Here is a 56865-nt window from a genome sequence, read left to right as displayed (position 1 = left end):
CGTGTTCGTCGTGAGCACCGGGCTCGTCTCGGTCAGCCCGTAGCCCTGGGCCGTCGGGATGCCGAAGGCCGAGAACGCGTTCGCGAGGTCGGCCCGGAGCGCCGCCCCGCCCACCGATACGAGGCGGACGCGCGTGAGCCCCAGCCTCTCGCGGATCGTCGAGTAGACCAGCCGGTCGGCCAGCGCGTGCTTGACGGCGCCGAGCCCCGAGGGCGGGGCGGAGAGGTCGTAGTCCTGGGCGAGCCCGAGCGCCCAGGTCCCGATCTTCTTTTTGGCGCCGTCGGACTGCTGGATGCCCAGGAGCACCTTGTCGAACACCTTCTCGAGCACGCGCGGGACCGTTGCAAAAACGGTCGGGCGGATCTCGGGGAGGTGCTCGACGAGCTGGTCGGGGTTCGAGTAGAACACCTGGTGGCCCCACGCGACATCGGCGAACGAGAGCATCCGCGCGTAGACGTGGGTGAGCGGCAGGAACGTGAGCGCCACCTCCTCCTGCTCGCCCATGCCCTCGATCCCCGAGTACGCGGCGTAGACGTTGGCCGAGATGTTCTCGTGGGTCAGCATGACGCCCTTGGGCATGCCGGTCGTCCCGCTCGTGTAGATGAGCGTGGCCAGGTCCTGGGCGTCGATCAGGTCGCGGAGCTCGTCGGGCCGGTTCGGGGCCTCGGCCTTTGCCGCCCGCCCCGCCTCGCGGAGCGCATCGAGCGTGACGAGGCGGGCGCCGTCGGGGAGCGAGACGCCCTCCCCGCTCCCCTGGGCGAGCACGACGAGCGTCACGTCGGGGACCTCGCCGGCCCACCCGGCGAACGACGCCAGCATGGCCTCGTCCGAGACGAACATGGCCTTGGCCTCGCTGTGCTGGGTCACGTAGACCAGGTTCTCGGGCGCGTACGTGGTGTAGAGCGGGACGTTGACGACGCCGGCGATGAGCGTCCCGAAGTCGCACAGCGAGAAGTACAGGTCGCTCTCCATAAAGAGCGCGGCGTGGTCGCCCCGCTCGATCCCGTGCGCGAGGAGCCCGAGCGCGACCTCGTCGGCCGCGTCGCGGAAGGCGGCGTTCGACATGGTCGTCCACCCGCCGCCCGCGCGGGGCTGGTTGAAGGCCTTCGGGTTGGGGTGCTGCTCGACGGCCTCGTCGAGCAGCGCCGGCAGCGTGACGCCGAGGACGACGCGCCCGGGCGAGGCGGGCGGGGCGGTGTGGATCTGGAGAGCCATAGGGGGGGAGGGCGAGACCGGAGTCGAAAGGGCTTCCGCCTGAACGGGTGAAGGTAGGCCGAAGGTCCGCCGCCACGGCCTCTGCCCCGAGGGCTCCCCCGCCCCGCCCGCGTCGGGAGGAGGAGAAAGAGGCGCTCAGCCTCCGCGGTCGCGCCCGCCCCGCCCCGCGTTCTCCCGCCCGCTCCGCCCTCTCCCCTACCTCACCTCGAACGCGGCGAGCGCCTGCCGGACCGCCGCGTCGATAAACGCGTCGCCCGCCACGCGCGCGTCGACGCGCTCGGCGAGGAGGAGCGAGACCAGGCCGTGGAGGGCCGTCCACAGCGCCATCGCGGCGACGTCGGGCGGGCTCACGAGGCGGAGCGCGCCGGCCGCGGCGCCGTCGGCGAGCGCCTCCCCGAACAGTTCCACGTTCCGCCGCGCGCGGCGGTAGTCCTCGGGCGGGTACCGGGCCATCCGCTCGGGGTGGAGCTGGAACATGACCTGGTAGTACTCCGGGTTGGCCAACCCAAAGCGGACGTACGCCCGGCACAGCGCGTCGAGCCGGCGGGCGGGGCGGTCCTCGGCTTGGGCGGCCAACTCGGCGTAGAGCCGCCGCATGCCCTCGTCGATGAGCGCGTGCGTGAGCGCGTCCTTGCCCTCGAAGTGGAGGTAGATGCTCGTCGCCGAGCACCCGACGCCCCGGGCGATCTTCCGCATCGAGAGCCCGTCGTAGCCGCCGGTGACCAGCAGCCGGCGCGTGTGGTCGAGGATGAGGCGCCGGAGGTCGTCGCCGGTCTCGGTGCGGGCGGCGGGCGGGGCGGTGTCGGTCACGGGCGGGCTCAGACAGGCGGGGCGGGGAGCCCGAAAAGGTACCGCCCCGCCCCGCTCAATCGGCTGGGTAGATCTCGACGCGGACGTCGAAGTCGTCGCCGCCGTACCCGCTCACCGTCCGCGGCCCGACGGCGCCGGCCGCGGCGAGGCGCCCGTCGGCGAGGGGGAGGAGCGCGTTGAGGCTCGTCCACCGACCGCGGACCCCGAACGAGCGCCGCGCCACGGCCGCCCCGCCCGCGTCCAGGGTCACGACCGTAGCCTCCGGGGGCGGCCCGTCGAAACCGCCCCCCCGAACGACGCCGACCGCGAGGCCTCCGCCCGGTAGCGCGGCGAGCGCCGCGCCGCGCACGACGGGCTCCGGCTCGCCGTCTGGACCGTCCGCCCCGGCCGCCTCCGCGAGAACCGCCGCCGCCCCCACCTCGCCCTCAGCCGACACACGGACGACGCGGACCGCGCTGCCGTCGGCGAACCCGGCCCGGCTCTCCAGAAGAACGACGCCGTCGGCGGTCGCTGTGAGGTGCGTCGCCCGCCACCCCGCCCCGTCGGTTTCCGGCCGCACGACGCGCCACCGCTCGGCGCCGTCGGCGTCCAGGCGCGCGACGACCGTCCCGCCCCCGGCGCTCTGTGGCCCCATCACGTAGAGGCCGTCTGGGGCGGGGGCCAGCGTGCGCACGTCCTGCGCGCCCTCGAGCCGCCCCGCCCACACGACGCCGCCGTCGCTGCCCACGCGGTAGAGCGTCGGCGCGCTGGCCAGGGTGGCGTAGACGGCCGCGTAGACGCCGCCGCCCGGGGCCGGCAGGAGCGCTCGGGGCGGGGCGAACGACGCCGTCTCGGGCTGGATCAGGACGCGCTCGCGCCCGCCCCGCCCGTCGGTCCGGTACAGCCGGACCGAGCGCCCGCTGCCCTCGTCCGGCTCGGCGGCGACCGCGACGACGAGGCCGCCATCCATGGGGAGCGCGGCCGTCGCGTCCCCGAACCCGACGTCGCGGTAGACCTCAGACGAGAGGAGCGCACCGTCGAGCCCGAACCGGAGGACGGTCGGGAGCGCGAGCGTCCCATCGGCCGGTCGGGGCACGCCCTCGGTCGATCCGACCACGACGAGGGCGCCGTCGACGCCCTGCGCCAGGTCGAGGGCGATGTCGGTCCCGTCGGTGGCGTAGACGAACGGCGCCCCGCCGCCGTCGAGACCGCCGTCGCAGGCGGAGAGCAGGAACGCGAGCGAGAGCGTGGCGATACGCATGGCTGTCGGAGGTAGAGGTCGGGCGGGGTGGACAACCTCCGCCGCCCCGCCCCACCCCGCAAGTCACTCTGCGCCCCCGCCCCGTGCCCGTCCCCTACGACGACCTCCCCGACCTCCCGCCCGTCGCGCGCCGGTTCTGCCGCTACGCCGAGGTGTGGACGACGTCGGACCCCGAGGCGACCACGTTCCCCTCGACCGAGCGCCAAAAGGACCTCAGCCGGGTCCTCGTGGACGAGCTCCGCGCGCTCGGCGCCGCCGACGCCGAGATGGACGCGTGGGGCTACGTGACGGCCACGCTCCCCGCCCCGCCCGGGTCCGAGGGCCTGCCGGTGGTCGCGCTCGTGGCCCACGTCGACACGTCGCCCGACGCGCCGGGGCAGGGCGTCCGCCCGCACGTCCACGAGGCGTACGCGGGCGGGGCGGTCGCCTTTCCGGGCGCGCCGGACCTCGTGCTCGACCCTGAGCGGCAGCCGGCGCTCCGCGAGCACGTCGGCGAGGACCTCCTCACGAGCGACGGGACGACGCTCCTGGGGTCGGACGACAAGGCGGGCGTGGCCGTCATCGTGCAGCTCGCCGCCGACCTCGCGCGGGCCGAGGAGGACGCCCGGCGCCGCGGCGAGCGCCCCGCCCCGCGCCCGACGATCCGCGTCCTGTTCACGCCCGACGAGGAGGTCGGGCGGGGGACCGAGAAGCTGGACCTCGACCGCCTGGGCGCCGACGTCGCCTACACGCTCGACGGGAGCGGCGTCGACCGGCTCAACGTCGAGACGTTCAACGCGGCCGAGGCGCGCCTCGTGATCGAGGGCGTCGGCGTGCACCCGGGGTACGCGAAGGGCGTCATGGTCAACGCGCTCCGTGTCGCGGCCGCGTTCGTGGAGGCGCTGCCCCGCGACGAGGCGCCCGAAACGACCGAGGGCCGCGAGGGCTACCTCCACCCCCACACGCTCAGCGGGACGGCCGAGCGGGCCGAGCTCCGCGTCCTCCTCCGCGACTTTACCGACGACGGCATGGAGGCCAAGCGGCGGCTCGTGCGCGACCTCGCGGACCGAGCGCGCCGCGACTGGCCCGGCGCGACGGTCGGCCTGGAGATCCGGGAGAGCTACCGGAACATGCTCTCGTACATCGAGGAAACCGACCGCCGCGTGATCGACCTGGCGCTCGCAGCGGGGCGGTCTCTGGGCGTCGAGCTCGAGCTGGAGCCCGTGCGGGGCGGGACCGACGGAGCGCGGCTCAGCGAGCGCGGCCTGCCCACGCCCAACGTGTTCACGGGCGGCTACGACTTCCACAGCCGGTTCGAGTGGAACACGGTGCAGAACCTCGAACGCGCGCTGGCCTATACCCACGCGCTCGTCCAGACGTGGGGCCGCGAGGCGGCCCCGACCGCCCCGCCCCGACCATGACCTCGACTCAGACCCGCCGGTTCGTCATCGTCTTCGTCGCCCTCATGCTGGGGCTCTCCGTCCTGGCGACCGTCCTCATCACGCGCGGGTGGGGCGACGACGAGCTGCAAGAGCAGGTCGGGGAGATCGAGCGCGACCGCCGTGAGGCGATGCCCCGCCTGGACGACGGATGACGCCCGGGGCGGGGCGGATGCCAGAGGCCGCTCGACAATGGGGCGTGAGCAGGCGCGACGGACCGGCGACCTCCACCCCGCCCCAGGCTCGAACGGGGCCGGTGGCGGGCGCACGGGCGGGGCGGGCCTAGCTTGCGCGCTCCCCCCACCCCCCGATCTCATGTCGCGTACCCCGCACGTTCTCGCCGCCCTCGCCCTCCTGTTCGTCTTCGCCGGCTCCGCCGCCGCACAGCCCCGCCCCCTCGGCGTCGGCGTTAAGGTCGGCGTCGAACCGCAGGTCGGGCTCGACCTCCACCTCGGCGAAACCGTCGGCCTCCGCCTCCTCACGTCTCTCACCGTCGGGAACGACGACGCCTTCGGCACCTCGACGGTGGCCGTCCCGCTCCGCTTCCCCGCCGTCCGCCGCGTGGCCGTCTTCGTCGGGCCGAGCGTCACGTTCGTCAACTTCGAGGACGTCGCGTTCGCCGGCGGCATCGTCGGCGTCGAGTACGACCTGGGGAGCCGCGTGAGCCTGGTCGGCGAGGTCGGCCTCGACGTCGGCGTCGATGACGGCTTCGCCGACTTCTCGACGGGCGTCAACACGGGCGTCGGCGCCTTTTACCGCTTCTAGCCGTCTGGTTTAGCCGTCCGCCCGGGCGGGGCGGTCCAAGGTCTCTGCCTGGAACGCCCCGCTCACGGCCAGGTCCGGCTCCGAGGCCGGATCCTTGACGTCGGCGTCCAGAACCTGCGCGTCGAACGCGAACGACCCGTCGATCCCGTCGGCCGTGACGGCCGTGATCGTCAGGGTCCCCGACGTGCTCAGCGCCACCCCGCCCTCCGGCCCGTCGTAGCGGTAGAGGACGACGAACCGCGACGGCGCGGGCTCCACCGGGCTCTCCGCCGCGTTGCGGATCGGGTACGTCCCGGGCACGAGCGGGCCGGCGGTCGTCCCGACGATCGTGAACGTGTCGTCGGCCTCGGACTCGCCCAGGCGGAGCGCGGTCAGCGTCTGGCCGTGGGCCTCGATGCCCAGGTCGGCGACGACGGCGGCGCCCGCGAGCGGGTCCACGGCCGCCGCCCCTTGAACGGTCCGCGAGAACGCGCCGCGGACATCGGCCTGGAAGCCGGCCTCGACGGGCGGGGCGGAGTCCGACGCATCGCACGCGGCGAGGGTCAGGGCGAGGGCGAGGAACAGGGCGGGGCGGAGCCCGGCGGGCGGGGTCGTGGACATGGCAGGCGTGGGCAGGGGACGGTCTAGGTAGTCCGTCCGCCCAGCAAATACAAGGGAAAGCGGGCGCCCTCACCAAACGCTCAGGCACCGCCCCGCCCCAGACGCTCGCGTGCGGGTTTCCTCCAGCCAAGCACGACGCGGGCGGGGCACCTCCGCCCCGCCCCCACACAACGACACCGCCCCGCCCGCAGAGGCGGGCGGGGCGGCAGACCCAGCGAGAAGCGGGCGGGGCGGTTACCCCAGCCGGCGGTTGATCTCCGCCAGCGTCTCGTCGTCGGCGGCCGGGGACGGCGTGCCGAGAATGTCGCCGTCGCCGGTCGACATGCCGCGGTCGAGCGCGTCGTTCGTCGCCTGGAGCGCTTCGAGCTCCTGGCGGCTCCCGACGACCACGTCGCGGTACTTCCGCAGGCCCGTCCCGGCCGGGACGAGGTGGCCGATGATGACGTTCTCCTTCAGGCCGAGGAGCTCGTCGCGCTTGGCCGCGATCGCTGCCTCGGTCAGCACCTTCGTCGTCTCCTGGAAGGAGGCCGCCGAAATGAACGAGTCGGTCGCCAGCGCCGCCTGCGTGATCCCGAGCAGGACCGGCTCGGCGACGGCGAGCTCGGCGTCACGGACCTCGATGGCCGGCTTCGCCTCGCGCGTCATCTGCGAGTTCGTCTCGCGCAGCTGGCGCCGCGTGATCGGCTCACCGATCCGGAGGTCGGACTCAGCCGGGTCCACGACCACGAACGTGTCGTAGAGCTCGTCGTTCGTCCGCTCCAGCTGGATCCGGTCCACGAGGTTGCCCTCGAGGAACGGCGTGTCGCCGGGGTCCGTGATCCGAACCTTCTGCATCATCTGACGAACGACCGTCTCGATGTGCTTGTCGTTGATGCCGACGCCCTGGAGCCGGTACACCTCCTGGACCTCGTTGACGAGGTACTCCTGGACCGCCGTCGGCCCGAGGATCGCGAGGATGTCCTGCGGCGAGATCTGACCGTCAGAGAGCGCCTCGCCAGCCCGCACGAAGTCGTTCTCGTGAACGAGCAGGTGCTTGCTCAGCGAGACGAGGTACGTCTTTTCCGTCTCCCCGTCGCGGCTCGTCACGATCACCTCCTGCGAACCGCGCTTGCGGCCGCCGAACGAGACCACGCCGTCGATCTCCGTCACGACCGCGGGGTCGGACGGTTGGCGCGCCTCGAACAGCTCGATCACGCGCGGCAGGCCGCCCGTGATGTCACGCGTACCGGCCGACTGGCGCGGGAGCTTAGCGAGCACCCTGCCCGCCTCGATCTCGTCGCCGGTCGTCACCTGGAGGCGGGCGCGAACGGGCATCGTGTACTCGCGGCCGCCCTCACCCTCGACCACGAGGGCCGGCGTGAGCGAGCGCTCGCGCGTCTCGGTGATGACCTTCTCGCGGAACCCCGTCTGCTCGTCGGACTCCTCGCGGTAGGTCGTCCCCTCGATGATGTCCTGGAAGCGGATGGTCCCCGCCGTCTCGGCCACGATGACCGAGTTGTACGGGTCCCACGACGCGATCACGTCGCCCTTCGTCACCGACTGGCCTTCCGTAACGGCCACGTCGGCGCCGTAGGGGATCGTGTACGCGATCCGCTGCTTCCCGTCCGGGTCGAGGATGCGGACCTCGCCGGACCGACCGAGCGCGATCGCTTTCGCCGTGTCGCCGGACCCCGAGGCCACGGTGCGGAGGTTCTCGAACGCGATCGTCCCGTCGAACTTGGCCTCGATCGTCGACTCGGCCGCGATGCGGCTCGCCGTCCCACCGATGTGGAAGGTCCGCAGCGTGAGCTGCGTGCCCGGCTCGCCAATCGACTGCGCCGCAATGACGCCGACCGCCTCGCCCGTCTCTACCAGGCGGCCGTTGGCCAGGTTGCGGCCGTAGCACAGGGCGCACACGCCGCGCGTGGCTTCACACGCCAGCACCGACCGGATCTCTACCGTCTCGAGCGAGGTCGCGTCGATGCGGTCTGCGATCTCGTCCGTGATCTGGTCGTCACGCGAGACGATCACCTCCCCGCTCTCGGGGTCGCGAACGTCGTGGACCGAGACGCGCCCGACAATCCGGTCGCGGAGCGACTCGACCACGTCCTCGTTGTCCTTGAGCGCCTCCATGCGCACGCCGCGAAGCGTCCCGCAGTCGGGCTCCATGATCGTCACGTCCTGGGCCACGTCCACGAGCCGGCGCGTCAGGTAGCCGGCGTCGGCCGTCTTCAGCGCCGTGTCGGCCAGGCCCTTGCGGGCACCGTGCGTCGAGATAAAGTACTCGACGACCGACAGGCCCTCCTTGAAGTTGGACTTGATCGGGTCCTCGATGATCGACCCGGCCGCGCCGGCCGTCGACTTCTGCGGCTTCGCCATGAGCCCGCGCATGCCGCCCAGCTGGCGGATCTGCTCGCGGGAGCCACGGGCGCCGGAGTCCGCCATCATGTAGATGGCGTTGAACCCCTCGTCGTCGTTCTGGAGCGTCTCGTAGAGGACGTTCGAGATCTCGTTGTTCGCCGACGTCCAGACGTCAATGACCTGGTTGTACCGCTCGGCCTCGGTGATGAAGCCCATCTCGTAGTTCGAGCGGATGTCGTCGACGCGGTCCTCGGCCTCCTTCAAGAGCGTCTGCTTCGCGTCCGGGACCACGATGTCCGAGAGCGAGAAGCTCAGCCCACCGAGCATGGCCTGCCCGAACCCGAGGTCCTTGACCTCGTCCAGGAAGGCCGCCGTCCGCGGGAAGTCGGTCGCCTTGAAGACGCCCGCGATGATGCCGCGGAGGTTCTTCTTGGTCAGGACCTGGTTGATGTACCCGACGCCCTTCGGCACGATGTCGTTGAAGAGCGCGCGGCCGACGGCCGTGTCGATCACCTCACCGGCCTGGTGGGCGCCGTCGAACGTGGGCTCGTTGAGACGGAGCTTGATCCGGCTATGGAGCGCCACACGGTCCTGGTCGAACGCCTGACGGACCTCCCGGGTCGAGCCGAACATCATGCCCTCGCCCTTCTGGCCGGCCCGGTCCTTCGTCATGTAGTACATGCCGAGGACCATGTCCTGCGACGGGACCGCGATCGGGCCGCCGTGCGCCGGGCTCATGATGTTGTGCGAGGCGAGCATCAGGATCTGCGCCTCCAGGATCGCATCGTGCGACAGCGGCACGTGGACCGCCATCTGGTCGCCGTCGAAGTCGGCGTTGAACGCCGTCGTGACGAGCGGGTGCAGGCGGATCGCCTTGCCCTCGATAAGGACCGGCTGGAACGCCTGGATGCCCAGCCGGTGCAGCGTCGGCGCCCGGTTGAGCATGACGGGGTGTCCGTCGATCGTCCGCTCCAGAATGTCGAACACGTCGGCCGTCCGGCGGTCGACGACCTTCTTGGCCGACTTCACCGTCTTGACGATGCCGCGCTCGATCAGCTTGCGGATGATGAACGGCTTGAACAGCTCGACCGCCATCTCCTTTGGGAGACCGCACTGGTGGAGCTGGAGCTCCGGCCCGACCACGATGACCGACCGGCCCGAGTAGTCGACGCGCTTGCCGAGCAGGTTCTGGCGGAACCGGCCCTGCTTGCCCTTGAGCATGTCGCTCAGGGACTTGAGCGCGCGGTTCGAGTCGCTACGCACGGCGTTGGCCTTGCGCGAGTTGTCGAACAGGCTGTCGACGGCCTCCTGGAGCATCCGCTTCTCGTTGCGGAGGATGACCTCGGGGGCCTTGATGTCGATGAGCCGCTTGAGCCGGTTGTTGCGGATGATGACGCGCCGGTAGAGGTCGTTGAGGTCCGACGTCGCGAACCGGCCGCCTTCGAGGGGCACGAGCGGGCGGAGCTCCGGCGGGATCACCGGGATCACCTTCATGACCATCCACTCCGGTTTGTTCTCGGTCCGGTCGCGCGAGCCGCGGAACGCCTCGACGATGCCGAGCCGCTTGAGCGACTCGGCCTTACGGGCCTGGCTCGTCTCCGTCCGCGCCTGGAAGCGGAGCTCGGTCGCGAGCATGTCGAGGTCGAGCCGCTTGAGGAGCTCCTCGACAGCCTCGCCACCGATCATCGCCACGAACTTTTCCGGGTCCTCGTCGGGCAGCCGGTTGTTGTCCTCGCGGATCTGGTAGAGCACGTCGAAGTACTCGTTCTCCGTCAGCAGCGTCCCCTGCTCGATCCCGAGTGCCGACGCCCCGCCCGGCTGGACGACCACGTACGACTCGTAGTAGATGATCTTGTCGAGCTCCTTCGACTTGAGCCCCAGGAGCGCCGCGATCTTGTTCGGGAGGCTCTTGAAGTACCAGATGTGGACGACCGGGACGGACAGCGTGATGTGCCCCGCCCGCTCGCGCCGGACCGACTTCTGCGTCACCTCGACCCCACAGCGGTCGCAGATGATGCCCTTGTACCGGATCCGCTTGTACTTGCCGCAGTGGCACTCCCAGTCCTTGACCGGACCGAAGATCTTCTCGCAGAAGAGGCCGTCCTTTTCCGGCTTAAAGCTCCGGTAGTTGATCGTCTCCGGCTTGAGCACTTCCCCGAACGACCGCTCAAGGATCGACTCGGGCGAGGCGAGGCTGACGGTGATCGAGTTGTAGTAGGACTTCTGGGCGGGCTGGGTCTGCTGGATTCCGAAGGCCATATTCAATAGTTGGGATTAGGGGTTGGCTTTCGCCTGCCTAGCGGCTGGGGACTGGGGATCGCGGGCGGGGCGGGGTGGCGTCTGGACCACCCCGCCCTCGCTCCTAGCCCCCTAATCGATCTTGACTTCGAGGCCGAGGCCCTGCATCTCGCGGAGCAGGACGTTGAACGACTCGGGCACGTTGGGTTCGGGGATGTTGTCGCCCTTGACGATCGCCTCGTAGGCCTTCGAGCGGCCCTGAACGTCGTCGGACTTGACCGTCAGGAGCTCGCGGAGCACGTTTGAGGCGCCGTAGGCGTAGAGCGCCCACACCTCCATCTCGCCGAACCGCTGGCCGCCAAATTGGGCCTTGCCGCCGAGCGGCTGCTGCGTGATGAGGCTGTACGGCCCAATCGAGCGGGCGTGGATCTTGTCGTCGACGAGGTGCGACAGCTTGAGCATGTAGATCTGCCCGACCGTCGTCGGCTGGTCGAACGGCTCGCCCGACTGGCCGTCGTAGAGCTGAGTCCGGCCGTCTTCGGGGAGCCCGGCCTCACGGAGCTTCGAGGCGATGTCGTCCATCGAGGCGCCGTCGAACGCCGGCGTCGCGTAGGTCTCGTCGAGCTTCTCGCCGGCCCACCCGAGGAGGGTCTCGAAGATCTGGCCCAGGTTCATGCGCGACGGGACGCCGAGCGGGTTGAGGCAGATGTCGACCGGCGTGCCGTCCTCGAGGAACGGCATGTCCTCCTGCGGGACGATCCGGGCGACGACGCCCTTGTTGCCGTGGCGGCCGGCCATCTTGTCACCGACCTGGAGCTTGCGCTTTTTGGCGATGTAGACCTTGGCGAGCGACACGATCCCCGGCGGGAGCTCGTCGCCCATCTGGATCCGGTACGTCTCCTGCTCAGCGGCCCCGGTGATCTCCTGGTGGCGCCGCTGGTAGTTAGCGAGCAGCTTCCACGCCTGCCGGTTCGTCTCGTCGTCCTGGGTGAACGCCTGGCGGATCTTCAGATCAGCCGGCTCGATCGCCGAGAACGCCTTCTTGGTCAGCTTGGCGCCTTCCGAGACCACGACGGTCCCGTCGCGGAGCTCGACCGCCCCGCCCGCCTTCAGGCCGCCGATGAGGGCGTAGAACCGCTCGAAGAACGACGACTGGAGCGAGTCGATCTCGCGGCCCAGCTGCTTCTCGATCTCCTCGAGCCGCTTTTCCTCCGCCTTCTTGGTGATGGCGTCGGTCTTGCGGCGGCTAAAGAGCATCGTGTCGATCACAACGCCGTTCATGCCCGGCTTGGCCTTGAGGCTGGCGTCCTTGACGTCGCCGGCCTTGTCGCCGAAGATGGCCCGGAGCAGCTTCTCCTCGGGCGTCGGGTCGGTCTCGCCCTTCGGCGTGATCTTGCCGACGATGATGTCGCCCGGCCCCACCTCGGCCCCGATGCGGACGATGCCGCGCTCGTCGAGGTCCTTGGTCGCCTCCTCGGAGACGTTCGGGATCTCGCGCGTGAGCTCCTCTTCGCCGCGCTTGGTGTCGCGGACCTGGTGCTCGAACTCCTCGATGTGGACCGACGTGAACACGTCCTCGGACACCACGCGCTCCGAGATGACGATGGCGTCCTCGAAGTTGTAGCCCTTCCACGGCATGAACGCGACGAGCACGTTCTTGCCCAGCGCGAGCTCACCCTTGTCCGTCGAGGCGCCGTCGGCGAGGAGGTCGCCCTTGTCGACGCGCATGCCGGCGTTGACGAGCGGCTTCTGCGTGACCGACGTGTCCTGGTTCGTCCGGCGGAACTTGACGAGGTGGTACGTGCGGACGGGCTCCTCGAACGCTGCGTCGGCGTCCTCGGGAGTCTCGTCGTAGCGGACCGTGATCTGCGTGGCGTCGACGTACTCGACCGTCCCGGCGCCCTCGGCGACGAGGACGGCGCGGCTGTCGCGGGCGATCCGGCCCTCGAGCCCCGTGCCCACGTAGGGCGACTCGGGGCGGAGGAGCGGGACGGCCTGCCGCTGCATGTTCGAGCCCATGAGCGCGCGGTTGGCGTCGTCGTGCTCAAGGAACGGGATGAGCGAGGCGGCCGGCGAGATGATCTGGTTCGGCGCCACGTCCATGTAGTCGATCTCGTCCGGCGCCACGAGGGGCACGTCGCCCGAGATGCGGGCGCGGATCTGATCGTTGGCGTACGTCCCGTCGTCGTTGAGCGGGGCGTTGGCCTGGGCGATCACGTAGCGGTCCTCGTCCTCGGCCGAGAGGTACTCGATCTCCTTCGTGACCTTGCCGTTCTTGACCTTCCGGTACGGCGTCTCGATAAACCCGAACTGGTTGACGACGCCGTGCGTGCAGAGCGACGAGATGAGGCCGATGTTCGGCCCCTCCGGCGTCTCGATCGGGCAGAGCCGACCGTAGTGCGTGTAGTGGACGTCGCGGACCTCGAACCCGGCCCGCTCGCGCGTCAGACCGCCCGGCCCGAGCGCGGACATCCGACGCTTGTGCGTCAGCTCCGCGAGCGGGTTGGTCTGGTCCATGAACTGCGAGAGCTGGTTCGTCCCGAAGAACGTGTTGATCACGGACGACACTGTCCGCGCGTTGACCAGGTCCTGCGGGGTAAACTTGTCGGCGTCGCGCTGGTTCATCCGCTCCTTGATGGTGCGGGCCATGCGCGCGAGGCCGAGCGAGAACTGCTGGCCGAGCTGCTCGCCGACCGTCCGCACGCGGCGGTTGCCGAGGTGGTCGATGTCGTCGACCGTGCTCTTGCCGTTCTGGAGCTTGACGAGCTCGGTGATGATGGCGACGACGTCCTCCTTGGACAGCGTGACCGACGTGTTCTCGCCGTCCAGCCCGAGCCGCTTGTTCATGCGGTAGCGGCCGACGTCGCCCAGGTCGTAGCGCTTGTCGGAGAAGAAGAGCCGGTCGAGGAGCGCTTCGGCGGCCGAGACGTCCGGCGGTTCGGACCCGCGGAGCTGCTCGTAGAGGTAGATCAGCGCCTCGTTCGACGAGTGCGTCGGGTCCTTCTTCAGCGTGTTGAGGAGCGTCGACATGTCGAGCCCCTGGTCATCGTCGTCCTCGGACGCCTCGCGGCGGAGGATGACCGACGGGACGTTCGCCTCCTTGAGCGTGCCGTAGTCGTCCTCTTCGAGCACGTGCTCGGCGGGGAGGATCACCTCGCGCTCAACGGTCTCGTCGAGGACCTCGCCCGTGTCCTCGTCGATCGTCTCGTGCTTGATCTCGACCGTGACCGAGGCGGCGAGCGTGCGGCCGGTGAGCTTCTTGAAGTCGCGCTTGTTCGTGATCTCCTCCTGGTCGGCCAGGTCGAAGAGCGAGACGATCTCGGCGTCGGACGAGTACCCGAGCGCGCGGAGGAGCGTCGTGACCGGCAGCTTCTTTTTGCGGTCGATGTAGGCCCACATCACGTTCGCGACGTCGGTCGACACCTCGATCCACGATCCCCGGAAGGGGATGACGCGGGCGCTGTAGAGGTCCGTCCCGTTGGGGTGGACCGACTGCGAGAAGAAGACGCCCGGCGAGCGGTGGAGCTGGCTGACGATGACGCGCTCGGCGCCGTTGACCACGAACGTCCCCTTGTCGGTCATGACCGGGAGCGTGCCGAGGTAGACGTCCTGCTGGACGGCCTCTTCGGGCTCGTCCTCGTCCTCGTCCTCCTTGGCCGAGAGCCGGAGCTTGGCCTTGAGCGGGAGCGCGTACGTCAGCCCCTGGGCCAGGCACTCCTCGATCGAGTGCTTGGGCGCTTCGAGCGTAAAGTGGAGGTACTCGAGCGTGTAGCGCTCGCGCGTGTCCGAAATCGGGAAGTGCTCCTGGAAGACCGACTCGAGCCCGCGGTTGCCGTCCCGCTCCTCGGGGACGAGCTCCGCCTGGAGGAACTCGTGGTAGCTCTTCAGCTGGATCTCGAGGAAGTCCGGGAAGTCGAGGACCGGCGCGATGTCGGCGAACGACTGGCGCGTGGACTCGCCGCTGGGCGCCGGCGTGTTCTGGACGGTGGTGCCGTTGCTTTTGCTCAAGGCGTACCCTGGGTTTGGTGACCGTTCGTGCGAGAGGCCCGCGCAGAGATCCGAGGCTCTGGGGGCGGCGCCCGTATGCGCCCGGGCGGGGCGGCCGCCTGGTCCGGCACGATGTGTGCGGGCGGGGCGGGCTAGGACTCGGGCTGGAACCCGGGGTTCCGGCCGACGGGCGGGGCGGACTCGGACCACCCCGCCCGGCGCGACAGAGATCAACGGCGTGACGCCGCGACCCGTGCGGAGACGCCTGCGAAGAACGCATGCGCCTATGCCGCGACCGCCCGCCCTCCGCACGGCTGGGCCGGGGAGAGCGGGCGGACGGCGGGACCACCCCGCCCCGCCCGCGGACGCGGGGAGACGGGGGCGGGGTGGCCGGACTACTTGAGCTCGACTTCGGCGCCGGCGCCCTCGAGCTTGCCCTTGACCTCGTCGGCCTCGTCCTTCGAGACGCCCTCCTTGATGGGGGACGGCGCGTTGTCGACGAGCTCCTTGGCCTCCTTGAGGCCGAGGCCAGTGATGCCGCGGACCTCCTTGATGACGGCGATCTTGTTGCCGCCGATGCCGGAGAGGATCACGTCGAACTCCGACTGCTCCTCGGCGGCGGCGGCGCCGTCGCCCCCGGCCGGGCCGGCCATGACGGCGGCGGCGGCGGCGGGCTCGATGCCGTACTCGTCCTTGAGGACCGTCAGAAGCTCGTTGGCCTCCTTGATGGTGAGGTTGACGAGGCTCTCGGCGATGGTGTTGACGTCTGCCATGTTTTTGGGGTGTTCCTGCGGCGGTCTCGGCGGCGGTCCGCGAGTCAGACCGGGCTGCTGCGCCGCTGATTAAGGGAATGGGCGGGGCGGGGCGGGGTGGTCAGCGAGGGGGAACGTGCCCCCTCACCTCCTCCCCTATCCCTCTTCCCCTTTCTCTGCGATCTGCTGGATCACGCTCGCCAGGCCGGAGCCCTGCGCGCCGAGGGCCGACGCGACGTTCGTGATCGGGGCCATGAGGAGGCCCAGGATGTCGGCGAGAAGCTCGTCGCGGCTCTTGAGCTTCGCGAGCACGTCGAGCTGGTCGTTGCCGTAGACCGACCCGTCGATGTAGGCCCCCTTGAAGCGGGGGATCTCGAGGTCGTTGTCGTCCAGGAACTTCTTGATGACCTTCGCCGGCCCGGCGGGGTCGTTCGTGAAGGCGACGGCGGTCGGTCCGTGGAGCTCGTCGTAGAGCTCGTCGAACCCACCCCGCTCCTCCATCACGCGCCGGAGCAGCGTGTTCTTGAGGACCTTGTACTGGACGTCGGCCTCGCGGAAGGCGCGGCGGAGGTCCGTGACCTGCTCAACGGAGAGGCCCTGGTAGTCGGTGAGGTAGACGGTGTTGGCGCCCTCGAACTGGTCGGCGATGGCACCGAGCGCCTCCTGCTTCTGCTGCTTGGTGAGCGGCATGGTGTGTCGGGGTCTCGGGTTAGCGGGTGGAGACGACGGCGGCGCCGCGGTCGACGGGGACGGCCGGTCCCATGGTCGTCGAGAGCGTCACGCTGCGGACGTAGCCGCCCTTGGCGGCCGCCGGGCGGAGCCGGACGATCTCCTTCAGGAAGGCGTCGGCGTTCTCGCGGATCTGGTCTTCGGTGAAGGTGGACTTCCCGATCGACGTGTGGACGATGCCGGTCTTGTCGACGCGGAAATCGATCCGCCCCGCCTTGACGGCCTCGACGGCCTCGGTGAGGTCGTTGGTGACGGTCCCCGACTTCGGGTTCGGCATGAGCCCGCGCGGGCCGAGCACGCGCCCGAGCCGGCCGACCTGCGGCATCACGTCGGGCGACGCGATGAGGACGTCGAAGTCGGTGAACCCCTCGTTCTGGATCTTGTCGACGTACTCGTCGAGCCCGACCATGTCAGCGCCGGCGGCCTCGGCCTCGGCCTGCTTGCCCTCGTTCGTGAGGACGAGCACGCGGACCGACTTGCCGGTCCCGTGCGGGAGGGCGACCGAGCCGCGGACCATCTGGTCGGCGTGCTTGGGGTCGACGCCCAATCGAATGTCGATGTCGACGGACTCCTCGAACTTGGCGCGGCCGGTCTCCTTGACCAGCTTTGCCGCCTGCTCCAGCGGGAGCGGGCCGCCGGCCTCCTCGGTCGCCGCGGCGACGAGCTCGGCCGCCTGGCGGTAACGCTTGCCTCTTGCCATGATGCGTGTGGGTTGTGCGGTGCAGACGCCGGATGCCCGGCTCCCGCGGGGTGAAATGGTTCAGGGTCGAACGGTCCAGGGTTCAGGGGTGAAACCCTGAACTCCGAACCCACAGACCCTCAAACCCTAAGCGACGGGCGCGCCGGTGACGGTGAGGCCCATCGACCGGGCCGTCCCCGCGATCATGCGGGCGGCGTTGTCGAGGTCGGTCGCGTTGAGGTCCTCGAGCTTCTGCTCAGCGATGTCGCGGCACTGGTCCCAGGAGACCTTGCCGACCTTCTCGCGGAGCGGGTCGCCCGCCCCCTTCTGGACCTTGGCGGCCTGCTTGAGCAGGACAGCGGCCGGCGGGCTCTTCGTGACGAACGTGAAGCTCTTATCGCCGAAGACCGTGATGACGACCGGGATCACGAGGCCCATCTTGTCCTGCGTGGCGGCGTTGAACGCCTTGCAGAACTCCATGATGTTGACGCCCTTCTGGCCGAGCGCGGGGCCGATTGGCGGGGCGGGGCTGGCCTGCCCGGCCTTGATCTGCAGCTTGATGTAGCCGTCTACTTTCTTTGCCATAGCTGGGGGCGGTGCAAACGCCGGCGCCCTGGGCGGCTCGGCTCCCGCAAAAGTGGTGGCACCGCCCCGCTCCTTCGGCGGCTGCGGCGAACGTAGAAAGTACGGGGCGGGGCGGGGCGTAAGGGGCCGCTCGGGAGGCTTCGCCCCGGTTTCATTGCAGCGGACAGCGGAGGTGCGGCCACCCCGCCCTCACGTATTGCGGGCGGGGTGGTCGTGCTGGGGTTCGCTGCCCCGCCCTCCGCCTGCCGACCGCCGGCGGGGTGGAGCGATCAGGGCGCGACGGGATCGCACGCGCTCTAACGCCCCGACCCGTTATACCGGAGACGCGCCGGCCGCGCCGTCGCCGGCCGCCCCGCCCGGACGTCGCGGCGAGAACCGGACGCGGACGGCGGTCCCGCCCCCCTCCAGGCGCCGGACGTCGAGGGCGCCCCCGACCCGGCGCGCCCGGTACGCCATCGTCCGCAGCCCGAGTCCGCCCCCGCCTTCGAGCGCCTCGTCGGCGATCCCGGCCCCGTCGTCGCGGACCGTGAGCGCGACGGCCCCGCCGCCCGCGTCGGCGAGCCCGACGGCGACCCGCCCCGCCCGGCCGTGGCGGACCGCGTTCGTCACCGCCTCCTGGACGATCCGGTAGAGGTGGCCCGCCTCCTCGGCCGACCCGAGGACCACGTGCACCTCGGCCTCCACCGTGCAGTCGACCCCGAGCGCGGCCTCGGCGTCGGCGGCGAACCGGGCCAGCGCGGCGTCGAGGCCGTCGGGCTCGATGGCCAGCGGGGACAGCCCGCGCGCGATTGCCCGGGCCTGCTCGTGAGCGCCGGCCACCAGCTCGTGCGCCCGCCCCGCCCGCGCCGCGAGCGCGGCCGCGTCGAGGTCGCCCCGCCCGATGAGCGTTTCGAGCACCTGGAGCTGCATGGCCGCCCCGGTGAGGACCTGCCCGAGCCCGTCGTGGAGCTCGCGGGCCATCCGCTCCTGCTCGCGGGCCGAGGCCGTGAGCACCTCGTCCTCCAGCCGCCGCTGCTCGGTCACGTCGCGCTGCGTGCCGACCCAGTGCGTGACCACCCCGCCCTCGTCGCGGACCGGGGCGATCTCCCACTGGAGCACGAACTCCGACCCGTCCTTCCGGTAGTTCACGGCCTCGACCTGGGCGGGCTCGCCGGCCTCAATCCGCCGGCGGATCCGGTCGAGCACGCCGCGGTCGGTCTTTGGCCCCTGGAACATGCGCGGGGTCTGGCCGATGACCTCGTCCCGGCCGTACCCGAACGTCCGGCCGTGGGCGCGGTTGACGTAGAGGATCTCGGGGCCGGGCAGGTCCGCCCGGGCGTCGGTCACCATGATGGCCTCGGCCGCCTGCTCGACGGCCGCCGAGAGCGCGCGGAACGCGGGGGCGTCGAGAGCAGAAGGGTCGAGGGAGACGTCGGGAGACACCGGAGTCGGGGGCAGGAGCGGGCGGGGCGGGGTGGTCGAGCGGGGCGGCGCGTCAGGGGACCGCCCGGTCCGCCCCGCCCGCCGGGACCTCGACGGTCACGCGCGTGCCGGCCCCGGGGTCCGAGACCACCTCGCACGTCCCGCCCACGAGCGCCGCCCGCTCGCGCATGGCCGAGAGCCCGGTCGAAGGCGCCGCCCCGCCCGCACCCTCCTCGAACCCGCGGCCCTCGTCGACGACGTGGACCACGAGCCCGCTCGGCTCGCGGTGGCAGAGAACCTGCGCTCGGTCCGCCCCGGCGTGGCGGGCCACGTTCGTGAGCGCCTCCTGGACGATCCGGTACGCCGTCGTCTCGACCTCGGGCGCGAACCGCTCGCCGGACTCGACCTCGCACCGGAGGTCCACGGCGACGCCGGTCCGCCGCGCGAACCGGGCCGTCAGCTGGTCGAGCGCGGGGCCGAGCCCGAGGTCGTCGAGCAGGCTCGGCCGGAGGTCGAGCGAGAGCTCGCGCACGCGCCGGGCCATCGCCTTGACGAGTGCCTCGGACTCGGCCAGCTCGGCGCGGGCCTCGGGGAGCCGGGCCGGGTTCATGCGGAGGCTCATCTGGAGCGACGTGAGCAGGCCGCCCAGCTCGTCGTGGAGGTCGCGGGCGATCCGCCGCCGCTCGTCCTCGCCGGCCTGGACGAGCCGCGCCGAGACCCGGCGGAGCTCGGCCTCGGCCCGCTTTCGCTCGGTGACGTCGGCGTTGATCCCGACGACCGTCGCGGGCCGTCCGTCGGCGTCGCGGAGCGTCCGGCCGGCCGCGCTCAGCCACCGGACGCTCCCGTCGGGGCGGACCACCCGGAACTCGGCCTGGTAGTCCTGGTCGCGGTCCCTGGACCGCGCGAGGGCCTCGGTGACCTGGGCGCGGTCGTCGGGGTGGATGCAGGCGAAAAAGTCGGCGACGGCGATGGCCCGCGTTCCGGGCGCGAGCCCGAGCAACTCGGCCTCCTGGGCGTCGACCATCGCCCGATCGGTCGCCACGTCGACGTGCCACGTCCCCATGCGGCCGGCCTGGAGCGCGAGCGCGAGCCGCTCCCCGCCCTCGGTCCCAGGCTCGGCCGCCGGGTCCCCCTCCGGGTGAGGACCGGCGCTCCCGTCGTCGGGGCGGCCGCCGTCGTCGGGCGGGGCGGGGCGGGCGTCGGTCAACGTAGGGCGGAGTCGCGGGGTGGAAAAACTACCCGCCGCCGTGCGGGGCGGGGCCGGAGCCCGGGGTAGGGGTCTCCGTGTCAGACGCGGTCCGTCGTGCGAGCCCCCCCCGCCCGCGCCTCCGTGCTTTGCCGAGCGGCGGCAGCGGGCAGCGGGCAGCGGGCAGCGGGCAGCGGGCAGCGGGCAGCGGGCAGCGGGCAGCGGGCAGCGGGCAGCGGGCAGCGGGCAGCGGGCAGCGGGCAGCGGGCAGCGGGCAGCGAAGATCACCGCCCCGCCCACGGTACGGGCGGGGCGGCCGCCGTAGCGCGGTGCCGTCGGGCAACCGTAAGGGCGACCGGCGGTCGCCCGTAGGCAGGGCAGGACGGGCGGGGCGGGCACGACGGCCCGGGTTCGTAGGGACACCACGCGTGGTGTCCGCGTGCGGGCATACCGCCCCGCCCGCCCGACAACCACCCCTATCCCCTCTTGACCAGGAGGGGGACTGCCGCCGCCTCGGGTCCACCTCCACGCTGACCGCCCCGCCCCCTTGCTCGCTGGCCCCACGGGGCGGGGCGGAACAAAACGGGCACCACCCCGCCCGCGCGCCCCATCCCCCATCCCCCATCCCCCATCCCCCATCCCTCAGCTCAGCAGCGCCGAGAGTTGAACGAGGTCGTAGTCGATCGTCTTTTTCCGGCTCCACGTGTTCCGCATCGGCGTCAGCTTGAGGTCGCCGTTGACGACGCCCACCATGACGCCAGCATGGCCTTCGAGGAGCGCCTCGACGGCGCCGGCGCCCAGCCGCGAGGCGAGGACGCGGTCGCGGGCCGTCGGCGAGCCGCCGCGCTGGATGTGGCCGAGCACCGACACGCGCGTGTCGATCTGGTCGAACGCCGGATCTTCAGAGAGCGCCTCGCGGATCATGTGCGCCCCGCCCAGTTCGTCGCCCTCGGCGACGACCACGATGGACGAGCGGCTCTGCGCGGCCATGAGCGACAGGATCCGCTCCTTGATGGCGCCCACGTCGGTCAGCATCTCGGGGATCAGGACCAGCTCCGCCCCGCCCCCGATCCCGCACGCGAGCGCGATGAAGCCGGTGTCGCGGCCCATGACCTCGACGAGGAACAGGCGGTCGTGGGCGTCGGCCGTGTCGCGGATCTTGTCGATCGAGTCGAGCGCCGTGTTGAGCGCCGTGTCGAACCCGATCGTCTCGTCGGTCCCGAACAGGTCGTTGTCGATCGTGCCGGGGCAGCCCACGACGACCACGTCGTGCTCCGTAGCGAGGTGGGTCGACGCCTGGAGCGTCCCGTCGCCGCCGATGGCGACGAGCGCGTCGATGCCCTCGGCCCTCAGGTTCGCGGCCGCCTTCGCGCGGCCCTCGGGCGTCCGAAACTCGTCGCTCCGCGCGCTCTTGAGGATCGTGCCGCCCTGCTGCAAGATGTTCGAGACCGACTGGCGGTCCATCTCGACAAAGTCCCCCTCGATCATCCCGGCGTAGCCGCGCCGGATGCCGACGACGCCCAGCCCCTCGGCCACGGCCCGGCGCACGGCGGCGCGGATGCACGCGTTCATGCCGGGGGCGTCGCCGCCGGAGGTAAAGACCCCGATGCGGGTGAGTTCGTGGGACGTCATGGTCGGGGGGCGGGGTGGCCTCGGAAGGTCGCACGCGCGGCGCGCGGCGGGCCGGAGGCGGGGGGAACGAGGGACGAGGAAACGGAAAAAAGGCGGAGCGAGCGGCCGCCACCCCGCCCGCCGTGTCCTGGGGCGGGGCGGTTTCCTCGTCGGCCCGAAGCCGCCCCGCCCCTTACGAGCCCGCCGTCGGGCGCGGGTCGACGGGGCGCGCGACGACGACGCCGATCTGGCTGGGGATGCCCTGGACGTACCGGGCGAGGTCGTCCGAGATCTTGACGCGGTCGGACGAGAGCGAGGCGTGCATGAACCCGGTGTGCTCGGGCGTCTGGTGCACGAAGCCCGTGTGCGTCACGTCGAGCCCGCCGATCGACGTGGCCGTCGCGATCACGTCGCCGGCCTGGAGGAGCGGGTACGCCTCGGCGATCCGGTCCTGGGGGACGTAGAACAGCTCGACGCCGCGGAGCCCGGCCTCCATGTCGGCCACGCACGCGAACGTCTCGTCCGAGACCAGCTTCGGGTAGGCGTCGCGGTTCTGGGTCATGAACGTGACCTCCTTGTCGAACGGCTCGCCGCCGACGGCCGCCGTCACGTTCTGGACGCGCCCGCCCCGCTCGTTCTCGTCGATCCAGTCCGAGAAGTAGTGGAGCCGCGAGCAGTACCCGTCCATCTGGCCCTCGCGGTAGCGCATGGCCTCGACGTGACGGGCGTAGTCGGCGTAGTCGTCCTGGCCGAGCGCGACGGCGCGGGCCAGCGCCAGCGTGTTCTCGACGTAGAGCACGCAGTCGAACGCCCGCAGGTCGACCACGAGCGTCTCCTCGGGCGGGGCGTCGAGCATGCCGGCCACGTAGGGCCGCCCGATCAGCTGCTCGCCCACCCACTGCACGACCTCGCCGAACGGGCGCGCGGCGACGTCCTGCGCCTGGGCGTCGGCGAGGATCTGGCGGAACGCGGCGGCCGTCTCGGGGTCCGGCGCCTCGACCGAGTCCACCGCGGCCAGGGGCGCCGCCTCGGCGGGCGGGGCGAGCGGGGCGGCCGCAGAGGGCGGGGCGGGCGCCGCAGTGGGCACGACCTCGGCCGCCACCGCCTCGGCGGGCGGGGCGGGGGGCGCCTCGTCCAGGCGGGAGCCGCACGCGGCGAGCGCGGTCAGGCTGAAGACGAGGGCGAGGCGGACGGGCGGCGAGGTCGGCATGGACGGGCGCGGGGGCGGGGCGGCGTGAGAACGCGCGGCGGGCCGCCGTGTTACCCCGCCCCGCCCGCGGCGTCGAGCGCGTGCCAGTCGGCGCGGACGGCGAGGGCCGTGTCGAGGCGCCGCTCGTACTCGGCGCGCGGAATCTCGACGACCCCGAACCGCGCGAGGTGCGGCGTCGACATCTGCGTGTCGAGGAGCACGAACCCGCCGGCCCGGAGCCGCCGCACGAGCCACACGAGCGCCACCTTCGAAGCGTCGCGCTCGCGCGAGACCATGCTCTCGCCAAAGAACGCCCCGCCCAGGGCCACGCCGTAGAGGCCGCCCGCGAACCGCGCCCCCTCCGGCCCGTCGGTCCAGCACTCGACGCTGTGGGCGAGCCCGTGCTCGTGGAGCGCCGTGTAGGCGGCGACGATCTCGCCCGAGATCCACGTCTCCTCGCGGCCCGGCGCCGGCGCGGCGCACGCGCGGACGACGGCCTCGAACGCCGTGTCGGTCGTGACTCGGAACCGCCCCGCCCGGACGGTCCGCGCGAGCGTCTTCGGCACGTGGAACGCGTCGAGCGGGAGCACGGCGCGCGGGTCCGGCGCGTACCACCCGACGCGGTCGCCGTCGTCGGGGTCGGCCATCGGGAACGCGCCGGCACGGTAGGCGGCGACGAGGAGGTCGGGCGTGAGCACGGAGAGAGCGGAGAGAGCGGAGAGAGCGGAGAGAGCAAGGTGCCCGCCCCGCCCCTCTCACGCAACAGGGCGGGGCGGGAGCGCCGCGGAACTTTTCGAATCCGCCCCGCCCCCTGCTCTACCTGCTCTACCTGCTCTACCTGCTCTACCTGCTCTACCTGCTCTACCTGCTCTACCTTCCCGCCCCGCCCCACGCCTCCATGTCCCTCACCCTCCGCACCGGCGACCAGTCGCTCGACCTCGACCGCGCCGACGGCGCCGTGACCGTCGACGGCGCGCCCGCCGACGTCCGCCGCGCGCCGCTCCGCCACCCCGCCCAGGGCGTCGAGACGGCCCTCGTCGTCGTGGACGGCCGCCCGCGCGTGGCGACCGTCGAGCGCGACGAGCAGGGGACGCGCGTCTGGGTCGACGGCACGCCCGTCGAGGTCGAGGTCCAGACCGAGACCGACCGGCTCCTGGAGCGGTTCGGGCTCGACACCGGCGACGCCGCGGCCGAGCGCGAGGTGCGCGCGCCGATGCCCGGCCTCGTGCTCCGCGTGCTGGCCGCCCCGGGCGACGCCGTCGAGGAGGGCCAGGGGCTCGTCGTGCTCGAAGCCATGAAGATGGAGAACGAGCTGACGGCCCCGGCCGCCGGCACCGTCGCCGCCGTCCACGCCGCCGCCGGCGACGCGGTCGCCAAAAACGACCTGCTGGTGGAGGTCGACCCGTAGGCGCGCCGCGCCGTGGCGCTCCTGGGCGGGGTAGATGCCGGCGAGCCCGTCCCGCACCACGCGGGCGGGGTGGTCAGGGCCGCGCCGCCCCGCCCAGGGCCACGCGGCGCGGGCAGAGCGCCGCCTCGGCCGGGTCGTTCGTGGCGACGACGACGACGCGGCCCGGGTCGCCGACGACGGACTCGGTGAGCGCCCGCCCCGCCGCGTCGAGCGTGGCCCCGGGCTCGTCGAGGAGCAGGACCGGCGGGTCGTGGAGGAGCGCCGTGGCAAGCCGGAGCCGCTGGCGCATCCCGGTCGAGAAGGCGCCGACCGCGTCGTCGGCGCGCGGCCCCAGGCCGACGCGGTCGAGCACGGCCTCGATCCGCCGCTCGGCGTCCGCGAGGCGCCGGGCCGAGGCCAGAAAGCCCAAGTTCTCGCGCGCCGTGAGCGGCTCGTAGAGCTGGAGCGCCGGGGCCACGAAGCCGACCGTCCGCGGCACGTCCTCGGGCCGGACCACCGCCCCATCCACGTCGAGGCGGACCGCCCCGCCCGTCGGCGCCGTGAGGCCGGCGAAGACGCGGAGCAGCGTCGACTTGCCCGACCCGTTGGCGCCGACGACGGCGAGCGGGGCGCCCGGGGCGACCTCGACCGAGAGGTCGTCGAACAGCCGGCGGCGCCCGAAGCGCATCGAGAGGCGGTCGGCGACGAGGAGGGCGGGCACGGGCATGGGCGGAAGCCCGAGAAGCTAGCCCCGCAGAACACGCCGTCTGGCTCGGTCGTTGGCTTTCCATGCTCACACGTCCACCACCGGGCCGGGCCGCCGCTCGGGCCGGCGTGTCCGCGCTCCTGCTCCTCGCCGCGTGCGCCGAGCCGGCCGCCCCGCCCTCCGCGACCTCTCCCCCGCCCCGCCCGGCGGCGCTCGCGCCCGGCCTGGCCCCCGACACGGTCGAGGTAAGCGGCGTCGGCGTGGCGACGGCGCGCGTGGAGCCGGTCGGGGCGGGGCGGGTCGATGGAACGGTCCAGCTCCGCCAGACTGAGGGCGGCGTCCGCGTCCAGGCCGACCTGCGGGGGCTCTCCCAGAGCGACTTCCACGCCTTCCAGATCCTGCGCGGCCGCGACTGCGGCGCCGACCCGGACGTGCACCTGGGCGCCGAGGCGGGCCGCCACGGCGGGCCGTACGCGCTGCCGGGCGACCGCCACGCGGGCGACCTGGGCAACGTGCGCGGCGACCGCGGGCGGGGCCGCTACGACCGGATCGACCCGGCGCTGAACCTGGACGGCACGGGCTCGCCGGTCGGGCGGGCCGTCGTGGTCCGCGCTGAGCGCGACGACGCCGTCTCGGACGGCACGGGCGGGGCGGTCGTCGGGTGCGGCGTGCTCGTCCCCCAGTAATGCGGCCGGCCCTCCTCACCGCCCTCGCGCTCGCCGCCGGCCTCGGGCTGGGGTGGCTCGCGCGCGCGGCCGCGGCGCCGGAGCCCGCCCCGCCCCGCCCGCCCGCCGGCGGGGTGGCGGCCAACGAAGCACCGGCGCTCGACTCGCTCGAAGCGTCGGTCCAGCGGCTGCGCGGGCGGTTCGAGACGCTCCGCGAGACGACGTCGGACGAGGAGAGCGCGCTCCGCCGGCCGCGGACGCCGTCGTACCGCGCGCACCTCGCCGCGGCCGACTCGCTGGGCGTGCCCCCGCTCCGCAGCGAGGCCGACCTCGCCGGGCACCTGCGGGCGGGGCGGCTGGTCCCGCTCGTCGACAACGAGTTCTACGTGGTCCGGATTCTCGAGCACTCGAAGCCGTTCGTCCGCCCCGCCCTCCGCGAGCGGCTGGCCGAGCTTGGCCGGCGGTTCCAGGCGCGGCTGGCGGCGCACGGGCTGCCCCGCTACCGCTTTACGGTCTCGTCCGCGCTGCGCACGGCGGACTTGCAGGAGGCGCTCGGGCAGACGAACCGGAACGCGACGAGCGGGACGTCGAGCCACGAGTACGGGGCGAGCGCCGACGTCGTCTACACGCGGTTCGCGCTCCAGCCCTCGGCCGCCGACACGCTGGCCCTCGCCGCGGGCGACCCCGAGCGCGAGCGCGCCCAGCGGCTCGCGTCGCGGTGGGCGCACGACCTCGCAGGAACGTACGACGACCGCCTGTTCGGCGCGCTCACGCGCGTGCTCGGCGAAATGCAGCGCGAGGGGCGCCTGCTGGTGCTCCTCGAAAATGAGCAGCCCGTGTTCCACCTCACGATCGACGAACCGTAGCGCCACCCCGCCCGGTGCGCGGGCGGGGCGGGGCGATCTCGGCGCGCGGAGAGGCGTACGTACGCGCCCTCGGCTCCCGCCCCGCCCGTGCTCACCCCGGACCTCCCCCGCCCCGCCCTCGACGACCCGGACGAGCCCGCCCCGCCCCCATTCGTCCGCGAGGGGCGGCGCACGCGGACGCGGCCGGTGCGGCTCGTCGCCTTTGTAGCCCTGACCGCGGCCGTCGTGGGGGCGGGGTGGTTTGCGCGCCGCGCGCAGCAGGGCGTCGCGGCCACGTACGCGGCGCAGGACTCGGTCGCCGCCGCGGCCGTCGCCGCCTTCGAGCGCGTCCCGCTGCTCACCGACGACGAGATCGCGCTGCTGCGGCGCTCGCGGAACGCCCGCCACGTCGAGACGGCCGAGGCGCTCGGCGTCGAGCCGCCGGCGACGCGGGCCGAGGTCGACAGCCTGGTCGGCGCGCTGGGGCTCGTGCGCGTCCAGACGAACCGGCTCTACACCGTCCTCCCCGCCCGGTCGTCGGTCCCGTACCTCACGCCGAGCGCGGTGGCCTCGCTCGACAGCATCGCTGTGCGCTTCCGCGGCCGGCTCGCCGAAGCGGGGCTCCCGCCGTTCCGGTTTTCCGTCTCGTCCGGTTGGCGGACGTCGGCCGATCAGGCCGCGCTCCGCGGGCGGAACGTGAACGCCGCCGCCGGCCACTCGAGCCACGAGTACGCGACGACCTACGACATCACCTACAACCCGACGCGGTACAGCCCGGCGCCCGACGCGCTCCCGCCGCCGCCGCGCGTCGACCCGCGCGTGCCCGGGTTCCTGCGCGAGTCGGTCCGCGCGGGCGTCGCCGAGGAGCAGCGGGCGGCCCTCGACCGGCTCGCCGCCGACTACCCCTCGCGGCTGACGGCGGCGCTGGGCCGGGCGCTCATCGACCTCGAAGACGACGGCGTCCTCATCACGGTCCGCGAGCGGCGCCAGCCGGTCTTCCACACGACCGTCGCGCGCCCGCTCGTCGAGGGCGGGGCGGACGGCGTGGACCCGATGGGCCGCCTCCCGGCGCGGGGCGTGCAGGAGATCCCGGACAACCTCTGACGGACGCGCGGGCGGGGCGGGGCTGCGTGTTCTGAGTGTCGAGCACGCGGCGCGGACGGTGCAACCGGCGAGGGCCGCTCCGCTCGCGGACGCCCGGGCGGGGCGGCGCTGTGCCTACCCTTCCTCCTCCCCGCTCCTCTAACGACTTCGCTCCGACGATGCGCCTCCGTCTCGCCCTCGCCGCCCTCCTCCTCCCCCCCCTGGCCGCGGCGCAGACGGACGCCGCCCCGCCCGCAGCTCCCACCCCGCCCGCGGACTCCGCCGCCGCGGTGGAGGCGCTCCGCGTGGCCGACGAGATGCCGCGCCCCGTCGGCGGGATCAAGGCGCTCTACGGGCGGATCGTGTACCCGGAGGCGGCTCGGCAGGACGGGGTCGAGGGCCAGGTGTTCGTCGAGGCCATTGTCGACGAGGAGGGCCGAGCCGTGGACGCCGTCGTGCTCCGGTCGCCGGACGACCGGCTCTCAGAGGCCGCGCTGACGGCCGTCCGCGCCTCGCCGTTCGTGCCGGGGCGCCAGGGCGGGGCGGCCGCGCGGGTGTGGCTCACGGTGCCGATCACGTTCAAGCTCCAGGCGCCGGAGCCCGTCGAACCGGAGGGCGGGGCGGTGGCCGAGGGCGGGGCGGCGGACGGGCGCCCGTCCGTCAAGCCGCAGCTGATCGGGGGGCTGGAGAGCCTGCAACGACGCGTCGAGTACCCGGAGAGCGCGTGGCGCGCGGGCGTCGAGGGCACGGTCGTCGTCGAGTTCGTCGTCGACGAGATGGGCGTCGTCGTGGACCCCGTCGTGGTCCAGACGCCAGACCGGCGCCTGAACGAGGCGGCGCTGCAGGCCGTCCGCACGTCGCTGTTCGTCCCGGGCGCGGTGGGTGGAGAGCCCACGCCGGTCCGATTTTCTGTCCCCATCCGGTTCCGGCTGCACCCCCAGGCCCGGTCGCTCCCGGCCCGCCGCTCCAACTGACCCGCCCATGCGCCTCCCTGCCCTCGCCCTGTTGCTCGCGGCCGCCCCGGCGCTCGCGCAGACCGCCCCGCCCACGGCCGCCGACTCGGCGCTCGTCGAGCGCTACCTCGCCCTATCGGTCGCGTCCGCCGAGGCGTCGCGCGGGGTGCTCGCCGGCGCCCCCAACCCGGTCGGAGACATGACCGACCTCGTCACGTCCGAGACTACGCTCGACTCGGTCCGAGCCGCCTTTTACGCCGACCTCCGCCCCGCCCTCCTCGCCGACGCCGTCGCGTTCACCGAGAGCCCGCTCTTCCAGCGTGCCCAGCGCGCGTCGACGCTCCTGGCCGACTCCCTCTCGTTCGACGAGATCCAGGCGCTCATCAAGGACCCTGGCGACCGCCCGCTCGCCGACTCGGCCCTCTCGGCGCGCTACGCCGCCGCCCTGCTCGACGCGACGCAGCCGCCCGACGTCCAGGAGCGGATGATCGACGCGGTCATCGGCGCCCTGCCGGCTGAGGTCCTGGAGCCGATGGGCGGGGCGGACGCCTTCCGGGAGATGTACCGGTCCCAGATGCAGTCGGCCTCCATGCGCGACCTCCAGGCCGACATGATGACGCGCGGCGCGCGGCTCAGCCTGGCCGGCCTGAGCGACGACGACGCGCGCGCGCTCGTGGACTACATGGAGTCCGACGCCGCCCGGTACGCCGGCCGCGCCACGGCGCTCGGCACCACGAACGCGCTCGTCCCCCGTATCGTGGACATGATGGCGTCAGCGCTCGCGGACGTCCCCGCCCCGCCGTACGCACCGCCGGACAACGGGGCGAGGCTGCTCGACGAGGTGGCCGCCGTCCAGGGCCGCCTCCCCTACCCCGACGACGTCCGCGCCGACGGCGTCGAGGGGGCGGTCGTCGTCCGCTTCGTGGTCGGCGCGGGCGGGGCGGTCGAGGAGGCCGAGGTCGTGAGCTCGCCGGACCCGCGCCTCTCGGCCGTCGTGCTCGACGCCGTCCGCGCCACACTGTTCACGCCGGCCGTCTCCGGCGGCCGCCCCGCCCGGACGCCGATCACGTTCCCGTTCGAGTTCTCGCTCGACGACGGGCGGGGCGGGGCGGACGGCGGCCGCTGATGGACGCCGCCCCGCCCGACGACGACGCCCTCCTCTACGGCCACGACCCGGCCGAGCGGATCGTCGCGCTCCACCCGGTCGGCCCGGCCACGATGCGGCTCTACCGCCGCCGCTCGCCGACGGAGGTGACGACCGAGGACGTCCGCGTCCACCCGTTCTTTTTCCTCTCCGACGCCGACCTCCTGCGCGGCTTCCCGCGCGACCGCTTCCAGTTCCAGGAGCTGGCGGGGCGGGGTTTTTTCCGGCACGTCGTCGCCTTCTCCGACCGCGGCGCCTACTTCGACGCGCTCCGCCACGTCGAGCGGGCGACGGAGACGGCGAAGGCGCGGCCGGACGAGGTGTACCTGCCGGGCTCGCCGGAGCAGCAGTACCTCATGCAGACCGGGCGGACGCTGTTCAAGGGCATGGCGTTCGACGACCTCGTCCGCCTCCAGCTCGACATCGAGGTCTACAGCCCGAAAGGCTTCCCCCAGGCGGGGGTCCCCGAGCACCGGATCATCCTGGTCGCCCTCAGCGACTCGACCGGGTGGAGCCGCCTCGTCGGCTCGCCGGAGATGACCGAGGAGGAGGTGCTGCGCGAGACGCTGGACCTGGTCAAGGAGCGGGACCCCGACGTCATCGAGGGCCACAACATCCAATCGTTCGACTTCCCGTACCTGTTCGAGCGGTGCCGGCGCCACGGGGTCCCCGTGGACCTGGGCCGCGACGGGAGCCCGCCCCGCTCGTATCCCACGTCGATGCGGTTCGCCGAGCGGCAGGTCGAGTTCGACGCCGTCGAGATCGCCGGGCGCCACGTGATCGACACGCTGCACCAGGTGATGGCGTTCGACGTGTTCAAGCGCGATCTCCCGAACTACACGCTGAAGGGGGCCGCGCGCTACTTCGGGTTCGCGCCCGAGGGGCGGACCTACGTCCCCGGCGACCAGATCGCGCACGTCTGGGACACCGACCCGCACCGGCTCATGGAGTACGCGATCGACGACGCGACCGAGACCGAGCGGCTCGCGCGCTTCCTCTCGGGGAGCACGTTCTACCTCACGCAGATGGTGCCCATGCCGTACGGGCAGGCGGCGCGGACCGGCCCGGCGGCCAAGGTCGAGGCCCTCTTCGTGCGCGGCTATCTCCACGCCCGCCACAGCCTCCCGCGCGCCGACTTCGGCTCCCAGGTCGTCGGCGGCTACACCGACGTGTTCGTGACCGGCGTCGTCGGCCCCGTCGTCTACGCGGACGTCGAGAGCCTGTACCCGTCGATCATGCTGACCTACGACGTCCAGCCCAAGGGCGACGCGCTCGGCCTGTTCCCACGCCTCCTGCGCCGGCTGACCGGCCTCCGGTTCGAGACGAAGGACGCCATGCGCGAGGCCGACGACGCGCACGAGCGGGGCGAGCTGGACGCGCGACAGAGTGCGTACAAGATCGTTATCAATTCGTTCTACGGAAACATGGGCTTCGGCTACGCCCTCTTCAACGACTTTGCCGAGGCCGACCGCGTCGCGGCGACGGGGCAGGACCTGCTCCGCCAGATCATGCGGCTCGCGCGCGCGGCCGGCGCGCGTGTGGTCGAGGTCGACACCGACGGCGTCCTGTTCGTGCCGCCCGACAGCGTCGTCGGCGAGGCCGCCGAGCGCCAGTTCGTCGAGCGCTTGAGCGAGCAGATGCCGGACGGCATCCGCATCGGGTTCGACGGGCGGTTCCAGCGGATGCTGTCGTACAAGAAGAAGAACTACGCGCTCCTGGACTACGACGGCCACCTCAAGTTCAAGGGGTCGAGCCTGGTGAGCCGGTCGTCGGAGCGGTTTGGGCGGGCGTTCGTGCGCGAGGCGATCCGCCTGCTCCTGGAGGAGGACGTGCAGGGGCTCCACGACCTGTACCTGGAGCACCGGCGCCGCATCGAGGCCCACGACTGGCAGGGCGTCGAGAGCTTCCAGCGGACCGAAACGCTCAAGACGTCGCTCGCCGACTACGAGCAGGCCGTCGCCGCCGGAGAGCGGACGCGATCGGCGGCCTACGAGGTGGCCGCCCGCGAGGCCGCGCGCACCGGCCGCGCCCCGCGCGTGGGCGACCGCGTCTCGTACTACCTCGGCGAGGGCGGCGGGCGCGTGTTCGAGGCCGCCCGCCCCGCCCGCGACTGGAGCCCGGCGGCGCCCGACGAGAGCACGGCGTTCTACCTCGACCGGCTGGACCAGCTGGCGGGGCGGTTCGAGCCGTTTTTCGAGACGCCGGCCCAGTTCCGCCTCGTGTTCTCCGAGGAGGACCTGTTCGGGTTCGACCCGTCCGCCGTGCGTCTGGTCGTCCGCGAGCGGGACCCGGAGGAGGTCGAGGACGACGTGCCGTTCTAGCGGGCAGCGGGCAGCGGGCAGCGGGCAGCGGGCAGCGGGCAGCGGGCAGCGGGCAGCGGGCAGCGAAGGTGCGCCACCCCGCCCGCGCCGTGGGCGGGGCGGGCGCCGTGGGCGGGGCGGGCGCCGTGGGCGGGGCGGGCGCCGTGGGCGGGGCGGGCGCCGTGGGCGGGGCGGGCACGGGGCGGCGCCGGTGCCGTAACGTCCTGTGCGGGGGCGGTCCGCCTGGGCCGCCCCGCTTTGCCTCCCCCACCCCGCCCATGCCCGAGAACGCACCCGACCGCTCCGCCGCCCCGCCCGTCCGCTCCGCCGTGCTCCTCGGAGGCACCGGCCTCGTCGGGGGGCACGTGCTCCGGCTCCTCGCCCGCGACGGGCGGTGGGGCCGCGTCGTCACGCTCGGCCGGCGGCCGATGGAGCCGGCGTCGCACCGCCACGAGGACCACGTGGTCGACTTCGACCGGCTGGCCGATTCCGCCGACCTGTTCCGGTGCGACGACCTGTTCTGCTGCCTCGGCACGACCAAAAAGCAGGCCGGGTCGAAGGAGGCGTTCCGGCGCGTCGACCTGGAGATCCCGGCCGAGGCCGCCCGCCTCGCGCGCGCGGGCGGGGCGGCGCAGGGCCTGCTCGTGAGCGCGCTCGGCGCCGACGCCGACTCCCGGATCTTCTACAACCGCACGAAGGGAGAGGCCGAGGAGGCGTTCCGCGACGCTGGCTTCGAGGCGGTCCAGGTGGTCCGCCCGTCGCTGCTCACGGGCGACCGCGACGAGGTCCGCCCGGGCGAGCGCGCGGCCGAGGCCGTGCTCGGCGCGCTCCGCCCCGCCCTCGTCGGCCCGCTCCGGCGGCTCCGGCCGACGCCGGCCGTCGACGTGGCCCGGGCGCTCGTGGCCATCGCGGCGGCCGCCCCGCCCGGCGACCACGCCTACGGGCCGCGGACGATCGCGTGGTGGGCGCGGCACGTGTAGCGGCGGCCGGTCAGCGGGCGGGGCGGAGGTCGAGCACCCCGCCCGCACGAGCGTTTGCGGCTGGGGGCGGGGTGGTTGGAGTTGGGCGCTGGTGGTCGTTTGCTTACTCGCACCCACCCCGCCCCTCCGACTTCCGCTTGGTACCAGCGGCGAGGTGCACGTACCGGGATCGAAGCGCCAGGCGTTCAGTAGATTGAACGCCCCGACTGAGGATGCTATGACGATCGAGATCGACCGCGAGGACGACGGCCGCTGGCTGGCCGAAATCATGGAGCTGCCTGGTGCGATGGCATATGGCGACTCCCGCGAAGAAGCGGCAGCCCACGCGAAGGCGCTCGCACTTCGAGTCCTCGCTGACCGTCTCGACCACGGCGAGGACGTGCCTGACATTGCACCGCTGTTCGCAGTCGCGGCGTGAGCCAGTTTGGATCGGTCAAAGCGAGGAAGCTGCTACGCGCGCTGCTCAAGCTCGGGTGGAGCGTCAAGCGGGAGACCGGAGGCTCACACAAGGTGCTGGAGCGCGAGGGGTGGCCTGACTTCGTGTTCGCCTTCCACGACGGCGTGGAGGTCGGTCCAAAGATGCTGTCGCGCGTGGCGAAGCGGACCGGGCTGAAGCCGAACGACCTCTGAATCGAGGTGCGTGCACAGAAGACGGCTCGCCTGCGAAGGGCGACGACCGCTCGTGTTGGTTCAGAGCGCAGGACACGCCGCTGGTCGAATCCGCTGCCGACGCCGCGGGCGGGGCGGGCGCCTGCGGGGCGGGCGGGGTGGCGCTCTGGCAGGCGCTCAGCTCCGGCACGGCGCAGTCGCGGCTCGACCCGAGCGTCCAAGACGTCCACGCCGCCTGAAGCTCTACCACCCCGCCCCGCCCGGGCGGGGCGGTCAGAGGCCCGGCAGGCCCTCCGGCTCCACGAGCGTCGTCTCCACCGTCTCGCGCGCGAACGAGCCGAACACGCCCAGCCCGCCCTCCACGTTCGTCGTCACGTTGGGGATCTCGCCCGGCGACAGCGTCGAGCCCCCGCTCTGGACCGACCGCGTCTGCACGAAGTCCTGGAAGGCGGCGTCCAGCGAGACCAGCGTGAGCGACTGCGGGCCGAGGTAGCCGAACGCGAGGAAGGGAATCTGGACTAGGAGCGAGCCGTCGCCCAGCCGCGTGTAGCCGGCCTCGTTGATGACCGGCGACGTGCCGACGCGGACGTTCTCGTCGCCGGGGTCGTCCTCGCACAGCAGCGTCCCGGCCGGCTCCTCGACGCAGTCCAGGAACCGGCGGACGATGGGGACCGGCCGGAAGCGGCCGGGGAGGTTCCGGCTCCGGTACCGCGTCTCGCCGTCGACCGTCACCCGCTCGAACTCGTCCGGCGCGAGCGCCTGCGTCGAGCCCACAAAGGCGGCCTGCCGCTCGGGCGTCGACGACGCCGTGATCTGGACGGCCGGCCCCTGCCCGAGCCCGTACGGCACGACTGGGTCCGGCCCGCGCACGACGTCGAAGTCCGGGGGCACCGTCGTCTGCGCCGTCAGCCGCTCGCCGTCCGGGCCGACCACGTCGAGCCGGTACGTCCGCCGCTCCAGGACGGCCGCGTCGCTCTCGGGCAGGTACACGCCGGCCGGGCCGGGCGCGTAGGCGTAGACCGCCTCGTCCGCCCCGCCCGCGTCCAGGAGCGTGACCGTCACGCGCGCGCCCGCGACCGCCGCCGCCGCCGGGTCGTACGGCTCCAGCAGCGGGACCGTCCGCGACAGGCGGACCGGCGGGAGCGCCTCCTCGGCTCCCAAGAACGCCGAGACGACGAGGTCGGGCCGCTCGCCCTCGGCCGAGTCGCAGCCCCCGACGAGGAGCGCGAGCCCGACCAGGACCGACGCGGAGAGCGCGAGCAGGGCGGGGCGGGGCGGGATGGGCATGGCGGATGACGGGCTACGAGTACCGGGTGACGAGCAAAGACCAAAACGGGCGGGGCGGGGTGGGAAGGCGGCGGACTCGGGGCGTCCGTGCTCATCGCTCATCACCCGTCGCTCAAAAGTCCAGCGACAGCGAGACGTTGGGGAGGATCGGGAGTTGGCGCACCTGGCCGACCTCGACCGGGTTCTCGTCGAAGTCGTACGTCTCGAACCACAGGTTCCGCCGGTTGTACACGTTGACCAGCTGGAGCTGGAGCTCGTAGTCCGCGAACGCGACCGTGCCGCGCTTGGTGAACCCGACGTCGACGCGGTGGTAGGGCGGCAGCCGCGTGTTGTTGAGGGCCGGCGAGTCCAGCGCGTTCACGTCGCGGTCCTCGAACGGGAGCCCCGAGACGATGTAGCGCCGGGCCGGCACGGTGTAGGCCTGGCCCGTCGCGTAGGCCCCGGCGAGCGTGGCCCGCCAGCTCCGCCCGAGGTCGTAGTTGGCGACCAGCGTGACGTCGTGGAGCCGGTCGTACTTGGGCGGGAAAAAGTCGCTGAACGCCGGCTCCGCCGGGTAGCGCCGCCGCGTGACGCCGACCGTGTAGCCTACGAGGCCCGTCAGCCGCCCCAGCCCGCGCTCAAGGAGGACCTCGGCGCCGTAGGCGTAGCCCTTCCCCGACCGGAACAGGTCGGCGTAGTCCAGCCCCGACACGTCCTGGAGCTCGGGCCGCGTGTCGAACAGCTCGCGGAGCGTCCGGCCGTAGACTTCGACGTCGAGCCGCCACGCCGGGCCGAGCCGCGTCTTGAGGCCGAGCACGGCCTGCTCGCTCGCCTGCGGCCCCACGCCGGGGCCGGTCGTGAGCCAGGTGTCGAAGCCCGAGAACGCCTCGTTCGAGACCAGCGACAGGAACTGGTGGTACCGCCCCGCCGCCGCCTGGATCACCACGTTGTCGTCGAACGACCGCTCGACCTGGAGGTGCGGGGCGAAGCGGACGAACGTGGCCGCGACCGGCTCGGCGTCGTCCAGCCGGTCGTCGGCCCGGTTGCGGAAGGCGTCGGTGCGGAGGCCGCCGGTGACGGTCCACCCGTCGCCGAAGCGCGTGCGGCCCTGGACGTAGGCCGAGCCGAAGGTGGCCGGGTTCGAGAAGCTGGTGCCCACGTTCTCGTTGAACTCGCTCTCGAAGTCGAGCCCGAACCGCCCCGCCCGCGCGCCCACGCGGAGCTCGACGCGCTCCGACGGGAGCCACTCGCCGTCGACCTGCGCCGCGTACTCGGTGATCGTGTTGGGCTGGCGGAACGTGGTCTCGGCGACGGTCCCCACGGGGTAGCTGAAGTAGCGCGTGGCCGAGACCTGCGCGCTCGCGAAGGCCGTGCCCGAGAGCACGCGGTTGTAGGTGACCGAGCCCGTCCGGTTGCCGTAGTCCAGGTCGAACCGGGCGTCGTCGCCGAACGGCACCACGACCTGGTCGCGCCCGGCGTAGGCGGCGACCGAGAGCCGGTCGTTCGGGCTGAGGTCGACGCCCACCTTCCCGTTCACGTCGTAGAAGGAGAAACTCTCCGGGATGCCGTCCTCGTCCAGCTGGCTGCGGAGGAGGCCCAGGAGCGGCTCGAGCGTCGAGCGGCGAACGTTGAGCGAGTACGACGCGCGGCCGCCCGCGATCGGCCCCTCGATGCCGGCCCGGCTCGCGAGGAGCCCCAGCGTGAGCGTCCCCTTGCGTTCGTTCCGGTTGCCGTCGCGGTTGTAGATGTCGACCACGCTCCCCAGCCGCCCGCCGTACTGCGACGGGTACGCCCCTTTGTAGAGGCGGACGTCTTTGATGGCGTCGGTGTTGAACGTCGAGAAGAAGCCGAAAAAGTGCGTCGGGTTGTAGACCGTCGTGCCGTCGAGGAGCACGAGCGTCTGGTCCGGCGAGCCGCCGCGGATGTAGAGGGCCGAGGAGAAGTCGTTGGCCGCCTTCACGCCCGGGAGCAGCTGGATCGAGCGGAACAGGTCCGCCTCGAACACGGTCGGCAGTGCCTCGACGAGGTCGATGGACACGGTCTGGACGCCCGGCGGCCGCTCGTTTTCGAGCGTCTCGTCGGCCTCGACGACGACCTCGCCCGACGTCACGCCCTCGGGCGCCAGGTCGAAGTCGAGCCGCCCCGCCCCGCCCGGCTCCAGCGTGAGCGCTCGCCGCTCCGAGACGTAGCCGATGTAGCTGGCGACGACCGTGACCTCGCCCGGGGCCAGCCCGCCGAGCGAGTAGAAGCCCTCGGCGTTCGTGGCCGCCCCGCGCCCGGCCTCGACCACGCGGACCGTCGCCTGGAGCAGCGTCTCGCCCGTCTCGGCGTCGCGCACGAACCCGCTGACCGAGCCGGTCTGCGCCGCGGCGCTCGCCGCCAGGGCGAGCCCGAGCCCGGCGGCGAGGAGGACGGCGAGGGCGGGGCGGCGGACTCCCAGCGGGACCTGCGGCATCGGGCGGGGTGGGGTCGGGGCGCACGGGAACGCCGCCGCCCCGCCGTCGGTGTGTCGCGGGCGGGGCGGTAAGGTCCGCAGACGCGGCGATGCCAGAGGTTACGGCCCGACCCGCTCCAGCACGGCGCCGTCGGGGCACAGCGTCGACTCGCGGCCGACGAGCCGCCCCGGCCCGGCCTCCCGCCCCGCCCGGACGTAGCGCGTCGCCGCCCCGCCCTCGTTCCACCGGAGCACGAGCGCGCCGTCCTCGACGGCCCACGTGTGGACGCGCTCGGCGCGGACCGAGTCGGGCCGCTCGTAGCTCCACGCCACGCCCCCGTCGGCGTCGAGGCGGACGTAGGCGTCGACGATCTCGGGGTCCGCGCACGTCTCGCGCCACGTCGTCCCGACGAGGTCGGCGCGGTCCAGGCGCGCCGCGCCGGCGCACGCGGCGAGACCGAGCAGGAGGGCGAGGGCGGGGCGGGGCATGGCCTAGTCTACGATCCGAATCGTACGATGGCAGCGGGCGCAGAATGCACCACCCCGCCCGCGTCGTGGGCGGGGCGGCAGCGTCCGGGACCGCCTCGCCCTCGTCGTCGGCGTGGGCGGGGCGCTACGCCGCCTCGGCCTCCTCGACCGTCTCCATCGGGATCGCCCGGTCCGGCCGCTCGCCCGTCTCGATGTAGCGCGCAACCTCCAGCACGGCCCTTTCCTTCGTCTTCGCCTCCAGCATCAGGTCGTACGGGTCGTCCGCCCCGCCCACGCCGTCCATAAGACCGAGGAGGCGGTCGACGTCGTCCATGTCGAGAAAGTCGGCGTGGCCGGTCCGCGTGCCCGGCTTGTGCGACGAGAGGTGGAGCTTGGGGACGCGCCGGCCCCACGTGGCCATGGCGCGCTCCATGAGGTCCGGCAGTCCGTCGTTCCACGTCTCGCCTGACGGGTTGGCTGACGCCGTCCCCGTTCCGGGGTTGAGCAGGTGGTGGAACAGGTCCACGATGACCGGCAGCCCGGTCCGCTCGGCGAGCCCGACGGTCTCGGCCAGCGTGTAGGTCGTGTCGTCGTTCTCGATCGCGAGGCGCTCGCGGGCGTCGTCCGTCAGGCGGTCCAGGTTCTGCGCGAAGCGGTCCATCGCCGACTCCTTGTCGCCGTAGGCGCCGCCGACGTGGAGCGTCATGGTCCCCTTCGGGTCCATCCGCTTGAGGACCTGCGCCTGGAAGTCGAGCTCGCCGACCGAGTCGCGGACGACCTTCTCGCGCGGGCTGTTGAGGACCGTGTACTGGCCGGGGTGGCTCGTCACGCGGAGCTTTTCGGCCTTGACGAGCCGGCGGATGTCGCGGAACTGCCAGTCGAACGCCTCGGCCCAGTCGAACGGGAACTCTGGGAGCGGCCCGAACGGGATGAGGTCGGACGAGACGCGGAAGAATCGGATGCCGTGGTCCACGTTCCACCGGAGCGCCGCCAGCACGTCGTCGAGGTTCTGGACGACGACCGGGATGACGGCCTCGGTGCGGAGGTTGGCCAGCCGGACCGTCCGGCTCTTGGTCCCGAGCGTTTGGTTGATGCAGGCGTAGCCGAGGTGGCGGAGGCGCATGGGCGGGGCGGGGTGGCGGAAGACGAGCGGACGGCGCCCGGGGTGTGGAGCCTACGCGGCGCGGGCGGGGCGGTGCCGCTGGCGGAGCCACCGGGGCGGCCGCCGGGATTTACCTGAACCCTCACGGACAGCAAAACCTCCCGCCTGACCTGCCGTTGCCTCTCCCCCGCCCCGCCCGCCGCTACCCGTGATCAGCCTCCTCCTCGTCCTCGTCGCCGAGATCGCCCTGTGGGTCGCGTGGCACCTCGTCGCGCGCCGCCGCCGGAACGGCGGCTCGGGCGAGGGGCCGCCGCCGCCGCCCGCCCCGCGCCCCGAGACGCCGCGGTCGCCGCGGCGCGGCCGCCCCGCCCCGGCGCGCGGGCCGGTGGCCCGGCGCCGCACCGCCCGGCCGCCCGTGCGGACGACCTAAGGCGTGGGGGCCGGTTAGGTTGGGGCGGGGCGCCGACGCGAGCGCGCCCGCACAGACCGCCCGACCGATGCGCCGACGCTCCCCACGCCTCCTCGTCCTGATCGGGCTCGTAGCCCTTGCCACCCCGCCCCGCGCCCAGACCGCCTGGGTCAACGGGACTGTGACGGACGCCGAGACTGGCGCCCCGCTTCCGGGCGCCCACGTGTTCGTCTCCGGCACGTTGCAGGGCGACGCGACCGACGCCGGCGGCCGGTTCGTCTTCCGAGCCGACGCCCCAGGCTCGGTCCAGGTCACGGCCACCATGCTGGGCTACGGGACCGCGAGCACGACGCGCCTGATCCGGCCCGGTGACGTCGTCGGCCTCGCGTTTCGGCTCCCACCCGTGCCGCTCGCGCTCCGCGAGGTCGAGGTGGTCCGGTCGCGGGACGCCGCGTGGGAGCGGGCGCTCGCGCGGTTCCGGCCGGAGTTCCTCGGCGAGACGGCCAACGCCCCGCTCACCGAGATCACGAACCCCGAGGTCCTCGACCTCGACGCCGACGGCGACGACGGGCCGCTCCACGCGGTCGCCCGCGCTCCGCTCGTCGTCGAAAACCGGGCGCTGGGCTATAGGGTCACGTTCTACGACTTCGCCCTCGCCATCGAGGAAAACGGGCGGGCGTGGGACGGGACGCTCGCGTTCCGCGACCTGTGCGCCGAGCGGCTCTGCGGCCCGGCCGTCACGCAGGCGCGCGAGCGGGCCTACCGCGGCTCGCTCCCCCACTTCCTGGACGCCCTCATCGCTGGCATGGCGTCGGACGAGGGGTTCCTGAGCGAGCGCATGGACCGGCCGGGCCAGGCGACGCGAGCCCGGCTCTCGGTCCAGCCCGGCCGCCTGTCCATCCGCTCGGCGCGGGCACCGGGACCCGAGGCGCGCCAGGCCCGGGCGGGGTGGGAGGCAGAAATCGGCGGCGCCCTCCGCGTCCTCTACACGCGCGAGTTCGACCCGCGCGTCGATGCCGACGCCTACCAAGTTTCGTGGCTCACGGCGCCGGGCGGGGCGCTCCGCCTGGGGCCGAACGGTGCCCTCCTCGACGCGGCCGATGTCGTCCGCTACGGGTACTGGGACTGGGAGCGCGTGGCCGACCTCGTCCCGCTTGACTACCGCCCCGCCCCGCCCGCCGGCTACTGAGGGCGGGGCGGTCAGTCGGCGGACGCCCCGTGCGGCAGGCGCTCGGGCATCTCGGCGGCCACGTAGGCCAGGATCGCCGTCGCCGCGGTGGCGCGCGCGAGGTGGCCGGGGTCCAGCTTGTCGACGGTGTCGGCCGCCGTGTGGTGGACCCAGAAGTAGCGGCCGTTGTCGGTGCGGAGGCTGAGGCCCGGCACGCCGTCGCGCATCATCGGGCCGATGTCCGCCCCGCCCCCGCCCTCGACGATCCCGGCCGGGCCGGCGTCGGTGCCGTCGGCGAGGAGGGCGAGCACGAGCGGCTCGACGCGGGCGCGCAGCGTCTCCAGCCCGCCCGGCGCGCCGGTGTAGCCGAAGCCGACCGGCTCGTACACGCCGCTGTCGCTCTCGAGCGCGAGCTGGATGCCTGAGAGGTCGTCGCCCAGTGAGTCGCGGTAGGCCGTCGCGCCGCGGAGCCCGTTCTCCTCGTTCGTCCACAGGACGACGCGGACCGTCCGGCGCGGCCGGAGCCCCAGCCGCGCGAGCACCGCAACGGCCTCCCACGTCACGGCGCACCCGCCCATGTCGTCGACGGCGCCCTGGCCGACGTCCCACGAGTCGATGTGGCAGCCCAGGACTACCGTCTCGTCCGGCGCCTCGCGCCCGACGAGCTCGCCGATCACGTTGCGCGAGCGGGCGTCCGGCCGCGTTTCGGCGTTCATGGTCAGGCGGACGACCGGGCGGCCGCCCCGCCGGCCTGCGGTCCGCCCTTGCTGGAACCGCTCCTGGATGCGGCGGAGCGTCTCGGCCCCCTCGATCGTGAGCGCGGCGTGCGGGATGCGCGGGACGCCGTCCTCGTAGCGCATCGTGCCCGTGTGCGGCGTCGAGAGCGAGACCGGGCCGACGGACCGGACCAGGCTGGCGACGGCTCCCGCGCGGGCCGCCGCCACCGCCCCGCCCGTGCGGTACCCGACGGTCTCGCCGTAGGTCGTGAACGGGACGTCGAACAGGACGATGCGGCCCGCGGCCTCGTCCGCCCGCGCCTCCAGGTCCTCGAACGAGTCGACGACGAGCACCTCGGCCTCGACGCCGCCGGGCGGGGTGGCGACGCTCCCGCCCAGCCCGAGCATGGGCAGGTCGCGGTCGCCCGTGGGCAGGACGAGCGCGGCCGACTCGTCGCCGCGGACCCAGACGGGCACGTCGACCGGCTGCCCGCGGACGTTTTCGAGGCCGTCGGCGCGCATCGTCTCGATCGCCCAGTCGATCGTGGCCTCCAGCGCGGCCGACCCGCTCAGGCGGTGGCCGAAGGTGTCGCCCACGTACGCCGTGCGCTCCCACGCCGTACTGTCGGCGAGGGCGGCCTCGACGATCCGGTCGGCGGCCTCGGCGTAGGGCGCCGAGGGATCGCTCTGGGCTCCCGCGGCGAGTGGGGCGGCGAGGAAGAGAACGGCAAGGACGGTGCGCATGGGCGGGGTGGGGTGGCGGTCCGCCGAAGCTACGCGGGCGGCGCGTCGGCTTCGGCACGCGGGCTGCGATCCCGCCCCGCCCATCGTGCGTAGGCTCCCCCGCCCCGCCCCCGAACGACGAGGCTGAAGCCGGCTACAAGCTCTCCCTCCACCCCGCCCCATGCTCGACACGCTCCCCGACGCCGCCCGCGCGTGGCTCTTCCCCCTCGACCGCACCCTCGACGACGCCGAAGCCGACGCGCTCCGCGCCGACCTTGACGCGTGGCTCCCCACGTGGGCCAGCCACGGGCGCCCGGTGCAGGCCGAGGCCGCCGTCCTCGCAGGCCGCGTGCTCGCCGTCGGCGCCGTGATCTCGGAGGCGGACGTCAACGCCGGCGTCTCGGGGTGCGGGATCGACTCGATGGAGCGGGCAGTCGCCGAGGCGCTCGGGCGGGGCGGCGTCGGACTCGCCCCGCCCCTCGCCGTCCTCTACCGCGACGGCGACGGCGCCTGGGCGCAGGTCCCGCGCCCGGCGTTCCGCCGGCTCGTCCGCGAGGGCGGGGCGGGCGCGGACACGGCCGTCCTCGACGCGACGGCCGAGACGGTCGGGGCGCTCCGCGCGCACGGCGTCGAGCGGCCGGCGGCCGAGGCGTGGCACGGCCGGGCCTTCCGGCTCGCGGCGTAGTGGCCCGGCGGCGGCGGCGGCGCATCGGGACCGTCCGCGAGGTCGTCTACGGCACGCTCGCCGTCGCCGCCCTGCTCGCGATCGGGACCGTGGGCTACATGGCGATCGAAGGCTGGACGCCGATGGACGCGTTCTACATGACGTTCATCACGCTGACCACGATCGGGTTCGCCGAGGTCCAGCCGCTCGACTACGGGGGCAAGCTGTTCACGGTCGGGCTCGCGTTCGTGGGCATCGGTACGTTCGCGACGATCGCGTCCCGCGTCGTCACGATCCTCGTCACCAGCTCCACCTTCCGCCAGCGGGCCATGCAGCGCCGGATCGACCGCCTCCACGACCACTACGTCGTCGCCGGCTACGGGCGGCTGGGCCAGCGGATCGTCCGCGACTTGGTGTCCGGCGGCCGGAAGGTCGTCGTGGTCGAGCGGCTGGACGAGCGGGCTGAGGAGCTCCGCGAGGAGGGCTTCGACTACGTCCAGGGCGACGCCGTCGAGGAGGAGGCGCTCCGCGCGGCCGGCCTGGCCCGCGCGGCCGGGCTCGTCCTCGTGCTCCCCGAGGACGCGGCCAACGTGTTCGGCGCGCTGACGGCCCGCGAGATCGCCGGCCCCGACCTGTTCATCGTCGCGCGGACCAACGAGCAGACGTCGATCAACAAGCTGGTCCGGGCCGGGGCCGACAAGGTCATCTCGCCGCTCGAGATTGGGGCCGACCGGATCGCGCAGACCATCCTCCGCCCGCGCGTGGACCAGTTCATGGAGCAGGTGCTCGGCGTCGACGCGCTGAGCGTGGACCTCGAAGAGGTCGTCGTCCGCGAGGGCGGCCTCCTCGACGGCCGCTCGCTGGTCGACGTCGACTTCCGGCGCCGCTTCGACGCCATCGTCGTGGCCGTCCACCGGGCCGGCGGCGAGGAGTGGCGGTTCAACCCGGACGCCCGGCTCCCGCTCGCGGTCGGCGACACGCTCGTCGTGCTGGCCTCGCCGGAGCAGGTCGAGCACATCCGCTCGCAGGAGGGCCGAACGTCGATGGCGTAGGGCAGCGGGCAGAACGCGAGGGCGGGGCGGACGCCGTAGCGGCGTTGCATGCAACGCCGTCGGGCCGCGGCGCCCGGGCGGAGCGCAACCACCCCGCCCGTTCCACAGGCGGGGTGGTGCCGTAGAGGCGACCGGCGGTCGCCCGTGGGCGGGGCGGGGACGCTGGGCTGGGCGGATTCGTAGGGACACGACGCGTGGTGTCCGCATTCACCCGGCGATGCGCCACGGGCGGGGCGGTTACGAGCGGGGCGGGGCACGTCCAGGACCGCCCCGCCCCCGAGTCGCGCCCAAACCAAAGACCCCACCCCGCTCGTTGGCACGCTCTGTGAACCCCGGCCCGCGCAGGACCCGACCACCCCGCCCCGGGGTATCCTCGCCGTACCGTCCCCTCGCCCTCCCCGCCGACGCATGCGCCTCTCCCGCTACGCCCTGGCCCTGCCGGCCCTCCTCGGAGCCGCCCTCCTCGTCACGCCCGCCGCCGCCCAGAGCGCGGCCGACCGGGCCGCCGACGGAGCCATCTCGCAGGACTTCCAGGAGGACGAGCCCGTCACCTACTTTAGCCAGTCCTGGCTCATCGACACGATGAACCGGCGGACGAGCGAGTCCATCCGCGACGTCCCCCGCGTGCACTACGGGTACTACGTGGTGCCGGAGGACCAGAACCGGCTCGAGGCCCGGCTCGCGCTCTACAACAAGTTCGGCGGCGACCGCGACGTGATCAAGCCGCTCCTGTGGCTCCTCAACCGGAACGACCTCGAAAACCTGAGCCCCGGCGACACGCTCGTCGTGCCCAGCGAGTTCGGCCTCGACTTCCGGGCCTACTCGCCGTTCCCCCGCTACTACGCCGGCGCGGCCGACCTCGACAAGGTGGTCATCCTCGACAAGCAGATCCAGGCGTGGGGCGCGTACCACCGCGGCGAGCTGGCCCGGTGGGGCATCATCAACACGGGCGTCGAGAGCGCGCGGACGCCGTCGGGCCGGTTCAACGTGAACTGGAAGCAGGACTACCGGGTCTCGACGCTGAGCCCGGGTTTCGGGTCGTCGGCGCCGGACGCCGAGCTGTGGGAGATGTACTGGGTCATGAACCTCCACGAAGCCCGCGGCATCCACATGCACCAGTACGCGCTGCCGACCTCGGGGCCGGCGTCGCACGGCTGCATCCGCATGCTCGAGCCCGACGCGAAGTGGCTCTACGGGTGGACCGACACGTGGGAGGTCGAAAACCAGCGGGACCCGATCTCGTCGGTCGGCGCCGACATCGTAGACCAGGGGACGATGGTGCTCATCATCGGCGACGACATCTCGGAGCCGCCCCGCCCGTTCCTCCACCGCGACGCGTACCCCGTGATCCGCATGGTCGACCTCCCGCCCGACCCGTACGCGGTCCCGGCGGGGTCCCCGCAGCAGAAGGCGTTTGACCGCCTGGGCGGGCGGGTTTAGAACCGGACCGCCGTCTCCTACGGGGGCGGGGTGGCCGAGGCGGAATCGTCTCGCGGCCGCTCCGCCCCCGTTTTACGTCGGCGCAGCGGAGCGGCCGGCCGACACGGGCGGCGCCTGGACGGCGGGCGGGGCGGTCGTGGCACGGTCTCCTCAACGGGACGGGGCACACCGACCACCTCGCCCCGTGCGCCTCCTCCCCGCCCTCCTGCTCGGATTCGCCGTCCTCGCCCTGGCCGGTGCCGCCCCGCCCGCCGAGCGGATCGCGTTCGTCGAGCTCCGGTTTACCGAGGGCGGGGCGGAGGTGGTCTCGGCCGAGGCCGTTCCGGGCCGGCTCAAGGCGCGGCGGAGCGCGGCCGCCCCGCGCCCCGGCCACCTGTCCGTCGAAGTGGAGGCCGGCGACCGGGCCGTGTGGAGCGGGGCGGTGCCGGACCCGCTCGTCCGGCGGCGCGAGTTCGTGAACGCGGCGGGCGGGTTGGAGTCGCGCCTGGAGCGCGTCGAGGAGGCGGTCGTCACGGTGCGGATCCCGGCCGTCGCCGCGCGGCAGACGGTGTCGTTTGCCCGCGCGTCGGCGGCCGGTCGTCGGGTCGTCACGCGCGTCGAGGTGTCGCTGTGAAAGCGCTCCTCCCCGCCCTGCTCGCGGCGGCGCTCCTGGCGACGGCGGCGAGCGCCCAGCCGGCCCCGATCACGCTCGTCGAGAACGGGCCGCGCGCCGAGCGGATCAACGTCGCCGTGGTCGCCGAGGGCTACCGCGAGGCCGACCTCGACGCCTTCCAAGCGGCGGCGGGGCGGCTCATCGACGCCCTGTTTGCGACGGCGCCCTACGACCGCTACGCCGCGTTCTTCAACGCCTACGCCGTCCCCACGGTCTCGGCCGAGGCGGGCGCTGACCGCCCCGCCCGGAGTGAGGCGCGCGACACGTACCTGAGCGCGACGTTCGGGTGCGGCGGCGTCCACCGGAGCCTGTGCCTGGGCGGCGACGGCGAGCGCCGCCTGAACGCGCTCCTCCGCGACGCGCTGCCCGAGTACGACGTGGCGCTCGTGCTCGTCAACGACGCCGAGTACGGCGGGTCGGGCGGCCGTGTGGCCGTGGTCTCGGCGCACGCGGCGGCGGCCGAGATCGCTGTCCACGAGATGGGGCACACGCTCGCCGGGCTCGCCGACGAGTACGGGGGCGGGGCGGCGGCCGGCTTCGCGAGTCGGAACACGGCGACCGACGCCCACCCCGCCCACGTCCCGTGGAGCGCGTGGCTCGACGACGCGACGCCGCTCCCGACGCCCGACGACGCCGCGCACGGCCACGTCGTCGGCGCCTTCGAGGGCGCCGCCTACGCCGACCACGGGGCGTACCGGCCCGAGCGCCACTGCCGGATGCGCGCGCTCGGGCACGGGTTCTGCGCCGTCTGCAACGAGCACCACATCGGCGCCATCTACGACCGGGTCTCGCCCATCGCCGCCGCCTGGCCTGCCGAGTCCGACGTGACGGCCGGGGCGGGGCGGCTCGCGTTCCGCGTCGACGCGCTCGTCCCCGCCGGCCAGGCCCGCTACGAGTGGACGGTCGACGGCGTGACCGTCGGGACCAGCGCCGCGCTCGCGCTCGACGCTGGCGACCTCCCGCCGGGCGCGTCGCATGTCGAGGTCCGCGTGACTGACGCGACCGACGAGGTCCGCGACTCCACGCTCGTCCCGCTCCTCTCCGACGTGCGCGCGTGGACCGTCACGCGGCCCGCCGCGACGGCCGCCGAGAGCGGGGCGGGCGGGGCGGACACGGCCACGCGGCTGGGGCTGGCGGCGCCCAACCCGGTCCGCCACGCCGCGCGGCTCCCGTTCCGACTGGCCGAGGGCGGGGCGGTCCGGCTGTCGGTCTACGACGCGCTCGGCCGCGAGGTGGCCGTGCTCGTCGACGGCGAGCGGCCGGCCGGGCTCCACGAGGCGACGTGGTCCGCGGGCGCGCTCGCCGCCGGCGTCTACGTCGTCCGCCTGGAGGCGCCGGGCGCGACGGCCACGCAGGTCGTGACGGTCGCGCGGTAGGGGGAATAGGCGAGGGGCCTGGGCGGCTGCAAACCGCCCCGCCCCCTCCGGTGCGTCGGCGTCGTCCGAAAGGCGGACACCGTGCACGGTGTCCCTACGCGTGCGAAACGAATGCGGGGGGCGGGGTGGCGAACGACTGGCCGCCCCGCCCGCACACGCGCAGGGCGGTCAGATTCGCTTGAGGTTCTGGACGGTCCGCTCCGAGACGACGGCGCCGGTGTGGGCGGTCGAGGCCGGCTCGAACAGGACGACCTGGGCGGTCGGGAGCGCGACCGGCCGGTGCTCGGTCCCGCGGGGGACGACGAACAGCTCGCCCGGCCCCAGCTCCACCGCGTCGCGGTCGCGGAGCTCGATCCGCAGGCGGCCCGCGACGACCCAGAACAGCTCGTCCTCGTGCTCGTGGTCGTGCCAGAGGAACTCGCCCTCCAGCTTCGCCACCTTGACCTGCTGCCCGTTCAGCTCGGCGACGACGTGGGGCGTCCAGGTCTCGGAGAAGCGGCTGAACTTCTCTTTCAGGTTGACGACGGGCATGGGGGCGGGGTCGAGGGATGAGGAGGGACCGAGGGATGAGCAGACGGGGCGGGGCGGCGCGTGGCCCGACCGCCCCGCCCCGTCCTGTGCCGCATTGAGGCCGGAGTCTGGGCGGGGCGGCGAGAGAAAGGCCTCTGCCCATCCCTCTCATCCCTCCGTCCCGCGTCCCTCCCGCTACGTCTGGAGCACGCCGACGCGGAACGGCTCGATGTCCGGGTTGTGGTCGGCCATCTCGAGGCCGGTCGCGAGCCAGCCGCGCGTCTCGCGCGGGTCGATGAGCGCGTCGACCCAGAGGCGGGCCGCGGCGTAGACGGGCGACGTCTGCTCGGCGTAGCGGCGCTCGATCTCGGCGAGGCGCGCGGCGCGGTCGTCGTCGGACAGCTCGAGGCCCTGCTTCGAGAGCTTCCGCTCCTCGATGGACAGGAGGACTTTGGCGGCCTGCGCCCCGCCCATGACCGCGATCTGCGCCGTCGGCCAGGCGAGCATGAGGCGGGGGTCGTAGGCGCGCCCGTTGAGGGCGTAGTTGGCGGCCCCGTACGAGTTGCCCACGACGACCGTGAACGTGGGGACGACCGAGTTGGCGACGGCGTTGACCAGCTTGGCCCCGTCCTTGATGATCCCGCCCTGCTCGGCGCGCGTGCCGACCATGAAGCCGGTCGCGTCCTGGAAAAACACGAGCGGGATCCGCTTCTGGTTGCACTGCATCACGAACCGGGCCGCCTTGTCGGCCGCGTCGCCGTAGATGACGCCGCCGATCTGCATCTCGTTCGGCTTCCCCTTCGGCGACGTCGCACGGACGACCTGCCGCTGGCTCGCCACGATGCCCACGCTCCACCCGTCGACCCGGGCGTAGCCGCAGACGAGCGTCTGCCCGTAGCCGGCCTTGACCTCGGTCCAACTGTCGGCGTCGACGATCCGGGCGAGCACCTCGCGTGTGTCGTACGGCTGCTGGCGGCTCTCGGGGAACACGCCGAGCACCTCGTCGACGGGGTACGCGGGCGGGGCGGGGTCCTGGCGCGTGAAGCCAGCGCGCGGCATCGGCCCCAGCCCGCCGACGAGGTCGCGGATGGTCGCGAGCGCGGTCTCGTCGTCGGGCATCTTGTACTCGCAGACGCCCGAGATGTCAGTCTGCGTGGTCGCCCCGCCCAGCGTTTCCGAATCGGTCACCTCGCCGATGGCGGCCTGAACGAGGAACGGGCCGGCGAGGAACACGCTGCCCGTGCCGTCGACGATCAGGCTCTCGTCGGACATGATGGGGAGGTACGCCCCGCCCGCGACGCACGAGCCCATGATGGCCGCGATCTGGGGCACGCCGAGCGCGCTCAGCCGGGCGTTGTTGCGGAAGATGCGCCCGAAGTGGTCGCGGTCCGGGAAAATCTCGTCCTGCATCGGCAGGAACACGCCGGCCGAGTCGACGAGGTAGAGGATCGGGATCCGGTTTTCGAGGGCGATCTCCTGGGCGCGGAGGTTCTTCTTGGCCGTGATCGGAAACCACGCGCCGGCCTTCACGGTGGCGTCGTTGGCGACGATCATGCAGAGGCGGCCCGACACGCGGCCGAGCCCCATGACGGTGCCGCCGGCCGGGCACCCGCCCTCGTCCTCGTACATCCCGCGCCCGGCGAACAGGCCGATCTCGCGGAAGTCGTCGGCGTCGTCGAGGAGCGCGGCGACCCGCTCGCGGGCGGTCAGCTTGCCGCGCTTGTGCTCGCGGGCGACGGCCCGCTCGCCGCCGCCGCGGCGGACCTCGGCGGCCTGCTCCTCGAGCCCGGCCAGGAGCCGCTGGTGGGCCGCGACGCGGGCGTCATAGGCCTCGCGCTCGCGGCCGTCGTCGGGGACGGCCGTCCCCAGCGGGAAGGCGCGGGGCGGGGCGGCGGCATCGGGCGGGGCGGTCTCGGGCATCCGGGCGGGGTGGCGGTGGGGCCGGAATCTACCTGCTCGCCCTCGCGTCCCGCTCCGGCGGAGCCCGCCCCGCCCGCGAACAGAAAGCGGCGCGCCCTCCGAGAAGGCGCGCCGCTGGTCGGCCCGTCGGGCGGTCCCTACAGGAACGCCGACATCTTGCGCATGATGAGCTGCCGGTCCTCGCCCGTCTGCACGTGGATGAGGTTGACCATCTGGCTCAGGTTGCCCCGGGCCTTCTTCATCTCGTCCTCGTCGAGGTCGTCCCAGGTGGACATGATCTGCCCCTTCATGCGCTCCCAGTTGTCGATCATCCGCTGCTTGCCCATCGTGGTCGTGTGTCTGTGTCCCGCCCGGACGGTGAATGCGTGCCCCAAAGCTACGGGGCGGACTCGCCCCTGACAAACGGGCGGGCGGGGCGGTCTCGTGCCCGCCCCGCCCGCTACGCCACGCCCCAGGACTGGACGGCCCCGAGCAGCTTCCGCTTGGCGACCGGCAGGAGCGTCTCGTCGACCGGGAGGTCGAGGTCAGCGCGGAGCGCGAACGTGGCCGGGGCGGGGAGGTCGGGGTCGGCCTGGGCGAGCGCGGCCTTCCACGCCGCGGGCGGGGCGGCCGGGTCGAGGTCGACGGCCACGGCCGACGTTCGCAGCGCACGGTAGCGGCCGTCGGCGCCGGCCAACGACGAGACGCGGTAGCGCAGCGGGCGGACCGCCCCGCCCCCGGCGACCACGAGGTAGCCCTCGTCGCGGTACGCCGGCACCACGCCGACGGCGGCCAGCGCCGCGTGCTCGGCGGCGAACTCGTAGAGCGCCTGCCCCTCGCGTACGGCCCCGGCCACGCGCGGCTGCGCCCACCGCGCGAGGCTGAGCGCGAGCGGGGCGGGCGGGGCGGCATGGACCACGCGCCCGGCCTCCCAGTCCACGCCGACGGCGGGGCCGGAGCCCGAGCCCTCGACGCGGCCGGCGCCGTCGAGGAGCGTGCGGAGGTCGCGGTGGAGCCCGACGAGGCGGGCGAGGTCGGGGGCCACGCAGTTCCGGGCGAACGCACGCCGCGCCCGCTGGAGGGCGGCGAGCACGCGGTAGCGGGCGGCCTCGGCGTCGGCGGCCGCGGCGAACAGGTCGAGCGAGAGGTCGGGCATGTCCGGGGGGTGTTCGTTCGTTCATAGATTCTTCCAAATATCGCGCCAAGCGCCAGGGCATTCCGCCGTGCCCCGGGTGGAGGAGAAGGAGGGTGAGGCGCGTTTCTTGCCGGGGGCGGGCCGTGCCCACCCCGCGCCCCGCCTGCTCGCCCCGTTCGCTCAGCCTGGGCGGGGCGGGGCGGCGGAAGCAGGCACAGCAGGCGGGGCGGCCCCCTCTTCCCCACGCCCCGCCCGAACCCTCGGCTGCCCGGCGCGCGTTGCGATCTTCCCCCACCTGTGCCCCACCCCGCCCGATCTATGGACAAGCTCGTCGTACACGGAGGCCGCCCGCTCACCGGCACCCTCCACGTCGGAGGCTCCAAGAACACCGCCCTGCCGCTCATGGCCGCCGCCGTCCTCGCTGACGGCGCGACGACGATCCACAACATCCCCGTGCTCCAGGACGTCGCCACGTTCGCGAACGTGATCCGCGTGACCGGCTGCACGGTCGACTGGAACCCGGACGACGACCCGAACACGCCCGAGTCGATCACGATCGACGCCTCGGGCATCCACCACTTCGAGGCGCCGTACGACCTCGTCAAGAAGATGCGGGCCTCGTTCTACATGCTCGGCGCGCTCCTCGGGCGGGGCGGGAAGGCGCGCGTGTCGCTCCCCGGCGGGTGCGCGTGGGGGCCGCGGCCGGTCGACCTCCACATCGAGGGGATGAAGGCGCTGGGCGCCGAGATCCGCGAGGAGGGCGGGTACGTGATCGCCGAGGCCCCGGGCGGGCGGCTCAAGGGCGGGCGCATGCGGTTCGAGCCCGTGAGCGTCGGGGCGACCATCAACGTGCTGCTGGCCGCGGTGACGGCCGAGGGCGAGACGGTCCTCGAGAACACGGCGGCCGAGCCGGACGTGGTCGTGTTCGGCCAGATGCTCCAGGCGATGGGCGCCCAGATCGACGGGTTGGGCACCGACACGATCATGGTCCAGGGCGTGGAGCGGATGAACCCGGTCGAGTTCACGAACTGCCCCGACCGGATCGAGCTGGGCACCTACATGATTGCCGCGGCCCTCGCCACCCCGCCCGGCGAGACGCTCACGATCACGGGCGCCCAGCCCGAGCACCTCGGCCCCGACTTTACCGAGCGGTTCCGCGAGACCGGCGTCCCGTTCGAGTTCGACGGCGACGTGGTCCGCGTGACGGGCGTCGAGACGGTCCGCCCGGTGTCGATCGAGACGGCCCCCTACCCGGGCTTCGCGACCGACCTCCAGGCCCAGTGGACGGTCTTGATGGCGCAGGCCGACGGCCCGTCGACGGTCCGCGACACGGTCTACACCGACCGCTTCAAGCACGTCCCCGAGCTCCGCCGCCTGGGCGCCGACCTCCAGGTCAAGGGCGACACGGTCGAGGTCGCCGGCCGGAACGGGCGCCCGCTGAGCGGGGCCACGGTCATGAGCACGGACCTCCGCGCGAGCGTGTCGCTGGTCCTCGCCGGCATGGTCGCCGAGGGGACGACGAACGTGCTCCGGGTGTACCACCTCGACCGCGGCTACGAGCGGATCGAGCACAAGCTCCAGGGCGCCGGCGTCGACATCGCCCGCGAGCAGTACGACGAGGCCAACGCCGAGGGCGTCCCGGCCTAGCCGCCCCGCCCGCCGGTTTTTCCGCCCCGCCCGAGCGCTTCGGGCGGGGCGGCGCTGGTATAGAGCGGCACGGGGGCGGGGCGGCCCGCCCCGCCCTACGCGCCCGCCGGACCGTCGCCGTAGTCGTCGATCGAGACGGCGACGCCGGGGCACGCGGCCAGCACGCGGCCGTCGTCGGTGACAAGCGGGGCGGCGAGCGCTTCGGCGAGGGCCACGAACTCGGCGTCGTAGCCGGTGAGCCCGCGCGCGAACGCGGCGTCGAGCACGGCGGCGGGGTCTACAGGAGTGTCCACTACGAGCGCGCGGCCGGCGCCCCACGCCTCGTGAGCCTCCGCGCGCGTGAGGCGACCGGCCCGGACGTGCATGACGAGCGCGTTGCGGAATTCGCTCGCCCAGAGCGGCGGCGCGGCCCAAAAAGGGTCGCGTTCGCGGACCCGCTCGGCGTCTTGTGCTCGGTCTCCCCCAGTCGTGGCGTAGACGACGAGGTTGGTGTCGGCGACGATCAAGGCCGCCCCTGCTCGATGGCCTCCTGGACCTCCTCCGCGGTCAGGGGCTTGAACCCTCGGGCGGCCAACCGTTCCCGGAGAGCCGTCGCCTGCTCCCACGCCTCGTCCTTCTCGGGCTGAGGAGCCCTCACCGCCTCCTCCAGCAGCCGGACCGCTTCGCGGTCGATGCTCCGGCGGTTTCGCTCCGCCCGCTCCTTTAGCCGGCGGTGGAGGTCGTCGGGGACGTTCTGGAGCGTGAGGGTCGCCATGAGTGCGGGGGCAGGACGGTCGCGGGCGTGGAACGTACGGCCCCGGTACGCGCTCCCGCCCCGCCCGAACGCTTCGGGCGGGGCGGCGCCAGTACAGAGCGGCACGGGGGCGGCCACCCCGCCCGCCGCGCCGCCGTCGGGGCTCTCCTGACGCGGGCGGAGCCCGGGGCGGGGCGGGGACCGCGGGCGGGCTGGCGCGTAGGCCGAAGGCCACCACCCCGCCCCGACGCAGACGCATGGACCGCAAGAAGGCAGTAGTCATCGGCTCCGGCATCGGCGGCCTCGCGTGCGCGATCCGGCTCCAGAGCCTCGGGTTCGACACGACGGTCGTCGAGAAGCTGGACGCCCCGGGCGGGCGGGCGTACGTCCGCCGCGCCCAGGGCTTCACGTTCGACATGGGGCCGACCGTCCTCACGGTCCCCCACTTTATCGAGGAGCTGTTCGCGCTCGAACGCGACCACGCGCGGCTGGGCGAGCCCGACTTCCCCGAGCACACGCTGGGCGACGGCGCGCGCGTGACCGAGGGCACGAGCGGCGGGCCGGCCACGAGCCGCTACGTCGAGCTCGTGCCCGTGACGCCGTTCTACCGGATCTACTTCGACGACGGCACCCATTTCGACTACGACGCCGACCCGGACAAGCTGCGGGCCGAGATCGAGAAGATCGCGCCCGAGGACCTCGACGGCTACGAGCGGTTCCACCGCGCGGCCAAGGCCATCTTCGACCGCGGGTTCCTGGAGCTGGGCTACACCTACTTCGGCAACGTCCGCTCCATGCTCGGCGTCACGGCCGACCTGTTCCGGCTGGACGCGGTGCGGCCGCTGTTCTCGTTCGTCAAGAAGTACTTCACGAGCGACAAGATGCGGCAGGTCTTCAGCTTCGAGCCGCTCCTCGTCGGCGGCAACCCGCAGAAGGTGCCGGCCATCTACGCCATGATCCACTTCGTCGAGCGGACGTGGGGGATCCACTTCGCGATGGGCGGGACGGGCGCGCTCGTCCAGGCGTTCGTCCAGAAGCTGGAGGAGTTGGGCGGGACGCTCCGTCTAGACAGCGAGGTCGAGCGGATCGACGTGGTGAGGGACGGCCGCCGGCGCCGCACGACGGGCGTGACGCTCGCGGGCGGCGAGCACATCGAGGCCGACCTCGTCGTCTCCAACGGCGACTACGCCCACACCTACCTCCACCTCGTCGACAAGGAGCACCGCCGGATCAACCGCGACGCGCTCGTCAAGCTGCGGAAGCAGTCGATGTCGCTCTTCGTGATCTACTTCGGCTACGAAAAGCGCGAGGGCGACCCCGACCTCCAGCACCACAACATCATCCTCGGCCCGCGCTACGAGGAGCTCCTGACCGACATCTTCGACCGCAAGGTGCTCGCCGACGACTTCAGCCAGTACCTCCACGTCCCCACGCTGACCGACCCGAGCCTGGCGCCCGAGGGCCACCACGCGGCCTACACCCTGATCCCGGTCCCCAACAACCAGAGCGGGCTGGACTGGGACGCCCTCGGCGACGGGTTCGCGGACAAGGTGCTGGGGTTCCTCGACGAGCGCGGCTACATCCCCGACCTCAAGGAGCGCATCGTGTACCAGAGCTACGTCACGCCCGACTACTTCGAGGGCACGCTGAACTCGTACGCGGGCAACGGCTTCGGCGTTGAGCCGGTCCTCATCCAGTCGGCTTTTTTCCGGCCGCACAACCGGAGCGAGGACGTCGAGAACCTCTACCTCGTCGGGCAGGGGACGCAGCCGGGCGGCGGGACGCCGTCGGTGATGATGTCGGCCAAGATGACGGCGCGCGAGGTGGCCCGCGACTTCGACGTGCCGGCCGAGATCGCGAACGGCGTGCCCGCTGAGGTGGCGTAAGGCCACCGCCCCGCCCCCGTGTCCGCCCCGCTCTCAGGGGCGGGGTGGCGCCACAGCGACACCGGCCCCGAAACGACGAAGCTCCCTGGGCCCTACGCCACCCCGCCCGGGCGGGGCGGGCTCTGAGGGCGGGGCGGGTTCCGAGGCCCAGCTCAGGAGAGGCCGCCGGTGGGGCTGGTGGAGCAACACGAAACGCCCCCTGCGGGCGTTGGTTGAAGAGGCTGCCGGACCCCGCCCGGGCGGCCTCTCCAAGAGCTCCTCCAACCCGCCTTATGTCTGTGTCCAAGCGCAAAGTCTCTGTCGCCCTCCTCGTGGGCGCGGCGTTCCTCGCCGGCGTCTTTTTCGTGACGTCGGTCTTCAACCTCGCCGGGTGGTCCGGCCTGTTCCAGGGCGCCGACGCGCAGGCCGTGCTCCCCGAGAGCGAGGCGATCGCCGTGGCCTCGGACCTCGGCGTCGCGTTCTCGACCGTGGCCGAGCACGTCAACCCGGCCGTCGTCCAGGTGCGCACGACGCGGACCATGGCGGACAACGGGCAAGGCCTCTCGCTCCCCGATATGTTCGGCGGCAGCCCGTTCGGGCGCGGCGGCCCGCGGGGCGGTGAGCAGAGCGGGATCGGGAGCGGCGCGTTCGTGAGCGCCGACGGCTACATCGTGACGAACAACCACGTGGTCGAGGGCGCCGACCTCCTCGAAGTCCTCCTCTTCGACGGCCGCGTGCTCGACGCCGAGGTCGTGGGAACGGACCCATTCTCGGACCTCGCCGTGCTCCGCGTCGAGGGCAGCGACTACCCCTACGTCCCCTTCGGCGACTCCGACGAGCTCCGCGTTGGGCAGTGGGTGCTGGCGTTTGGGAGCCCGCTCTCCGAGGAGCTCTCGAACACGGTCACGTCGGGGATCGTGTCCAGCCTCGGCCGCTTTGGCGGGGCGCCCGACCCGCGCGGCCGGCAGACGATCTCGAACTACATCCAGACCGATGCGGCCGTCAACCCGGGCAACTCGGGCGGCCCGCTCGTCAACCTCCGCGGCGAGATCGTCGGGATCAACTCGGCGATCGCCACGCGGACGGGCACGTTCAACGGCATCTCGTTCGCGATCCCCTCTGACATCGTTCGCTCGACGGTCGAGCAGCTGATCGATACGGGGACCGTCGAGCGCGGCTACCTCGGCATCTCGTTCCAGGCCGCGACGCCCGCGCTCCGCGAGGCGTACGACCTCGGGCCGGGCGCGGCCCGCGTCGGCGACATCTCGCCCGACGCCACGGGCCGCACGCCGGCCGCCGACGCCGGCATCCGCCCCGACGACATCATCACGGCCGTCGACGGCGTCGAGCTCCGCGACAGCGCCCAGATCGTCTCGCTGATCTCGAACAAGCGCCCCGGCGACACCGTCGAGGTCACGTACTACCGCGACGGAAAGCGGCGCGAGGCCGAGATCACGCTGGGCCGCCGGCCGGGCGACGACGCCGTCTCGCAGAACGGGCGCGGGCGGTCCGAGCAGCGCCCCATGAGCGGCTCGCGCGAGCCGGCCTCGCTCGAAGCCTACGGGCTCACGCTCCGCGACCTCACGCCGCAGCAGGCCCGCCAGCTCGGCGGCGACGCGGCCGGCGTCCTGGTCGCCGACGTGGAGCGGGCGAGCTACGCCTACCGTGAAGCCGAAATCCGCCAGGGCCAGCTGATCGTTGAGGCGAACCGCGAGCCCGTCGCGTCCGTCGCCGACTTCCGCCAGGCCGTCGCCGACGTGGAGCCAGGCGGTTCGTTCCTCGTCCGCGTCCGCGTCGCGGACGGTCGGGGCAACTCGGCCGAGTACCTCACGGCGCTGACGAAGGAGGGCTAGCCGCCCCGCCCTCGTGCGTCTCCTGAGCGGGGCGGGCCTTCGGGCTCGCCCCGCTTTTTCTAGCGCCTGGGTTTGACCCGCCCCGCCCGCGCCAGCGCAACGGCTCGTCCTGCACGGAATGCGGGCACGACGTCCGGGCGGGGTGGCGCCGCGAAAACAGTGCTGTCGCTACACCGAGGGCCGCGCCTTGCGCGCGAGGCGCCCAGGGAGTTGGTTCCGGTTGGCCCGGCGCTGCGCGGTTCCGGGGGGCGGGGCGGGGTGCCGAGCTGTCCCGCGCAACAGAAGGGCCGGACCAAACAGCCTCCAGAGGGTGAGTGTGTTGTGCCAGCTCTGGAG

At 73.1% G+C, this 56865-nt stretch carries 50 protein-coding genes (1 of these 50 only partly in view); 23 read left to right on the top strand and 27 right to left on the bottom strand.

The genetic code is table 11. The annotated features are described in order from the left end of the window. The 3 genes from RQM47_RS06945 to RQM47_RS06935 all read right to left on the bottom strand — a co-directional run. Positions 1–1215: the 5' portion of a long-chain fatty acid--CoA ligase gene (locus tag RQM47_RS06945; RefSeq protein WP_311663970.1), read on the bottom strand. 672 nt of this gene lie to the left of the window's left edge; the window shows 1215 of its 1887 coding nt (coding positions 1–1215); the start codon lies at positions 1213–1215; its stop codon lies off the left edge, out of view. Between the two features lie 195 nt (positions 1216–1410). Then, positions 1411–2025, bottom strand: coding sequence for a TetR/AcrR family transcriptional regulator (locus RQM47_RS06940; protein WP_314008110.1), 615 nt, complete (start codon positions 2023–2025; stop codon positions 1411–1413). 55 nt (positions 2026–2080) lie between these two features. Next, positions 2081–3265, bottom strand: coding sequence for a hypothetical protein (locus tag RQM47_RS06935; protein ID WP_314008107.1), 1185 nt, complete (start codon positions 3263–3265; stop codon positions 2081–2083). An 83-nt stretch (positions 3266–3348) separates the two neighbouring features. Between RQM47_RS06935 and pepT the strand changes: the two genes are divergently transcribed. From pepT to RQM47_RS06920, 3 genes are all read left to right on the top strand, one after another. After that, positions 3349–4665: a peptidase T gene (gene pepT, locus RQM47_RS06930; protein ID WP_314008105.1), complete on the top strand. Its 1317-nt coding sequence runs from the start codon at positions 3349–3351 to the stop codon at positions 4663–4665. Further along, positions 4662–4838: a hypothetical protein gene (locus tag RQM47_RS06925; RefSeq protein WP_311663965.1), complete on the top strand. Its 177-nt coding sequence runs from the start codon at positions 4662–4664 to the stop codon at positions 4836–4838. The genes pepT and RQM47_RS06925 overlap by 4 nt, the downstream gene beginning before the upstream one ends. Before the next feature lie 160 nt (positions 4839–4998). After that, a complete protein-coding gene (locus RQM47_RS06920) occupies positions 4999–5448 on the top strand; it encodes a hypothetical protein (RefSeq protein WP_314008102.1) in 450 nt (149 codons plus the stop codon). Positions 5449–5457: 9 nt separating this feature from the next. Here RQM47_RS06920 and RQM47_RS06915 read toward each other — a convergent pair whose 3' ends face one another. The 12 genes from RQM47_RS06915 to aat form a co-directional block, all read right to left on the bottom strand. Next, positions 5458–6048 carry a hypothetical protein gene (locus RQM47_RS06915; protein ID WP_311663962.1) on the bottom strand — a complete coding sequence of 197 codons (591 nt, stop codon included), beginning with the start codon at positions 6046–6048 and terminating at the stop codon, positions 5458–5460. 234 nt (positions 6049–6282) lie between these two features. Next, positions 6283–10647, bottom strand: coding sequence for a DNA-directed RNA polymerase subunit beta' (gene rpoC, locus RQM47_RS06910; protein WP_311663960.1), 4365 nt, complete (start codon positions 10645–10647; stop codon positions 6283–6285). Positions 10648–10758: 111 nt separating this feature from the next. Beyond that, positions 10759–14634 carry a DNA-directed RNA polymerase subunit beta gene (rpoB, locus tag RQM47_RS06905; RefSeq protein WP_311663958.1) on the bottom strand — a complete coding sequence of 1292 codons (3876 nt, stop codon included), beginning with the start codon at positions 14632–14634 and terminating at the stop codon, positions 10759–10761. 374 nt (positions 14635–15008) lie between these two features. Continuing rightward, entirely contained in the window at positions 15009–15386 is a 378-nt protein-coding gene (gene rplL / locus RQM47_RS06900) for a 50S ribosomal protein L7/L12 (RefSeq protein WP_311663956.1), read from the bottom strand. Between the two features lie 135 nt (positions 15387–15521). Next, on the bottom strand, positions 15522–16055 hold the full coding sequence (rplJ, locus tag RQM47_RS06895; protein WP_311663954.1) for a 50S ribosomal protein L10: 534 nt from the start codon (positions 16053–16055) through the stop codon (positions 15522–15524). Between the two features lie 19 nt (positions 16056–16074). After that, the gene (gene rplA / locus RQM47_RS06890) at positions 16075–16794 is read right to left on the bottom strand and encodes a 50S ribosomal protein L1 (RefSeq protein ID WP_311663952.1); all 720 of its coding nucleotides are present in this window, start codon (positions 16792–16794) and stop codon (positions 16075–16077) included. Between the two features lie 126 nt (positions 16795–16920). Continuing rightward, positions 16921–17358 (bottom strand): 50S ribosomal protein L11, encoded by a 438-nt coding sequence (rplK, locus tag RQM47_RS06885; protein WP_311663950.1) that lies wholly within the window; start codon positions 17356–17358, stop codon positions 16921–16923. A gap of 312 nt (positions 17359–17670) precedes the next feature. Further along, positions 17671–18780: a PAS domain S-box protein gene (locus tag RQM47_RS06880; RefSeq protein ID WP_314008099.1), complete on the bottom strand. Its 1110-nt coding sequence runs from the start codon at positions 18778–18780 to the stop codon at positions 17671–17673. Between the two features lie 52 nt (positions 18781–18832). Continuing rightward, positions 18833–19966 carry a sensor histidine kinase gene (locus tag RQM47_RS06875; RefSeq protein ID WP_314008096.1) on the bottom strand — a complete coding sequence of 378 codons (1134 nt, stop codon included), beginning with the start codon at positions 19964–19966 and terminating at the stop codon, positions 18833–18835. Between the two features lie 621 nt (positions 19967–20587). Next, complete coding sequence (pfkA, locus tag RQM47_RS06870; protein ID WP_311663939.1) at positions 20588–21577, bottom strand: 6-phosphofructokinase; 990 nt, start codon at positions 21575–21577, stop codon at positions 20588–20590. A gap of 172 nt (positions 21578–21749) precedes the next feature. After that, entirely contained in the window at positions 21750–22766 is a 1017-nt protein-coding gene (locus tag RQM47_RS06865; RefSeq protein WP_311663937.1) for an N-acetylmuramoyl-L-alanine amidase-like domain-containing protein, read from the bottom strand. A 50-nt stretch (positions 22767–22816) separates the two neighbouring features. Next, positions 22817–23443 carry a leucyl/phenylalanyl-tRNA--protein transferase gene (aat, locus tag RQM47_RS06860; RefSeq protein WP_314008093.1) on the bottom strand — a complete coding sequence of 209 codons (627 nt, stop codon included), beginning with the start codon at positions 23441–23443 and terminating at the stop codon, positions 22817–22819. 200 nt (positions 23444–23643) lie between these two features. Between aat and RQM47_RS06855 the strand changes: the two genes are divergently transcribed. After that, entirely contained in the window at positions 23644–24153 is a 510-nt protein-coding gene (locus RQM47_RS06855; RefSeq protein ID WP_314008091.1) for an acetyl-CoA carboxylase biotin carboxyl carrier protein subunit, read from the top strand. Between the two features lie 73 nt (positions 24154–24226). Here RQM47_RS06855 and RQM47_RS06850 read toward each other — a convergent pair whose 3' ends face one another. Beyond that, positions 24227–24859 (bottom strand): ABC transporter ATP-binding protein, encoded by a 633-nt coding sequence (locus RQM47_RS06850; protein WP_311665904.1) that lies wholly within the window; start codon positions 24857–24859, stop codon positions 24227–24229. A gap of 62 nt (positions 24860–24921) precedes the next feature. Here RQM47_RS06850 and RQM47_RS06845 point away from each other — a divergent pair, with 62 nt between their 5' ends. The 9 genes from RQM47_RS06845 to RQM47_RS06805 all read left to right on the top strand — a co-directional run bounded on the left by RQM47_RS06845 (position 24922) and on the right by RQM47_RS06805 (position 33438). Further along, positions 24922–25524: a superoxide dismutase family protein gene (locus RQM47_RS06845; RefSeq protein ID WP_314008089.1), complete on the top strand. Its 603-nt coding sequence runs from the start codon at positions 24922–24924 to the stop codon at positions 25522–25524. Beyond that, positions 25524–26369 (top strand): DUF5715 family protein, encoded by an 846-nt coding sequence (locus RQM47_RS06840; protein WP_311665901.1) that lies wholly within the window; start codon positions 25524–25526, stop codon positions 26367–26369. Before RQM47_RS06845 ends, RQM47_RS06840 begins: the two co-directional genes overlap by 1 nt. A gap of 87 nt (positions 26370–26456) precedes the next feature. Then, complete coding sequence (locus tag RQM47_RS06835; protein ID WP_314008087.1) at positions 26457–27452, top strand: DUF5715 family protein; 996 nt, start codon at positions 26457–26459, stop codon at positions 27450–27452. A 158-nt stretch (positions 27453–27610) separates the two neighbouring features. Then, positions 27611–28405, top strand: a complete 795-nt coding sequence (locus RQM47_RS06830; RefSeq protein ID WP_314008085.1) for an energy transducer TonB — start codon at positions 27611–27613, stop codon at positions 28403–28405. 7 nt (positions 28406–28412) lie between these two features. Next, positions 28413–29510, top strand: a complete 1098-nt coding sequence (locus RQM47_RS06825; protein ID WP_314008082.1) for an energy transducer TonB — start codon at positions 28413–28415, stop codon at positions 29508–29510. Continuing rightward, entirely contained in the window at positions 29510–31849 is a 2340-nt protein-coding gene (locus tag RQM47_RS06820; RefSeq protein WP_314008079.1) for a DNA polymerase domain-containing protein, read from the top strand. Before RQM47_RS06825 ends, RQM47_RS06820 begins: the two co-directional genes overlap by 1 nt. A gap of 68 nt (positions 31850–31917) precedes the next feature. Next, entirely contained in the window at positions 31918–32808 is an 891-nt protein-coding gene (locus tag RQM47_RS06815) for an NAD-dependent epimerase/dehydratase family protein (protein WP_314008077.1), read from the top strand. Positions 32809–33025: 217 nt separating this feature from the next. Continuing rightward, the gene (locus tag RQM47_RS06810) at positions 33026–33226 is read left to right on the top strand and encodes a hypothetical protein (protein WP_311664015.1); all 201 of its coding nucleotides are present in this window, start codon (positions 33026–33028) and stop codon (positions 33224–33226) included. After that, a complete protein-coding gene (locus RQM47_RS06805; protein WP_311664017.1) occupies positions 33223–33438 on the top strand; it encodes a type II toxin-antitoxin system HicA family toxin in 216 nt (71 codons plus the stop codon). The genes RQM47_RS06810 and RQM47_RS06805 overlap by 4 nt, the downstream gene beginning before the upstream one ends. Before the next feature lie 252 nt (positions 33439–33690). Here the strand turns inward: RQM47_RS06805 and RQM47_RS06800 are convergent, their stop codons facing one another. The 4 genes from RQM47_RS06800 to uvsE all read right to left on the bottom strand — a co-directional run bounded on the left by RQM47_RS06800 (position 33691) and on the right by uvsE (position 38708). Next, positions 33691–34704: a DUF4249 family protein gene (locus tag RQM47_RS06800; RefSeq protein ID WP_311664019.1), complete on the bottom strand. Its 1014-nt coding sequence runs from the start codon at positions 34702–34704 to the stop codon at positions 33691–33693. 112 nt (positions 34705–34816) lie between these two features. Next, the gene (locus RQM47_RS06795; protein ID WP_311664021.1) at positions 34817–37138 is read right to left on the bottom strand and encodes a TonB-dependent receptor; all 2322 of its coding nucleotides are present in this window, start codon (positions 37136–37138) and stop codon (positions 34817–34819) included. A gap of 99 nt (positions 37139–37237) precedes the next feature. Continuing rightward, complete coding sequence (locus tag RQM47_RS06790) at positions 37238–37606, bottom strand: hypothetical protein (protein ID WP_311664023.1); 369 nt, start codon at positions 37604–37606, stop codon at positions 37238–37240. A 124-nt stretch (positions 37607–37730) separates the two neighbouring features. Next, on the bottom strand, positions 37731–38708 hold the full coding sequence (gene uvsE, locus RQM47_RS06785; RefSeq protein ID WP_311664025.1) for a UV DNA damage repair endonuclease UvsE: 978 nt from the start codon (positions 38706–38708) through the stop codon (positions 37731–37733). Between the two features lie 187 nt (positions 38709–38895). On the opposite strand from uvsE, the gene RQM47_RS06780 reads away from it, so the two are divergent. Together RQM47_RS06780 and RQM47_RS06775 are read left to right on the top strand one after the other, a co-directional pair. Further along, positions 38896–39117, top strand: coding sequence for a hypothetical protein (locus tag RQM47_RS06780; protein ID WP_311664027.1), 222 nt, complete (start codon positions 38896–38898; stop codon positions 39115–39117). Between the two features lie 67 nt (positions 39118–39184). Next, on the top strand, positions 39185–40285 hold the full coding sequence (locus RQM47_RS06775; protein ID WP_311664029.1) for a carboxypeptidase-like regulatory domain-containing protein: 1101 nt from the start codon (positions 39185–39187) through the stop codon (positions 40283–40285). A gap of 11 nt (positions 40286–40296) precedes the next feature. Here RQM47_RS06775 and RQM47_RS06770 read toward each other — a convergent pair whose 3' ends face one another. Then, positions 40297–41724 carry a M20/M25/M40 family metallo-hydrolase gene (locus RQM47_RS06770; RefSeq protein ID WP_311664031.1) on the bottom strand — a complete coding sequence of 476 codons (1428 nt, stop codon included), beginning with the start codon at positions 41722–41724 and terminating at the stop codon, positions 40297–40299. Between the two features lie 160 nt (positions 41725–41884). On the opposite strand from RQM47_RS06770, the gene RQM47_RS06765 reads away from it, so the two are divergent. The 5 genes from RQM47_RS06765 to RQM47_RS06745 all read left to right on the top strand — a co-directional run bounded on the left by RQM47_RS06765 (position 41885) and on the right by RQM47_RS06745 (position 46887). Continuing rightward, on the top strand, positions 41885–42388 hold the full coding sequence (locus RQM47_RS06765; protein ID WP_311664033.1) for a hypothetical protein: 504 nt from the start codon (positions 41885–41887) through the stop codon (positions 42386–42388). Further along, positions 42388–43419, top strand: a complete 1032-nt coding sequence (locus RQM47_RS06760; RefSeq protein WP_311664035.1) for a potassium channel protein — start codon at positions 42388–42390, stop codon at positions 43417–43419. The genes RQM47_RS06765 and RQM47_RS06760 overlap by 1 nt, the downstream gene beginning before the upstream one ends. 408 nt (positions 43420–43827) lie before the next feature. After that, positions 43828–44859: a L,D-transpeptidase gene (locus tag RQM47_RS06755; RefSeq protein WP_311664037.1), complete on the top strand. Its 1032-nt coding sequence runs from the start codon at positions 43828–43830 to the stop codon at positions 44857–44859. Positions 44860–45043: 184 nt separating this feature from the next. Then, complete coding sequence (locus RQM47_RS06750) at positions 45044–45472, top strand: hypothetical protein (protein WP_311664038.1); 429 nt, start codon at positions 45044–45046, stop codon at positions 45470–45472. Continuing rightward, a complete protein-coding gene (locus RQM47_RS06745; RefSeq protein WP_311664040.1) occupies positions 45469–46887 on the top strand; it encodes a M64 family metallopeptidase in 1419 nt (472 codons plus the stop codon). The genes RQM47_RS06750 and RQM47_RS06745 overlap by 4 nt, the downstream gene beginning before the upstream one ends. A 168-nt stretch (positions 46888–47055) precedes the next feature. Here the strand turns inward: RQM47_RS06745 and RQM47_RS06740 are convergent, their stop codons facing one another. The 4 genes from RQM47_RS06740 to RQM47_RS06725 all read right to left on the bottom strand — a co-directional run bounded on the left by RQM47_RS06740 (position 47056) and on the right by RQM47_RS06725 (position 50452). Beyond that, positions 47056–47418 (bottom strand): cupin domain-containing protein, encoded by a 363-nt coding sequence (locus RQM47_RS06740; RefSeq protein ID WP_311664042.1) that lies wholly within the window; start codon positions 47416–47418, stop codon positions 47056–47058. 174 nt (positions 47419–47592) lie between these two features. Beyond that, positions 47593–49317 (bottom strand): acyl-CoA carboxylase subunit beta, encoded by a 1725-nt coding sequence (locus RQM47_RS06735; RefSeq protein ID WP_311664044.1) that lies wholly within the window; start codon positions 49315–49317, stop codon positions 47593–47595. Positions 49318–49454: 137 nt separating this feature from the next. Then, positions 49455–49643, bottom strand: coding sequence for a general stress protein CsbD (locus RQM47_RS06730; protein ID WP_314008075.1), 189 nt, complete (start codon positions 49641–49643; stop codon positions 49455–49457). 113 nt (positions 49644–49756) lie between these two features. Next, on the bottom strand, positions 49757–50452 hold the full coding sequence (locus RQM47_RS06725; RefSeq protein ID WP_311664048.1) for a hypothetical protein: 696 nt from the start codon (positions 50450–50452) through the stop codon (positions 49757–49759). A gap of 297 nt (positions 50453–50749) precedes the next feature. Between RQM47_RS06725 and murA the strand changes: the two genes are divergently transcribed. Next, a complete protein-coding gene (gene murA / locus RQM47_RS06720) occupies positions 50750–52078 on the top strand; it encodes a UDP-N-acetylglucosamine 1-carboxyvinyltransferase (RefSeq protein ID WP_314008073.1) in 1329 nt (442 codons plus the stop codon). A 95-nt stretch (positions 52079–52173) separates the two neighbouring features. Here murA and RQM47_RS06715 read toward each other — a convergent pair whose 3' ends face one another. After that, positions 52174–52584 (bottom strand): type II toxin-antitoxin system VapC family toxin, encoded by a 411-nt coding sequence (locus RQM47_RS06715; protein ID WP_311664052.1) that lies wholly within the window; start codon positions 52582–52584, stop codon positions 52174–52176. Beyond that, the gene (locus tag RQM47_RS06710) at positions 52581–52832 is read right to left on the bottom strand and encodes a FitA-like ribbon-helix-helix domain-containing protein (RefSeq protein WP_314008070.1); all 252 of its coding nucleotides are present in this window, start codon (positions 52830–52832) and stop codon (positions 52581–52583) included. The genes RQM47_RS06715 and RQM47_RS06710 overlap by 4 nt, the downstream gene beginning before the upstream one ends. Positions 52833–53068: 236 nt before the next feature. Between RQM47_RS06710 and crtI the strand changes: the two genes are divergently transcribed. Continuing rightward, positions 53069–54697, top strand: a complete 1629-nt coding sequence (gene crtI / locus RQM47_RS06705; RefSeq protein WP_314008067.1) for a phytoene desaturase family protein — start codon at positions 53069–53071, stop codon at positions 54695–54697. Between the two features lie 278 nt (positions 54698–54975). After that, positions 54976–56529 (top strand): trypsin-like peptidase domain-containing protein, encoded by a 1554-nt coding sequence (locus tag RQM47_RS06700; RefSeq protein ID WP_314008065.1) that lies wholly within the window; start codon positions 54976–54978, stop codon positions 56527–56529. Positions 56530–56865: the final 336 nt, after the last annotated feature.

Origin of the sequence: Rubrivirga sp. S365, assembly GCF_032248475.1 — a bacterium.
GTDB lineage: Bacteria > Bacteroidota > Rhodothermia > Rhodothermales > Rubricoccaceae > Rubrivirga > Rubrivirga litoralis.
The sequence above is the reverse complement of the archived record's forward strand: the minus strand, read 5'-3'. Positions and strand labels throughout refer to the sequence as shown.

Excerpts from the sequence above, each read along its gene's own strand:
- RQM47_RS06840 (WP_311665901.1), top strand. The coding sequence starts at position 25,524 with ATGCGGCCGGCCCTCCTCACCGCCCTCGCGCTCGCCGCCGGCCTCGGG.
- RQM47_RS06770 (WP_311664031.1), bottom strand. The coding sequence starts at position 41,724 with ATGCGCACCGTCCTTGCCGTTCTCTTCCTCGCCGCCCCACTCGCCGCG.
- pfkA (WP_311663939.1), bottom strand. The coding sequence starts at position 21,577 with ATGACGTCCCACGAACTCACCCGCATCGGGGTCTTTACCTCCGGCGGC.
- uvsE (WP_311664025.1), bottom strand. The coding sequence starts at position 38,708 with ATGCGCCTCCGCCACCTCGGCTACGCCTGCATCAACCAAACGCTCGGG.
- rpoC (WP_311663960.1), bottom strand. The coding sequence starts at position 10,647 with ATGGCCTTCGGAATCCAGCAGACCCAGCCCGCCCAGAAGTCCTACTAC.
- RQM47_RS06825 (WP_314008082.1), top strand. The coding sequence starts at position 28,413 with ATGCGCCTCCCTGCCCTCGCCCTGTTGCTCGCGGCCGCCCCGGCGCTC.
- rplJ (WP_311663954.1), bottom strand. The coding sequence starts at position 16,055 with ATGCCGCTCACCAAGCAGCAGAAGCAGGAGGCGCTCGGTGCCATCGCC.
- RQM47_RS06820 (WP_314008079.1), top strand. The coding sequence starts at position 29,510 with ATGGACGCCGCCCCGCCCGACGACGACGCCCTCCTCTACGGCCACGAC.
- RQM47_RS06935 (WP_314008107.1), bottom strand. The coding sequence starts at position 3,265 with ATGCGTATCGCCACGCTCTCGCTCGCGTTCCTGCTCTCCGCCTGCGAC.
- RQM47_RS06795 (WP_311664021.1), bottom strand. The coding sequence starts at position 37,138 with ATGCCGCAGGTCCCGCTGGGAGTCCGCCGCCCCGCCCTCGCCGTCCTC.
- murA (WP_314008073.1), top strand. The coding sequence starts at position 50,750 with ATGGACAAGCTCGTCGTACACGGAGGCCGCCCGCTCACCGGCACCCTC.
- RQM47_RS06730 (WP_314008075.1), bottom strand. The coding sequence starts at position 49,643 with ATGGGCAAGCAGCGGATGATCGACAACTGGGAGCGCATGAAGGGGCAG.
- RQM47_RS06735 (WP_311664044.1), bottom strand. The coding sequence starts at position 49,317 with ATGCCCGAGACCGCCCCGCCCGATGCCGCCGCCCCGCCCCGCGCCTTC.
- RQM47_RS06790 (WP_311664023.1), bottom strand. The coding sequence starts at position 37,606 with ATGCCCCGCCCCGCCCTCGCCCTCCTGCTCGGTCTCGCCGCGTGCGCC.
- RQM47_RS06925 (WP_311663965.1), top strand. The coding sequence starts at position 4,662 with ATGACCTCGACTCAGACCCGCCGGTTCGTCATCGTCTTCGTCGCCCTC.
- RQM47_RS06855 (WP_314008091.1), top strand. The coding sequence starts at position 23,644 with ATGTCCCTCACCCTCCGCACCGGCGACCAGTCGCTCGACCTCGACCGC.
- RQM47_RS06915 (WP_311663962.1), bottom strand. The coding sequence starts at position 6,048 with ATGTCCACGACCCCGCCCGCCGGGCTCCGCCCCGCCCTGTTCCTCGCC.
- crtI (WP_314008067.1), top strand. The coding sequence starts at position 53,069 with ATGGACCGCAAGAAGGCAGTAGTCATCGGCTCCGGCATCGGCGGCCTC.
- RQM47_RS06865 (WP_311663937.1), bottom strand. The coding sequence starts at position 22,766 with ATGCCGACCTCGCCGCCCGTCCGCCTCGCCCTCGTCTTCAGCCTGACC.
- rplA (WP_311663952.1), bottom strand. The coding sequence starts at position 16,794 with ATGGCAAGAGGCAAGCGTTACCGCCAGGCGGCCGAGCTCGTCGCCGCG.
- RQM47_RS06710 (WP_314008070.1), bottom strand. The coding sequence starts at position 52,832 with ATGGCGACCCTCACGCTCCAGAACGTCCCCGACGACCTCCACCGCCGG.
- rplK (WP_311663950.1), bottom strand. The coding sequence starts at position 17,358 with ATGGCAAAGAAAGTAGACGGCTACATCAAGCTGCAGATCAAGGCCGGG.
- RQM47_RS06800 (WP_311664019.1), bottom strand. The coding sequence starts at position 34,704 with ATGCCCATCCCGCCCCGCCCCGCCCTGCTCGCGCTCTCCGCGTCGGTC.
- RQM47_RS06920 (WP_314008102.1), top strand. The coding sequence starts at position 4,999 with ATGTCGCGTACCCCGCACGTTCTCGCCGCCCTCGCCCTCCTGTTCGTC.
- RQM47_RS06775 (WP_311664029.1), top strand. The coding sequence starts at position 39,185 with ATGCGCCGACGCTCCCCACGCCTCCTCGTCCTGATCGGGCTCGTAGCC.
- rplL (WP_311663956.1), bottom strand. The coding sequence starts at position 15,386 with ATGGCAGACGTCAACACCATCGCCGAGAGCCTCGTCAACCTCACCATC.
- RQM47_RS06765 (WP_311664033.1), top strand. The coding sequence starts at position 41,885 with ATGCTCGACACGCTCCCCGACGCCGCCCGCGCGTGGCTCTTCCCCCTC.
- RQM47_RS06755 (WP_311664037.1), top strand. The coding sequence starts at position 43,828 with ATGCGCCTCTCCCGCTACGCCCTGGCCCTGCCGGCCCTCCTCGGAGCC.
- RQM47_RS06725 (WP_311664048.1), bottom strand. The coding sequence starts at position 50,452 with ATGCCCGACCTCTCGCTCGACCTGTTCGCCGCGGCCGCCGACGCCGAG.
- RQM47_RS06845 (WP_314008089.1), top strand. The coding sequence starts at position 24,922 with ATGCTCACACGTCCACCACCGGGCCGGGCCGCCGCTCGGGCCGGCGTG.
- RQM47_RS06740 (WP_311664042.1), bottom strand. The coding sequence starts at position 47,418 with ATGCCCGTCGTCAACCTGAAAGAGAAGTTCAGCCGCTTCTCCGAGACC.
- RQM47_RS06810 (WP_311664015.1), top strand. The coding sequence starts at position 33,026 with ATGACGATCGAGATCGACCGCGAGGACGACGGCCGCTGGCTGGCCGAA.
- RQM47_RS06850 (WP_311665904.1), bottom strand. The coding sequence starts at position 24,859 with ATGCCCGTGCCCGCCCTCCTCGTCGCCGACCGCCTCTCGATGCGCTTC.
- RQM47_RS06830 (WP_314008085.1), top strand. The coding sequence starts at position 27,611 with ATGCGCCTCCGTCTCGCCCTCGCCGCCCTCCTCCTCCCCCCCCTGGCC.